The organism is Rhizobium sp. 9140 (genome assembly GCF_900067135.1).
Lineage (GTDB): Bacteria > Pseudomonadota > Alphaproteobacteria > Rhizobiales > Rhizobiaceae > Ferranicluibacter.
In genome coordinates this window covers 3,617,236-3,669,122 of sequence record NZ_FJUR01000001.1, presented here as the reverse complement: position 1 = coordinate 3,669,122, position 51,887 = coordinate 3,617,236, and the positions used below count along the sequence as shown (strand labels likewise).

General features: G+C 62.1%; 61 protein-coding genes (1 of these 61 running past the window's edge). 57 read left to right on the top strand and 4 right to left on the bottom strand.

Annotated elements, in window-relative coordinates:
- A partial coding sequence (locus GA0004734_RS26445) for a hypothetical protein (RefSeq protein WP_245292458.1) occupies window positions 1-195 on the bottom strand: 195 nt, incomplete at its 3' end.
- 296 nt (window positions 196-491) lie between these two features.
- On the opposite strand from GA0004734_RS26445, the gene GA0004734_RS26440 reads away from it, so the two are divergent.
- From GA0004734_RS26440 to GA0004734_RS17275, 26 genes are all read left to right on the top strand, one after another.
- Window positions 492-788 carry a hypothetical protein gene (locus GA0004734_RS26440; protein ID WP_245292457.1) on the top strand — a complete coding sequence of 99 codons (297 nt, stop codon included), beginning with the start codon at window positions 492-494 and terminating at the stop codon, window positions 786-788.
- A 310-nt stretch (window positions 789-1,098) separates the two neighbouring features.
- Window positions 1,099-1,428 (top strand): hypothetical protein, encoded by a 330-nt coding sequence (locus GA0004734_RS26435; protein ID WP_245292456.1) that lies wholly within the window; start codon window positions 1,099-1,101, stop codon window positions 1,426-1,428.
- Between the two features lie 148 nt (window positions 1,429-1,576).
- Window positions 1,577-3,040 carry a DUF935 domain-containing protein gene (locus GA0004734_RS17390; protein ID WP_092935676.1) on the top strand — a complete coding sequence of 488 codons (1,464 nt, stop codon included), beginning with the start codon at window positions 1,577-1,579 and terminating at the stop codon, window positions 3,038-3,040.
- The gene (locus GA0004734_RS17385) at window positions 3,030-4,274 is read left to right on the top strand and encodes a PBECR2 nuclease fold domain-containing protein (RefSeq protein ID WP_092930019.1); all 1,245 of its coding nucleotides are present in this window, start codon (window positions 3,030-3,032) and stop codon (window positions 4,272-4,274) included. Before GA0004734_RS17390 ends, GA0004734_RS17385 begins: the two co-directional genes overlap by 11 nt.
- Before the next feature lie 120 nt (window positions 4,275-4,394).
- On the top strand, window positions 4,395-4,895 hold the full coding sequence (locus GA0004734_RS17380; protein WP_092930016.1) for a phage virion morphogenesis protein: 501 nt from the start codon (window positions 4,395-4,397) through the stop codon (window positions 4,893-4,895).
- A 226-nt stretch (window positions 4,896-5,121) separates the two neighbouring features.
- Complete coding sequence (locus GA0004734_RS17375; protein ID WP_092936404.1) at window positions 5,122-6,228, top strand: peptidase; 1,107 nt, start codon at window positions 5,122-5,124, stop codon at window positions 6,226-6,228.
- A 10-nt stretch (window positions 6,229-6,238) separates the two neighbouring features.
- Window positions 6,239-6,610, top strand: a complete 372-nt coding sequence (locus GA0004734_RS17370) for a hypothetical protein (protein WP_092935674.1) — start codon at window positions 6,239-6,241, stop codon at window positions 6,608-6,610.
- Between the two features lie 33 nt (window positions 6,611-6,643).
- Window positions 6,644-7,579: a major capsid protein gene (locus tag GA0004734_RS17365; RefSeq protein WP_092935672.1), complete on the top strand. Its 936-nt coding sequence runs from the start codon at window positions 6,644-6,646 to the stop codon at window positions 7,577-7,579.
- A gap of 79 nt (window positions 7,580-7,658) precedes the next feature.
- The gene (locus tag GA0004734_RS17360) at window positions 7,659-7,910 is read left to right on the top strand and encodes a hypothetical protein (RefSeq protein ID WP_092935581.1); all 252 of its coding nucleotides are present in this window, start codon (window positions 7,659-7,661) and stop codon (window positions 7,908-7,910) included.
- A 105-nt stretch (window positions 7,911-8,015) separates the two neighbouring features.
- On the top strand, window positions 8,016-8,882 hold the full coding sequence (locus tag GA0004734_RS17355; protein WP_092935670.1) for a hypothetical protein: 867 nt from the start codon (window positions 8,016-8,018) through the stop codon (window positions 8,880-8,882).
- On the top strand, window positions 8,882-9,307 hold the full coding sequence (locus tag GA0004734_RS17350) for a gp436 family protein (RefSeq protein ID WP_092935668.1): 426 nt from the start codon (window positions 8,882-8,884) through the stop codon (window positions 9,305-9,307). The genes GA0004734_RS17355 and GA0004734_RS17350 overlap by 1 nt, the downstream gene beginning before the upstream one ends.
- The gene (locus tag GA0004734_RS17345; RefSeq protein ID WP_245292452.1) at window positions 9,304-9,729 is read left to right on the top strand and encodes a phage tail terminator protein; all 426 of its coding nucleotides are present in this window, start codon (window positions 9,304-9,306) and stop codon (window positions 9,727-9,729) included. The genes GA0004734_RS17350 and GA0004734_RS17345 overlap by 4 nt, the downstream gene beginning before the upstream one ends.
- Window positions 9,726-9,959, top strand: a complete 234-nt coding sequence (locus GA0004734_RS17340) for a hypothetical protein (RefSeq protein WP_092935666.1) — start codon at window positions 9,726-9,728, stop codon at window positions 9,957-9,959. Before GA0004734_RS17345 ends, GA0004734_RS17340 begins: the two co-directional genes overlap by 4 nt.
- 2 nt (window positions 9,960-9,961) lie before the next feature.
- Complete coding sequence (locus GA0004734_RS17335; RefSeq protein WP_092935664.1) at window positions 9,962-10,891, top strand: hypothetical protein; 930 nt, start codon at window positions 9,962-9,964, stop codon at window positions 10,889-10,891.
- Window positions 10,892-10,958: 67 nt separating this feature from the next.
- Window positions 10,959-11,372: a hypothetical protein gene (locus GA0004734_RS17330; RefSeq protein WP_092935662.1), complete on the top strand. Its 414-nt coding sequence runs from the start codon at window positions 10,959-10,961 to the stop codon at window positions 11,370-11,372.
- Between the two features lie 104 nt (window positions 11,373-11,476).
- Window positions 11,477-11,770 (top strand): DUF1799 domain-containing protein, encoded by a 294-nt coding sequence (locus tag GA0004734_RS17325; protein ID WP_092935660.1) that lies wholly within the window; start codon window positions 11,477-11,479, stop codon window positions 11,768-11,770.
- On the top strand, window positions 11,767-15,921 hold the full coding sequence (locus GA0004734_RS17320) for a phage tail length tape measure family protein (RefSeq protein ID WP_092935658.1): 4,155 nt from the start codon (window positions 11,767-11,769) through the stop codon (window positions 15,919-15,921). The genes GA0004734_RS17325 and GA0004734_RS17320 overlap by 4 nt, the downstream gene beginning before the upstream one ends.
- Window positions 15,918-16,571, top strand: a complete 654-nt coding sequence (locus tag GA0004734_RS17315) for a hypothetical protein (protein ID WP_092935656.1) — start codon at window positions 15,918-15,920, stop codon at window positions 16,569-16,571. Before GA0004734_RS17320 ends, GA0004734_RS17315 begins: the two co-directional genes overlap by 4 nt.
- The gene (locus GA0004734_RS17310) at window positions 16,568-17,218 is read left to right on the top strand and encodes a hypothetical protein (protein ID WP_092935654.1); all 651 of its coding nucleotides are present in this window, start codon (window positions 16,568-16,570) and stop codon (window positions 17,216-17,218) included. Before GA0004734_RS17315 ends, GA0004734_RS17310 begins: the two co-directional genes overlap by 4 nt.
- The gene (locus tag GA0004734_RS17305; RefSeq protein ID WP_092935652.1) at window positions 17,215-17,640 is read left to right on the top strand and encodes a DUF6950 family protein; all 426 of its coding nucleotides are present in this window, start codon (window positions 17,215-17,217) and stop codon (window positions 17,638-17,640) included. The genes GA0004734_RS17310 and GA0004734_RS17305 overlap by 4 nt, the downstream gene beginning before the upstream one ends.
- A complete protein-coding gene (locus GA0004734_RS17300) occupies window positions 17,640-26,417 on the top strand; it encodes a hypothetical protein (protein ID WP_092935650.1) in 8,778 nt (2,925 codons plus the stop codon). Before GA0004734_RS17305 ends, GA0004734_RS17300 begins: the two co-directional genes overlap by 1 nt.
- Window positions 26,390-26,716 (top strand): hypothetical protein, encoded by a 327-nt coding sequence (locus GA0004734_RS17295; protein WP_139056292.1) that lies wholly within the window; start codon window positions 26,390-26,392, stop codon window positions 26,714-26,716. Before GA0004734_RS17300 ends, GA0004734_RS17295 begins: the two co-directional genes overlap by 28 nt.
- 33 nt (window positions 26,717-26,749) lie before the next feature.
- Window positions 26,750-27,436 carry a hypothetical protein gene (locus GA0004734_RS17290; RefSeq protein ID WP_092935646.1) on the top strand — a complete coding sequence of 229 codons (687 nt, stop codon included), beginning with the start codon at window positions 26,750-26,752 and terminating at the stop codon, window positions 27,434-27,436.
- A gap of 50 nt (window positions 27,437-27,486) precedes the next feature.
- On the top strand, window positions 27,487-27,717 hold the full coding sequence (locus GA0004734_RS17285) for a hypothetical protein (RefSeq protein WP_092935644.1): 231 nt from the start codon (window positions 27,487-27,489) through the stop codon (window positions 27,715-27,717).
- 190 nt (window positions 27,718-27,907) lie between these two features.
- Window positions 27,908-28,711, top strand: a complete 804-nt coding sequence (locus tag GA0004734_RS17280) for a DNA adenine methylase (RefSeq protein WP_092935642.1) — start codon at window positions 27,908-27,910, stop codon at window positions 28,709-28,711.
- Window positions 28,711-29,001 (top strand): hypothetical protein, encoded by a 291-nt coding sequence (locus tag GA0004734_RS17275; protein ID WP_092935640.1) that lies wholly within the window; start codon window positions 28,711-28,713, stop codon window positions 28,999-29,001. Before GA0004734_RS17280 ends, GA0004734_RS17275 begins: the two co-directional genes overlap by 1 nt.
- A 515-nt stretch (window positions 29,002-29,516) precedes the next feature.
- On the opposite strand, the gene GA0004734_RS17270 is transcribed toward GA0004734_RS17275, so the two are convergent.
- From GA0004734_RS17270 to GA0004734_RS17255, 3 genes are all read right to left on the bottom strand, one after another.
- Window positions 29,517-29,840, bottom strand: a complete 324-nt coding sequence (locus GA0004734_RS17270) for a hypothetical protein (protein ID WP_092935638.1) — start codon at window positions 29,838-29,840, stop codon at window positions 29,517-29,519.
- A gap of 211 nt (window positions 29,841-30,051) precedes the next feature.
- The gene (locus GA0004734_RS17260) at window positions 30,052-30,306 is read right to left on the bottom strand and encodes a hypothetical protein (RefSeq protein ID WP_092935634.1); all 255 of its coding nucleotides are present in this window, start codon (window positions 30,304-30,306) and stop codon (window positions 30,052-30,054) included.
- Between the two features lie 114 nt (window positions 30,307-30,420).
- Window positions 30,421-31,116, bottom strand: a complete 696-nt coding sequence (locus tag GA0004734_RS17255) for an XRE family transcriptional regulator (protein WP_092935632.1) — start codon at window positions 31,114-31,116, stop codon at window positions 30,421-30,423.
- Between the two features lie 151 nt (window positions 31,117-31,267).
- Between GA0004734_RS17255 and GA0004734_RS17250 the strand changes: the two genes are divergently transcribed.
- The 31 genes from GA0004734_RS17250 to GA0004734_RS17100 all read left to right on the top strand — a co-directional run.
- Window positions 31,268-31,534 carry a helix-turn-helix domain-containing protein gene (locus GA0004734_RS17250; protein WP_092935630.1) on the top strand — a complete coding sequence of 89 codons (267 nt, stop codon included), beginning with the start codon at window positions 31,268-31,270 and terminating at the stop codon, window positions 31,532-31,534.
- Between the two features lie 280 nt (window positions 31,535-31,814).
- Window positions 31,815-32,183 (top strand): hypothetical protein, encoded by a 369-nt coding sequence (locus GA0004734_RS17245; RefSeq protein WP_245292454.1) that lies wholly within the window; start codon window positions 31,815-31,817, stop codon window positions 32,181-32,183.
- The gene (locus GA0004734_RS17240) at window positions 32,183-33,010 is read left to right on the top strand and encodes a ParB N-terminal domain-containing protein (RefSeq protein WP_092935626.1); all 828 of its coding nucleotides are present in this window, start codon (window positions 32,183-32,185) and stop codon (window positions 33,008-33,010) included. Before GA0004734_RS17245 ends, GA0004734_RS17240 begins: the two co-directional genes overlap by 1 nt.
- Entirely contained in the window at window positions 33,007-33,465 is a 459-nt protein-coding gene (locus GA0004734_RS17235; RefSeq protein WP_092935624.1) for a hypothetical protein, read from the top strand. The genes GA0004734_RS17240 and GA0004734_RS17235 overlap by 4 nt, the downstream gene beginning before the upstream one ends.
- Window positions 33,465-35,486, top strand: a complete 2,022-nt coding sequence (locus GA0004734_RS17230) for a transposase domain-containing protein (protein WP_092935622.1) — start codon at window positions 33,465-33,467, stop codon at window positions 35,484-35,486. Before GA0004734_RS17235 ends, GA0004734_RS17230 begins: the two co-directional genes overlap by 1 nt.
- A 77-nt stretch (window positions 35,487-35,563) precedes the next feature.
- Complete coding sequence (locus GA0004734_RS17225) at window positions 35,564-36,589, top strand: AAA family ATPase (protein WP_092935620.1); 1,026 nt, start codon at window positions 35,564-35,566, stop codon at window positions 36,587-36,589.
- Window positions 36,586-36,870, top strand: a complete 285-nt coding sequence (locus GA0004734_RS17220) for a hypothetical protein (RefSeq protein ID WP_092935618.1) — start codon at window positions 36,586-36,588, stop codon at window positions 36,868-36,870. Before GA0004734_RS17225 ends, GA0004734_RS17220 begins: the two co-directional genes overlap by 4 nt.
- Complete coding sequence (locus GA0004734_RS17215; RefSeq protein WP_092935616.1) at window positions 36,867-37,160, top strand: hypothetical protein; 294 nt, start codon at window positions 36,867-36,869, stop codon at window positions 37,158-37,160. Before GA0004734_RS17220 ends, GA0004734_RS17215 begins: the two co-directional genes overlap by 4 nt.
- Window positions 37,157-37,450 carry a hypothetical protein gene (locus GA0004734_RS17210; protein WP_092935614.1) on the top strand — a complete coding sequence of 98 codons (294 nt, stop codon included), beginning with the start codon at window positions 37,157-37,159 and terminating at the stop codon, window positions 37,448-37,450. The genes GA0004734_RS17215 and GA0004734_RS17210 overlap by 4 nt, the downstream gene beginning before the upstream one ends.
- A gap of 5 nt (window positions 37,451-37,455) precedes the next feature.
- Window positions 37,456-38,106 (top strand): DUF3164 family protein, encoded by a 651-nt coding sequence (locus GA0004734_RS17205; protein ID WP_092935612.1) that lies wholly within the window; start codon window positions 37,456-37,458, stop codon window positions 38,104-38,106.
- Between the two features lie 10 nt (window positions 38,107-38,116).
- Window positions 38,117-38,791: a hypothetical protein gene (locus GA0004734_RS17200; RefSeq protein WP_092935610.1), complete on the top strand. Its 675-nt coding sequence runs from the start codon at window positions 38,117-38,119 to the stop codon at window positions 38,789-38,791.
- Between the two features lie 319 nt (window positions 38,792-39,110).
- Window positions 39,111-39,338 (top strand): hypothetical protein, encoded by a 228-nt coding sequence (locus GA0004734_RS17195; protein ID WP_092935608.1) that lies wholly within the window; start codon window positions 39,111-39,113, stop codon window positions 39,336-39,338.
- Entirely contained in the window at window positions 39,335-39,604 is a 270-nt protein-coding gene (locus tag GA0004734_RS17190) for a hypothetical protein (protein ID WP_092935607.1), read from the top strand. Before GA0004734_RS17195 ends, GA0004734_RS17190 begins: the two co-directional genes overlap by 4 nt.
- Window positions 39,601-40,290, top strand: coding sequence for a DUF7168 domain-containing protein (locus GA0004734_RS17185; protein WP_092935605.1), 690 nt, complete (start codon window positions 39,601-39,603; stop codon window positions 40,288-40,290). The genes GA0004734_RS17190 and GA0004734_RS17185 overlap by 4 nt, the downstream gene beginning before the upstream one ends.
- Window positions 40,287-40,472: a hypothetical protein gene (locus tag GA0004734_RS17180; RefSeq protein WP_092935603.1), complete on the top strand. Its 186-nt coding sequence runs from the start codon at window positions 40,287-40,289 to the stop codon at window positions 40,470-40,472. Before GA0004734_RS17185 ends, GA0004734_RS17180 begins: the two co-directional genes overlap by 4 nt.
- On the top strand, window positions 40,469-41,113 hold the full coding sequence (locus tag GA0004734_RS17175) for a gp16 family protein (protein ID WP_092935601.1): 645 nt from the start codon (window positions 40,469-40,471) through the stop codon (window positions 41,111-41,113). The genes GA0004734_RS17180 and GA0004734_RS17175 overlap by 4 nt, the downstream gene beginning before the upstream one ends.
- Window positions 41,113-41,547 (top strand): hypothetical protein, encoded by a 435-nt coding sequence (locus tag GA0004734_RS17170; RefSeq protein WP_092935599.1) that lies wholly within the window; start codon window positions 41,113-41,115, stop codon window positions 41,545-41,547. The genes GA0004734_RS17175 and GA0004734_RS17170 overlap by 1 nt, the downstream gene beginning before the upstream one ends.
- Window positions 41,544-41,942, top strand: a complete 399-nt coding sequence (locus GA0004734_RS17165) for a helix-turn-helix domain-containing protein (protein ID WP_092935597.1) — start codon at window positions 41,544-41,546, stop codon at window positions 41,940-41,942. Before GA0004734_RS17170 ends, GA0004734_RS17165 begins: the two co-directional genes overlap by 4 nt.
- Before the next feature lie 102 nt (window positions 41,943-42,044).
- The gene (locus GA0004734_RS17160) at window positions 42,045-42,905 is read left to right on the top strand and encodes a peptidoglycan-binding protein (RefSeq protein WP_092935595.1); all 861 of its coding nucleotides are present in this window, start codon (window positions 42,045-42,047) and stop codon (window positions 42,903-42,905) included.
- Window positions 42,902-43,423, top strand: coding sequence for a hypothetical protein (locus tag GA0004734_RS17155; RefSeq protein ID WP_092935593.1), 522 nt, complete (start codon window positions 42,902-42,904; stop codon window positions 43,421-43,423). Before GA0004734_RS17160 ends, GA0004734_RS17155 begins: the two co-directional genes overlap by 4 nt.
- A gap of 10 nt (window positions 43,424-43,433) precedes the next feature.
- Entirely contained in the window at window positions 43,434-43,637 is a 204-nt protein-coding gene (locus GA0004734_RS17150; RefSeq protein ID WP_092935591.1) for a TraR/DksA C4-type zinc finger protein, read from the top strand.
- Window positions 43,634-44,023: a Clp protease gene (locus GA0004734_RS17145; RefSeq protein ID WP_245292453.1), complete on the top strand. Its 390-nt coding sequence runs from the start codon at window positions 43,634-43,636 to the stop codon at window positions 44,021-44,023. Before GA0004734_RS17150 ends, GA0004734_RS17145 begins: the two co-directional genes overlap by 4 nt.
- Entirely contained in the window at window positions 44,023-44,361 is a 339-nt protein-coding gene (locus GA0004734_RS17140; protein ID WP_245292296.1) for a VpaChn25_0724 family phage protein, read from the top strand. The genes GA0004734_RS17145 and GA0004734_RS17140 overlap by 1 nt, the downstream gene beginning before the upstream one ends.
- A complete protein-coding gene (locus GA0004734_RS17135; RefSeq protein WP_092930025.1) occupies window positions 44,354-44,935 on the top strand; it encodes a DUF3486 family protein in 582 nt (193 codons plus the stop codon). The genes GA0004734_RS17140 and GA0004734_RS17135 overlap by 8 nt, the downstream gene beginning before the upstream one ends.
- Entirely contained in the window at window positions 44,932-46,557 is a 1,626-nt protein-coding gene (locus tag GA0004734_RS17130) for a hypothetical protein (RefSeq protein ID WP_175386132.1), read from the top strand. The genes GA0004734_RS17135 and GA0004734_RS17130 overlap by 4 nt, the downstream gene beginning before the upstream one ends.
- 1 nt (window position 46,558) lies before the next feature.
- Window positions 46,559-48,037, top strand: coding sequence for a DUF935 domain-containing protein (locus GA0004734_RS17125; protein WP_092930022.1), 1,479 nt, complete (start codon window positions 46,559-46,561; stop codon window positions 48,035-48,037).
- A complete protein-coding gene (locus tag GA0004734_RS17120) occupies window positions 48,027-49,271 on the top strand; it encodes a PBECR2 nuclease fold domain-containing protein (protein ID WP_092935589.1) in 1,245 nt (414 codons plus the stop codon). The genes GA0004734_RS17125 and GA0004734_RS17120 overlap by 11 nt, the downstream gene beginning before the upstream one ends.
- Window positions 49,272-49,391: 120 nt before the next feature.
- Window positions 49,392-49,892, top strand: a complete 501-nt coding sequence (locus GA0004734_RS17115) for a phage virion morphogenesis protein (protein ID WP_092935587.1) — start codon at window positions 49,392-49,394, stop codon at window positions 49,890-49,892.
- Window positions 49,893-50,118: 226 nt separating this feature from the next.
- A complete protein-coding gene (locus GA0004734_RS17110; RefSeq protein WP_092936398.1) occupies window positions 50,119-51,225 on the top strand; it encodes a peptidase in 1,107 nt (368 codons plus the stop codon).
- A gap of 10 nt (window positions 51,226-51,235) precedes the next feature.
- Window positions 51,236-51,607 (top strand): hypothetical protein, encoded by a 372-nt coding sequence (locus GA0004734_RS17105; protein WP_092935585.1) that lies wholly within the window; start codon window positions 51,236-51,238, stop codon window positions 51,605-51,607.
- 33 nt (window positions 51,608-51,640) lie between these two features.
- Window positions 51,641-51,887, top strand: partial view of a major capsid protein gene (locus tag GA0004734_RS17100; RefSeq protein WP_092935583.1) — the 5' portion only. It continues 689 nt past the right edge of the window; the window shows 247 of its 936 coding nt (coding positions 1-247); its start codon is at window positions 51,641-51,643; the stop codon falls past the right edge of the window.

The following is a 51,887-nucleotide window of genomic DNA, read 5'->3' as shown; positions in this document are numbered from 1 at the left end:
CGATGCCGTCATCAACCGGATCGGCGCCCGCAAGGCGCTGTTGCCGTACCAGCAGCAGACGCTGCCCTCCTCGAGACAACGGCCTGCCGCGTTCTCTTCGTCGAGAAGTCGCGCCGTATCGGCCTGACATGGCGTGCGCAGCCTATGCCGTCCTGCGCGCAGCGCGTGCCGCGAAGCCGGCGGCATGGACTTCATGTACATCTCCTATAGCCAGGAGATGACGCGGAGTTCATCGACGCCTGCGCCATGTGGGCCCGCGCCTTCAGCCAAGCCGCGCTGGAGATGCAGGAATTCATCTGGGACGACTCGGACAAGGATGGCGAGCGCGCCATTCAGGCATTCCGGATCAAGTTCTCGTCGGGCTTCGAAATCGTCGGCCTGTCATCGGCGCCGCGCACCCTGCGCGGTAAGCAGGGCGTCGTCATGATCGACGAAGCGGCCTTCGTTGACAGCCTCGAAGAACTGCTAAAGGCGGCGCTCGCGTTCCTAATGTGGGCGGACAGGTCATCGTCTGCTCCACGCATGATGGCTTTGACAACCACTTCAACGAACAGATCCAAGAGATCCCTGCCGGCCGGCAGAGCTACAAGCATCTGCGCATCGATTTCGACACGGCGCTGCAGCAGGGGCTCTACGAGCGGATCGCCTATGTGACCGGCAAGCCGTGGTCGGCCGAGGCGGAGGCCGACTGGCGCCAGGACATCATCAAGTTCTATGGCGCCGGCGCTGACGAGGAGCTGTTCTGCATCCCATCGATGTCGTCGGCGCGTTCCTTACCCGATCACTGATCATGTCGCGGATGAAGGAAGACATTCCGGTTATTCGCTGGGCGTCGCCGGAAGGCTTTGTCGATGGCCGAAAGAGCTTCGAGATGCGGAGATCGCGGACTTCTGCACCGAGCAGCTCCTGCCGCATCTGAAGCGTCTCGATCCGACGATGCGGTCCGGCTTCGCCAGGACTTCGGCCGATCGGGCGACTTGTCCGTGATCCATCCGTTTCAGGTGCGTCTCGACACCAGCCTGCGCACGCCGTTCCTCCTCGAGCTGCGCAACGTGCCGTTCGAGAGCCCGCCAGATCATCCTCTTCCTGCGAAAGCATTTGCCGCGCTTCTTCCACGCGGCTTTTGACGCTACCGGCAACGGTGCGGCGCATGCCGAGGCGGCACGGCAGGCGTTCGGCGCGTCGTTCGTCTCGGAGATCAAGCTCTCGCAGCAATGGTACATGCTCAACATGCCGAAGCTGAAAGCCGGCTTCGAAGACGGCACGTTTGAGCTGCCGCTCGATGACGACGTGCTCGGCGATTACCGTCTGCTGAAGATGACCAAGGGCATTGCCAAGGTGCCGGACGATGCTCGCACGCAAGGGGGACGGTTTCGCGCGCCATGGCGACAGTGCCGTCGCCGGAGCGTTGGCAGTTTATGCCAGTGAGCAGGAAGGCGGCGAAGTTGGCGCCGGCGTGACAGGGGATGACCGTCCGACAGCCGGCCAGTTCACGGACGCGACCGGAGCTTACGGCGCCGTAGCCGCCCGATCCGATCTTTCCGCATTTACGGGGTACTGAGATGGCTGAACCACCATGGAGATCGCAACGATCCGGACGGACCCGTTCGTCCCGGAGTTCGCCGGCGTCATGCAGCCGACAGACGAGATCCTGCGCACGCGTGGCCTTGGCAAGAGCCATCAGCTCTATGACGAGATCCGGCGCGATCCGCATGCCTTCGCCATCCTGCAAAAGCGAAAGCTGGAAGTGGTCAGCCGCGAATGGAGTGTCTTCGAGGCATCGGAAAGCGATCTCGACAAGCGCGCGGCCGAGGAAGTCAAGCGCCAGCTGAAGGCGATCGACTTCGACAAGCTGACACGCGGCATGCTGGGCGCCGTCCTGAAGGGCTTCTCCGTTGCCGAGGTTCTCTGGGCCAATGTCGCCGGCGTCTGGACGCTACAGGCCGTTAAGGTCAAGAAGCAGCGCCGGTTCCGGTTCGACATGGACGGCAAACTCCGGCTCCTGACGCGCGCTGCCATGATCGAGGGTGTGCCGGTTCCCGATCGGAAGTTCGTGGTTCACAGGCATTCGATCGACGACGATGAAGACGATCCATATGGCGTCGGCATAGGGCAAGTCCTCTACTGGCCCGCATGGATGAAGCGCAACGCACTGGCACAGTGGCTGCGCGCCGTCGAGAAACACGGCACGCCGACGACGAAGATCACGTATCCCGGTGGCTACGACAAGCAACGCCAGGACGAGATGCTGGCCGCGATCCGGCAGCTGGCGAACGACACCGGCATTGCGGTACCGGAAAACGTCATCGTAGAGCTGCTGGAGGCGAAGGCCGGCGGCGGCGACGTGTTTGAGAAGCTGAACCGATACCTCGACGAACTTATGAGCGAGGCGGTGCTCGGTGAGACGTTGACCACGAACTCCGGCGAGCGCGGCGCGCGATCGCTCGGCGAAGTCCACAACGAGGTGCGCGTTGCGATCGCCAAGGCGGATGCCGATCTGATCTCCGCCACCATCAAGGACACCATCGCCCGGTGGATCGTCGAGCTGAACTTTCCCGGCGCCGGCATCCCCGACGTCTGGCGCGATTTCGCCGAGGCCGAGGATCTCAACGAGAAGATCAAGCGCGACGAGACGATCTACAAGATGGGCTATCGTCCGAAGGACCCGCAGTACATCGACGACACCTATGGCGGCGAATGGATTGAGAAGCCGGCGCCGGAGACCAAACCGGGCAAGCCCGGCGTTGCGGCCAAGGGCGCGCTCGATAATCTGGATTTCGCAGACCCGCCGGCACGTTCCAACAGCGAGCGTGTCGTGGCCAACCTGACCGACCAGCTGGAGACCGCCGGCGCCGGCGTGTTCGACAGCATGATCGGACAGATCCGCACCGAGTTCGCCGAGGCGCGCGATTATGACGATCTGACGCTACGGCTGGCACGGCTGTCGTCGGAGATGGGCGTAGACGATCTGGCTCAGCTCCTCGAGCAGGCCGCGCTGCTCGCCCAGCTCGAAGGCGTGGCATCCGTCGATGGCCGGTGAGCAGATCCCGTTTCAGGAGGCAATCGACTTCGTCGCCGGCAAGGTCAACCTGCCCACCAGGCGCTATGACGATCTGAAGCATGGAGCCCATGTCCGCGGCTTTTCTGTCGCCGGCGTCACGCGGGATGACATGCTGGGAGATTTCCGGGCGGCGATCGAGAAAGCGCGTGTCCAGGGAACGGGCTTCAAAGAGTTTCAAAAGGACTTTGACGCCATCGTCGATCGCACGGGCTGGCTCTTTAATGCGCGTGGATCGACGGATGGCGAGCGGCGCGCATGGCGCGCGCGGATCATCTACACGACGAACATGCGCACCAGCTACATGGCCGGGCGATACAAGCAGCTCACAGATCCTGATGTCCTGAAGTATCGGCCCTACTGGCAGTACGTCCATTCCGGCGCGCTGCATCCGCGCCTTCAGCACCTCGCCTGGGACGGCAAGGTCTGGGCAGCAAACGATCCGATCTGGGACCGCATCTACCCGCCGAATGGCTGGGGATGCGGTTGCGATGTCGAGGCTTTGTCCCGGCGCGAGATGCAGGCGCTCGGCAAGGATGCGCCAGATGAGGCGCCCGAGCTGGTCCGATATGACGGTATCGATCCTCGCACCGGCGAGAAGGAAGAGCGGATCGGCGGCATCGGTCGCGGCTGGGAATACAACGTCGGCAAGGAATGGCTTGACGGTGTCGTGCCGACCGAGCTGCGCGAGCCGCTGCCAGCGTATCAGCCAGATGCGCCGGCGCCGGCCAACCTGCCGGATCTTCCCGCGCCGGCCGTCGCCAAGAGCCGCGACCTCATGCCGGAGGGCCTGGAGCCGAAAGCCTATGTCGAAGGCTTCCTGAAGCGGTTCGACCTGAAGAAGGGCGAAGGCCCGTTCCGCGATAAGTCCGGCGGGCTCATCACCATTAGCCGGTCGCTCTTCGAGCAGCGCATGCCGGACGGGACCGTCGTCGGCCTGAAGAGCGACAAACGCGGCCGGGGCCAGTACGCCAAGCTGCTGGCCGATACCATCATCGCGCCAGACGAAATCTGGGTGGACTGGGCGGCCATGAAAAGCGGCGTGGTCTTGCGCCGTGCCTACCTCAAGCGGATCATCCTGCCCGATGGCCGTGCCCTGTTCGTGCGCTTCGAATGGACCAACAGGGGCTGGGTGGCCGTGACCGGCTTCGACACGAAGGACGATTACCTTCGGAATTATCGTCGTGGAGCGTTGCTCTACCGCCGACCGGAATAGAAAAAGCGCGCCTGCCGGGGCGCGCTTTGCGTCAGAAGATCTACGGAGGGCTCCGGCGCCTCGATCAACCGACAGCCAGAATATAGCACTGGCTGTCGAGCAGAACAACGGGACGACGCAATGGCCGCTGCGACAATCACGATCGACGATGCCTCCATCAACGATGCGCTGGCGCGCCTTCTGGCAGCGGCCGGCAACATCAAGCCAGCGCTGAAGAACATCGGCGAGTTCGAAGCCAAGGTCACCCGGCGCCGCTTCGTCGATCAGAAGGATCCAGACGGCGCGCCGTGGGTCGCGCTCAATCCGCTCTATGCCAAGACGAAGAAGGGCCCAGGCATCCTGCGCGGAGAGACCCGGAGCCTTTCCCAAATCGTCTGGCAGCTCGCCGGCGACGGCGTCGAAATCGGATCGAACGAAGTCTATGCGCGGATCCACAATGAGGGCGGAACGATCCGACCGAAGACGGCCGAGGCGCTCGTGTTCTCCATGGGCGGACAGACGTTCAAGGTTCAGAGCGTGAAAATCCCCAAGCGGCAATTCCTCGGGTTCAATGACGCGTCGATTACGGCTATCCTCGACATCGTCAAGGATCACTTCGTTGAGGCGATTGAGCAGAAATAGCCTGCTTGCAAAAGGGCTTCAGGAGGCCAATGGTGCGCTTGAAGGCCCGGTGATGGCGCACAGGTCGGTCAAACGCGCCAGAGGGCTTTGAAACGGCTTTGAAAACGATCTGAAGATCGTGTCCGGCATGCGCCGCTGCCCTCCCGTCCGGATTTCCAGCCTTTGTTCCTCGGTGTGCGATTTCGCGGTCCCGACGACGGGGCACGCCTTGGCTTAGATGCCGGGCATGAAACCGTTCGAAATCTTCAAAACCGGCAGCCATGTTTCGACGCAGGGGAAGGCGATCACCTTCTCCGACGCCGATGTTGCGGCGATCGCCTCCTCTTACGATCCGGCCAACCATCAGGCGCCGATCGTTGTCGGTCATCCGAAGACGAACGCGCCGGCATTCGGCTGGGTGAAGGCGCTGTCGGTGAAAGACGGGCGCCTCGTCGCCGAGCCTGATCGCCTCGACCCGTCCTTTTCTGAGATGGTGCGCGACGGCAAGTTCCTGAAGGTCTCGGCCGCGCTCTACGATCCAGCCGCACCCGGAAACCCGACGCCCGGCTCCTACCATCTTCGTCATGTCGGCTTCCTCGGCGCCGAGCCACCGGCCGTCAAAGGTTTGGCCGGGATCGAATTCGCTGAAGCGACGGACCTTATTCTGGAGTTTGCCGAGACGCCTTGGCGCACCGCTTGGACGATGGACAGCATCGGCCGGCTCTTCCGGGGCATGCGCGACTACTTCATCGAGACGGCCGACATCGCGACGGCCGATCGGATCATCCCGCAATACGAGATCGACCAGATCACGGACAACGCTGCCTCCATGCGTGCTGAAGCGCGTGAGGAAGAGGTGCGGCCGACCTTCTCTGAAACCATCAAGGATCTTTCCATGACCAACGTCCAGAAGACGGAGGCCGAGCGGCTTGCCGAACTCGATGCTCGTGAAGCCGCGATCAAGGCCCGCGAAACGACCTTCTCCGAGGCCAACACCAGGGCCCAGGCTCAGGCCGATAGCGCCTTTGTCGAAGGCATCATCGCAGCCGGCCGTCTCCCGATCGGCCTGAAGGACACCGCCATCGCGCTGTTTTCGGAAATGTCCGACGAGGTGCTGACCTTCTCGGAAGCAGGCGCTCAGAAGACGACGTCGCCGCGCGGCGCCTTTCGCGAGCTGCTCGAAAAGCTGCCCGTGCCCGTCGAAACGACGGAACTGGCAAACGGCAATGGTCCGGACTTCTCGGACAGCAATCAGGTCGCCATCGCGATCCAGACCGAAATCAAGGCTGCGAAGGAACGTGGCGAGGACATCGATCCCGCCACAGCTGCGATGCGCCTGAAGAACCGCCGCTGAGGACCGCCGCATGAACCCGTTCATCAAAGCCTTCATCGCCTCGACCGATCTCGCCCATCGCGCCCAGGTCAAGTTCACCGCCATCGATGGCGAGGTCGCGCTGGCGACGGCACCAACCGACGTGATCGCTGGCGTTGTCGATTACCCGAACGGCGCCAAGATCGGCCAGCGCGTCGATGTCGTGCTGTTCGGCCCAGCCGAAATTCTGGTCGGCGGGACCGTGACGCCCGGCGCCGGCATCACGGCCGACGCCAACGGCAAGGCCGTCGCTGCCGCCCCCGGCGCAGGCGTCAATCACTTCATCGTCGGTCGCGTCCTCACAGGCGGCGTTTCCGGCGATATCGCCAAGGCCTTCATCAACCCCCATCGCATCCAGGGCTAAGGCCCGGATCGACACCCGCAGGAGCACTTACGTATGGCTGGACAGCCGTTTCCCGTCGATCCGGTTCTGACCGGCATCGCCGTTGCCTTCAAGAATGGGGAACTGATCGCCGATCAGGTCATGCCTCGCCTCGAGCCGCGTCTGACGGCCGAGACCTTCAAGTACATGGTCTTCGGCTTCGACCAGACGATCACGATCCCTGACACCAAGGTCGGCCGTAAGTCCGAGCCGAACATCATGGAGTTCGGCGGCACAGAAGTGACGGGCGCGACGGCCGACTACGGTCAGGACGCCATCATTCCGATCGCCGACATCATGCAGGCGCCGGCCGGTTACGACCCGGAAGCCTTCGCCGTCCAGCAGCTGACCAACATCGTCGAGCTGGATCGCGAGAAGCGTGTCGCCGACAAGACGTTCAACCCGCTGAGCTACCCCACCACGAACCGTGAGGTTCTGTCTGGCACCTCGCAGTGGAGCCACGCCGACAGCAAGCCGATCCGCGCCGTCACGGATGCGCTCGACAGCATGGTCATGCGTGCGAACGTTGCTGTCATGGGCCGGCTGGCTTGGTCTCAGATGCGCCAGAACCCCAACGTTCTGCGGGCGCTTACAACGTCGGGCGTTGCCGATGGTCTCGCCGACAAGCGCGCCGTTGCCGATCTCCTCGAGCTTGATGACATCGTCGTCGGCTCCGGCTTTGCCAATGCGGCGCGTCCCGGCCAGCCGGCCGTGCGCTACCGCCTCTGGGGCAAGCATTGCGCCCTGATCCGCCGTGAGAAGATCGTGTCGAGCATGGGCGAGGTGCCCACGTGGGGCTGGACGGCTCAGTTCGGTACCCGCGTCGCCGGCTCGATCGACGAACCAAAGATCGGCCTTCGCGGATCGCGCCGGGTGCGCGCTGGCGAAAGCGTTGCCGAAGTCGTGTCGGCTCCGGAGCTTGGCTACTTCTTCCAGAACGTCGCCGCCTGAGTTGGCCTCAGCCTGACCGTCAGGCCCACGCTCTCCCCTTTGGCCAGCCGGCCGGAGGATAACACCCGAAGGGACCAGCATGAAATATTGTCTCCGATCCAGCTTTTCCGTCATCGGCGCCGTGGTTTTCGCCATCGTCAGCGCAGCCGTCTACGTCGCCTATCCGGTCATCAAGCTTGCCATGACGTTTTTGCGGGACACGCCCTCGGCCGCCGCGCTCATCGTGATGGCCCCGATCTTCGGCGTCGTCGTGTTCCTCGTCATCGATGCCCTGAAGCCCGTCTACCGCCACAGCTACCGCACGCATGGTCTCAGCCTGACCGCTCGCTAAGGCGGGCGGCGGGAATGACTGAACTCCGGCCGCGCAATCGGCCGGAGCTTTTCGAAAGGGACCGGATGGCCGGTTCCTTTCCGAAAGCTCGAAGGGAAACCGTTCATGGCCAAGAAGATCACATCATCCAGCGCGCCGATCGCAGAAGAAGCCGGGACCGACGTCCTGGGCACGGCGCTGGATGCCGCCACTCCTCCCGTGGCAGCATCCGACCCGTCCGGCATGAACGGGCCGGACGGGACCGTTATCCATGGCTCGAACATCCAGACCGGGAGCATAGGCGGTTTCCCAGCGGAGGCCGTCACCGCCAGTGAAATCGGAGATGGCACGGTCACCGCCGATCAGCTCGCTTCGAACGCGATCACGGCGTCCAAAATCCAAGCCGGTGGGATCGTGGCGAGCGCCTCGGTTCCAGCGCTGCTCGCAGGCGGCGTCACCGCGCGTCCCATGGAAGGTGCCGTCGTGGACATCCCGCAGGGGACCGACGGCGGAACGGCTGTTCTGGTCGCGGGTGCGGCCGACCCGGTTGCGACCAGCAACGAGGCGCTGGATCTGCGCGCCCTGAAATATGCGCTCGACATGACGGGCTGCACGGACATCGACGACCTGATCGATAAGGCCACGGTCGGCCTTTCGCTCCTGCGCGCCATCGACACGCACGCCGGCCTCGGTCCGCTGCAGGGCTGGCATCCGATGGACGATCCGGCCGAGATCGTCGGCGATCTGGTCAACATGGCCTCCGAGCTTCAGACCCAGATCAGTGCGCTGCGCGTTGCGCGCATTGCCGATGTCGAGGGCGCTCGTCCCGCCTACACCCACGAGAAGCGCCGGTTCATTCTCACGGGCCGCACCCGGCAGAACAACGTGCTGAAGGATATCGGCGACACGATCGACCTGACCGTCGTCGAGCATGCCGAGCTGCTCGATACGCTGGCGATCGCCTCCACGTGGGACGAGGGCTTCGCGGTCTGATGCACTACGCCTCGCTCGAAGATCTGATCGAACGCGCCGGCCTGGATGAAATCCTCCAGATCGCCGATCGCGACGGGGACGGCGCTGCAGATCCCGATGTCGTCGAGGCGTCGCTCACCCATGCCGACAACGCGGTGAACGGCTATCTGGCCGTTCGCTTCCGCCTGCCGCTGTCGAGCGTTGCGGCCATCGTGTCCACCTGGGCGGTCTCGATCGCGCGCTACCATCTGCATCGCAACGGTCCGCCCGACTACGTGGTGCGGGATTACAAGGATGCGATGGCGGCTCTTCAGCAGGCGGCGCGCGGCATGATCGCTCTTCCCGGCGCTGACGGCATCGCGCCGGCGCAATCCACCTCGGACGGCATCCGGGTCGATGGGCCCGAACCCGTCTTCTCTCGCGAGAAGATGGAGGGCTGGCTTTGATCGCGGCCGTCATCACCCGTCTGAAGAGCGAGCTAGGCACGGCGGTTTCCGACGTGCTGCCGGTCGAGGATCTTGCCTCGATCAGCGCAGGGACGGCTCCAAAGAACGGGACCGTCTTCGTCATCCCTTACCGCGAGCAGGCCGAGCCCAACACGCTTGCGATGGGTGGTTTCGAGCAGCTCGTGCACGCGCAAATCCTCGTGGCGCTTGTCCTGCGCCGGCATGCCGACGTCCAGGGCGCGCAACGTGCGCTCGACTTCGACACGATGAAGGGCGCGATCGAGCAGGCGCTTGCCGGCTGGTCGGTCGATCCCCGAGGCGACCTTTTCGAACTGGTGTCGGCACAGGCCGCGCCGCTTGGCAACGGTGTCACCGTCTATGTGCAGACGTGGCAGACGAGCCGCTACCTGGAGACCGAATGATGACCGATCATGAAGGCGGCGGCAGCTACGTCCGCCAACCCGATGGCTCGTTGCAGCTCGTCAGCCGCACGGAAGAGCCGAAACCCGCCGTGCCAGAGCCGGACGCCGCGACAGCTGCACCTGGGCAGACGGCGCCGGCCGTCGTCGCGAGCGATGCGCCGGTGACCGAAGAGACATCGGCCGTCACATCTGACGAACCCGTGCCCACCACGCGGAAAAGGAACCCCTGATCATGGCAAAGCGCTACTGGCGAAACCGCGCCATCCTCGTCAAGTCCGAGACGATCTACGGCGAGGACAGCATTCCGACCGGCGCGGCAAACGCGATGGTCATGACCGACGTGGACTTCGATCCGTCTGCCGGTCAGGAGGTCAGCCGCGACCTCGTCCTTCCGTATATGGGACATCAGGGCGTTACGCTGGTTGGAACCTACGGCACGCTCTCCGGCGAAGTGGAAGTGGCTGGGTCCGGCACACCGGGCACAGCGCCCGCTTGGGGCGTGCTGATGCGGGCCTGCGCCATGCGCGAGGTCATCACGGCCGCGACCGATGTTCAGTACAATCCGATCTCCAAGGCGCAGGAAAGCGTGTCGGTGCGCTGGAATGGCGACGGCGTTCAGCACATCCTTCTTGGCGCACGCGGGACGTGGACGCTGAACATGGCGCCGCTTGCCATTCCCCGTTTCCGGTTCGTCCTGACCGGCCTCTTGGGTGTGGTCTCGGATGCCGCCCTGCCGACCCTGACGACAGCGGCGTTCAAGAAGGCGGTTCCCGTCAACAAGGCGAACACGACCTTCTCGCTGCACGGTTATGCCGGCGGTACCGAAGGCATCACGTTCGATATCGGCAACCAGATCGAGCCGGACTTCCTGATCAACGAGGAAGCCATCGAGCATGTCGATCGCATGATGACCGGGTCGGCGATCATGCGTGCCGATGCACTTTCGTCCGTCAATTGGTTTGCCAAGTCCGAAGCCGGCGATCTCGGCATCCTTGCAGCCCAGCATGGGAAGCAGGGTGGCAACATCGTCAAGTTCGGCATGCAGGCCGTCCAGATCGGCCGGCCGAAGTATGGCGAGACGCGCAAGCGGATCAACAACACCCTTCCGCTGATGGCAACGCCGGTCGCCGGCAATGACGAGTTCCTGCTGACCGTCATGTGACGGCCAGCAGCCCGCCTTCAAACTTGTTTCAAAGCCCTTTCGGGGCAACGTTCAGAAAGACGCCCGCATGTTCAAGCTCGTCGAAAACCTCGCCTTCTGGTGGCCGGTGAAGGTCACGGAACCCGACCCGAACCGGATGGGGAAAACGGTCGAGCACACGTTCGAGATCCAGTTCGAGCTACTGCCCGAAGAGATCAACCGGGACTCGGCCCGGGAACGTGCAGCGATCCTTTCGGAGATCAACTCCGAAACCACAGACGCCGAGATGGTCGAGATCATGGCCCGTGTTGCTGAACACGACGAAGCGGCAGCACGCCGGCTGGTCCGCGACTGGCGCAAGATCGCTGACGAGATGGGAAACCCGCTGAATTTCTCCGCCGAGACCTTTACGGCCGTCTGGGCACATGAGCGGGTCAGGGTGGCGATCGTGAAGGCCTACCAGGACGCCGTCACGCTCGACAAGGCCCGCCTAAAAAACTGACGGACGCGGCCGTCGCGTGGACATACGTCCGCCTCGGTCGCGTCGATCCCTCCCGTGCCACCATCATCGATGACGATCTCCGCCAGCAGTCCCAGAAGCTCGGCGTGACGTTCGTCATGGACGATGACGATGCTGAACCCGACGACGATGAGATTGCCCTCGTGATCCAGAACGCCGCCAGTCTTTCCGGTTTCATCGCGTGCTCGACGCAGTGGAGAGCGGCGTCGAACAAGAACGGCGTCTTGTTCATTGGCCTCGACTATGCCGCCTGCAAGATCGTGCTCGATGCCGAGGGCTATGAGCCCGACGTGTTCCGGGATCTTCGCGTCATCGAGGACGCCGTCCTGCCGCTCTTCAACGACGGCGACCCGGCCTCCGCCGAGGAGGACGAGGAATGACGGCCGCCTATCGCATCGCGATCGGCGTCACCGTCGATCCGTCCGGCGCCAAGACCGGCGGCACGGAGGCGCGCAATGCCGTCGCGGCCATCGGTAAGCAGGCGGAGGCGGTCGCGCCGAAGGTCCAGGCTGTCACGACGGCGCTCGGCAAGCTCAAGGAAGCTGCCAACAACAACACGACCCGCTTGGACGATCTCTCCGCCTATGGCCGCGAGATGGACCGCCTGCAGGCGCGCTTCGATCCGATGTTCGCGGTCATGCAGCGCCATCGGCAGGCGTTGACCGATATCGCCAATGCCGAGAAGGTCGGCGCAATCTCGGCCTCAACCGCGATCGAGGCGCGGATCCGCGAGACGCGCGCGATGCAGGAACAGGCGGGTGCCGCCGAGCGGCTTGCGGCACGCCAGAAGCAGCAGGCGCAATCGATCGTTGAAGCGAGGACGATCACGCCGAACCGTGGCGCCGATATCGAGGCGTACCTGAAGGAGATGGACCGCCTGCAGGCGCGGTTCGATCCGATGTTCGCCTTGATGGAACGCCATCGCAAGGCGCTCCTCGATATCAACGAGGCCGAGCGCGTCGGTGCGATCTCGGCGTCCACCGCCATTGATGCGAGGATCCGCGAAACACGGGCTATGGAAGAGCAGGCCGGTGCGGCCGAGCGCCTCGCTGCCCGGCGTAAGCAGTCTGCACAGTCCATCGTCCAGTCGCAGATGATCCAGCCGGACCGCAGCGCTGACATCACCGCCTTCATGGACGAACGCGATCGGCTGCGGCAGGCCTACAATCCGCGCTATGCGGCTCTCACGGCCTATCGCAAGACAATCGAGGACATCCGTCAGGCCAACAGGGTCGGCGCGATCTCGCACGACGAGATGACGGCGGCGATCAGCCGTGAGCGTCAGGCGACGCTCGGGCTGATCCAGTCGCGCAAGGGCATCACGGGTAGCAAGGGCCTGCGTCCGGACCAACAGGCAAACCTCTTCACGCAAGGCGTGGACACCGTCCAGTCGCTGGCGCTGGGCATGCCCATCACCCAGGTCATTCTGCAGCAGGGTCCGCAGGCCATGCAGATCTACGGCAGCATGGGAAATGCCGCCAAGGCAGCCATGGCCGCGATCACGCCGCTGCGGGTCGGTATTGCCGGCACGACAGCGGCCGTCGTCCTCGGCGCCATGGCCTGGAACGACTATCTCGGCTCCATCAAGGAAGTCGAGACCGCAGCGTCCGGGATTGGTCGCGCGACTGCCGGCAGTGCCGCGAGCATGGAGGCGGCGGCTCAGAACGGCGCAGCGGCGGCCGGGATCTCCGTCGCGTCGGCCCGTACGATGGAAGCGCAGTTCCTGCGGACCGGCCGGATCGCCTCGGAGAACTTCGAGCAGCTGATCGCCATCAGCAAGAATTTCGGCGCGACGATCGGCGTGTCGGCCGACGAGGCGGGCGCGGCACTGGCCGAGATGTTCGCCGATCCGTCCAAGGCGATCGACACCCTCTACCGCCAATATGGGCTGGTCGATGCGGCGACCGCCGAGTATGCGCGCCGCCTGACGGCACAGAACCGGCTCACTGAAGCGCAGCAGGTCTTGCTGGCTGCTCTTCCGGGCCGGCTGGCCAACGCCAGCGAAGCGACCACGGCGCTTGGTCGTGCTTGGAACAGTGTCGCCAAGGCTGCGAGTGATGCTTACGACTGGATGGGGAAATCCATCGATCGGTCTTTCAACGGCCCGTCTCCGGCCGACGCTCTGGCTGAAGCGACCGAAAGATATGATGCGGCGAGGCGATCTCAGGCCAAGAGTAAGGGCAGCATACTCGGCGACGGCTTTTTCGACAGCGACGTAGAAACGGCGCGTACCGAACTCGAACGTCTCCGGCAGGAAGACATGGAGCGGCGCGGCAACGAGGCGCGCGATCGCGAACAGGAAAAGCGCCGTGCCGCGGCTCGAGGCGCACTCGACACCGCCAACGCCAGCCCGGCAACGGCGGCAGCGCGTGCCCGCCGCGATCTTGAGGACAGCCTCATCAAGGCCCAAAGCGGCCTTGACGCACCTGGTCTTCTCGACAGCCAACGCGCTGACATAACGGCCACGATCGACGCCAAGAAGCGCGCGCTCGAAACCCTGATCCCGGCGCAGGAGCGCGCCAACCAACTCGCGGCACTCGACATCCGCATCCAGACGGAACGAAACCCTGTGGTGCTCGCAGGCTTGATGGCTGATCGGGAGCGCCTGCAGCTGGCCGGTGAGGAAATCACCACGGCCGAGGCATCGTCCCGCATTGCCGCTGCACGCAACCGCGTCATCCAAGAGACGCTCGCCGCCTCCCGCCTTCAGTCGGCCGAGCTGGTCGAGGAGGTCGAAGCACGGCGCCGCCTTAACGATCAGGTCGCGGCCGGCAATATCACGGCGAGCCAAGCCGAGGCTCTTCTGCGCACGGAAATCCAACTCCGCCCGCTTGCCGCCGCTGCGGCCGCTGCCCAGGGCGAGGAACAGAGGAAGCTGGCCGAGGCGCTGGCGGCTGCGAAGGATGCGGCAGCTGCCAGCGAGCTTGAGCAACGCCGCGCCGGCGCGATCGACGTCATCAAGGGGCAGGATGACGATCTGGAGCGCTTGCGCCTTGAGAAGACGCTGGTCGGCGCCAGCACGGCCGAACGCGAAAAGGCTTTGGCGGTTCTCGAAGCCGAGCAGATGATCCGGGCGCGCGGCTATTCGGCTCTGTCGGCCGAGGCCGAGCAGATCCGGCGCAACGCGCGGGAGATCGCCAACCAGACAGCGGAGGTCGAGAAGGCCACGGCGGCATGGCAGATGTTCCAGTCCGCCGGCGAAACCGCGATCGACAACGTCCTCGGCTCGCTTCTTAAAGGCGACTTCAAAGGTGCGTTGAACGGCCTTCTCGGTGATGTCGGCAAGTTCTTCCAGGAGCTGGGCTCGAACTCGATCAAAAACATGCTTCTGGGCGGCGATCGTCCGGAGCTGTCGGATGTGCTCGGCCGTTTCCTGAAAGGTGCGCCGGTCGCGGCCAACCAGAACACACCGACAGCAAGCGGCTTTCAGTCCTACGCCGCTCCGCTGATCCCTGTCACACGCGAACCGCTGGGCGCCGTAACGGATGTCGAATCCTTCATCCGCACCTGGGCACCGAAATACAACATCAATGCCGACACTGCGGTGAGGGTTGCTCAATCCGAAGGCGGCTTGAGCAGTTGGAACCTGCAGTCTGGCTACGTGAAGAACGGTATCCGTGAACAATCCTACGGACCGTTTCAGCTCTACAAGGGCGGCGGTCTGGGGAATGTCTTCCAGAAGCAGACCGGTCTGGACCCGGCGCTGGCGGCAAACGGCCCCGAGGCAACCAAGTTTGCTCTCCAGCAGGCATCACAGAACGGCTGGGGCGCTTGGTATGGCGCGAAGCGCGTCGGTATCGGCAATTGGGACGGCATCGGGAAGAATAATGAAGGCGCCGATACGGCGTCCAAGGCGCTGGAAAAGCTGGCGACGACGGGCCAGTCCGCAAGCAAGACGGTCGGAAATCTTTCGAGCACGGCATCGGTTGCTACGGAAGGGCTCGGCACGTTCGGGAGCGGTCTCGGACAGGTCGGTCAGAACATGGCCAATTTCTTCCCGGCCGCACCATCGTCTGGCGGCGGCGGAATTCTCGGCTCGCTGCTGACAGCCTTTCTCCCGACCTTCGTGCCGAACGGCGCGCAGTCCACGTTCGCCGTCAACAATCCGGGCAAGGGTCTGTACGACGTCGGCGGCTACACCGGGAACGGCGGACGGGGCGATATTGCCGGTTTCGTCCATGGGCAAGAATACGTCGTCAAGGCCAGCGTCGTCGCACAGCCCGGCGTTCGCCGTATGCTCGAAGGTCTGAACTCCGGACGCGGCTATGACAAGGGAGGCTTTGTCGCCAAGATCGGCGCGCCGGCTTCTGTTTACCCCTCACAGGGCCAGAGCAGGATGGCGTCGGCTGCCAACGACCCGGTGCGTGCCGGCAAGTCTGAAATCAACGTCTACGTCGATAACCCGCGCGGCGATCGCGACATCGAGGACGCCGTTGATCGGGGTGTCGCCAAGGGCCTTCGCGCCTACGACAAGAACCTGCCGGCCCGCTTCGATCAGATCAAGAAGCGCCCGTATGTGAGGGGCCAATGACCCTCAGCTTCCCCTACAGCCTTCCGACATTCGCCGATCGGCTTCCTATCTCCAGCGTCGAGTGGGGCATCAAGCGTCGTGACAGCCTGTCCGGACAGGGCAGCGGTCGCATCTGGCAGACCGAGATGGCCGACCCGCTTTGGCGCGCCGTGGTGGAACTCGATCGCCGCTCGAGTGCCGAGATGAAACAGTACGCCGCCCTGATCCGCGCCCTTCGCGGTGCCCAGGAGGCCTTCTGGCTGTTCGACCCGCTGTCGCCTTATCCGGCCACGGACCCGCGCGGGACGATCCTCGGCAGCCGCCTTATTCAGATCAACACGATCGGGACGGACCGCCGCTCGATGAGCTTCAAGGGTTTTCCGGCCGGCTACGTCCTTACGATCGCCGACAAGTTTCAGGTGTCGTGGGGCAGCAATCCCGTTCAATACGCCTTCCTCGAGATATCTGAGCGCGGTGTTGCAGGCAGCAACGGGGTGACGCCGGCACTGAGCATCTTCCCGAATGTGCCGGACGGCCTGGCTGTCAACGCCACCACGATCTTCGCCCGGCCGGCCTGCCGCATGGTCATCATGCCGGACAGCCACATGCCGGGCCGCGCGCGCCGTCACCTGACAGAGGGCGCCGGTTTCACAGCGATCGAAAAGCCATGAAGACAGTCGATCCCGCCTTCTTTGCTTTGCTGCAAAACGCGCCCCAGGACGGCATCGTGCCGCGCTGGTTCGTATCCGTGATCGCGCGCACCTACCCCGACGCGAACGGCAATACCTCGCTGGAGACGAAGTCCTTTTGGTCCGGTGATCGGCCGGTGACAGTTGAGGTTCGATCGCTGATCGACGGTGAGGTCTATGCCCGTACCTTCCAAGGGCAGGTTGACCTCGACACGGGCGAGAGCGTCAGCACCTCGACGCTTGAGGTCAACACCCGCACGGTCTCCATGACGATGCTCAACCCGGCCGTCGAGGACATGTCGCGTGGCCTTGATTGCCGCGCGGGCTCGCTCGAAATCTGGATTGGCCTTCTCGATCCGACGACGCGCCAGCTCTCCTCGATGCCCGAGAACGATTACCTCGGCGTCATTGACGGCGCGAGCGTGCAGACGGCCGCTGAAGACGGCGGCGGCGAAGTGCTGGAGATCCGCCTCGTCAACGACGCCATGGTCAACCTGACCCGGCCGAACCCAGCCAAGTCCAGCGCCGAAGAGCAGAAGAAGCGGAAGGGCCCGAACGGCGAGGTCGATAACTTCGGAAAATATGCCGGCTCCGTTGCCAACTGGATCGAACCCTGGGGCGAAGAATGATTGAGCTGAAGCGCCGCGAACTCTGGATCGGACCCTTCTGCGATGTCTTCGACGACATCCGCCGGAAGCCGTTCGCCTGGGCGCAGAACGATTGCGGACAGCTTGCCATTGCATCCGTGATCGCCATCACCGGCGCCGAGCTGCCCGTGCCCGATCAGGGCGACTATAACGATGCCGTGTCGGCCTATCGTCTGATGCGCGCGGCCGGCTTTGAGGATCTGGCCGACTTCGCCGCGTCGTTGCTTCCCGAACATGACCATCCGGTTGATGCGCAGACAGGCGATATCGCCGCTATTCCGACGGATACGCAGTTCCGCCACGTGCTCGGCGTGTTCGACTTCGATCGGATCTGGGTGATGGGCGAGGCGGGCCTTGCTAGCGTCGATCGCGAGAAGGCGGTTCGCGCCTTCAGGGTGGGCTGATGTTCAAGAAAGCCGCTCTCGCCACAACCGCCCTGACGTTTTTCCTGCTTCAGCCCGACCCCGCAGCCGCTGGTCCGCTGATCGGTGCCATTGCCGGCGTCTTCAGCGCCGTCATCAGTGGCTCCGGTATCGTCAATGCCGTGGTCAGTCTGGCGCTGGCTGCCGCCACGACGCTTTGGCAGATGGCCACCGCACCGGATGCGCCGCCACCAGTGGGCGCCAAGATCCAGGCGGATGTTGGCGATGACAAGCCGGTCTCGACGACGATCGGTCAGTTCGCCACGCGCGGGAAGCGCAAGTACTACGGCACGTGGGGTAATTACGACGGTGACACACCAAACACGTATTTCACGGAAGTCATTGAGCTGGGCAACCTCCCGCTCCCCGGCCTCGATGGCATCTGGATCGAGGGCGAGAAGTGCACGATCCTTTGGAATGAGCCTGACGCGGTGTTCGGGCGAGGCTATCCGCTCAAAGAATTCCGCGACACCGAAGGGACCGTTCACGATTACTGCTGGGTGAAGTTCTATAGCGGCTTGCAGACGGTCGCTGACCCTTTCCTTGTAGAGACATTCGGCGAAGACGAGGATCGGCCTTGGGATGCAACCATGGTCGGGCGTGGCATCCCCTATGCCATTATGACCTATCGCTGGGAGCGCGACTATTTCAAAGGACAGCCGAAGGTTCTGTTTGAGCCGACGCCTCTCCCGCTCTACGACATACGCAAGGACAGCACGAACGGCGGCAACGGCACCCATCGATGGGATGATCCGAGCACCCACGAGCCCTCCTATAACCTCGGCGTGATGACCTACAACGTCCTGCGGGGCCTTCGCTACAAGGGCGAATGGTTCTACGGCGGCCAAAAGGTCAACGCACGCCGGCTGCCGTCGTCCAACTGGATTGCTGCATGCCAGGAGGCCGGCCGTTTGGTCGAGCGGGCGGACAAAACGACGGAGCCGCAGTGGCGCGGCGGTTACGAGATCTCCGGCGACATGGTGCCGCTCACTGTCGTCGAGGAGCTTCGCAAGGCGCAAAACGGACGGCTGACCGACCAGGGCGGCGTCTTCAAGATGAAGAACGGCATCTTCGGCGGAGCTGTCTTTGGGTTCTCGGACGCCGACACCCTGATCACCGAGCCGGCCGGCTTCGATCCGTTCCCCTCCGTCGATCTCACCATCAACGGGGTGACGGCCAAGTATCCGAACCCGGAAGAGGCTTGGGTCGCCAAGGATGCGCCGGTCGTTCGCAACGACGCGTTTGAAGCTCTGGACGGCAAGCGCAATCTCGCCGACATCTCTTTCGGAGCGACGTCGCACGATCGGCAGGTCCAGCAGCTGATGCGCGCCATCTTGGCCGAGGCGCGCCGTTTCCGCCGTCACCAGCTCCCTCTGCCTCCAATGGCCTATGTGCTCGAGGCCGGCATCGATGTCGTCTCCTGGACGTCACCGCACAATGGCTATGTGAACAAGCGCTTCCTCGTCACGGAACGCCGTGGTCAGATGGGCATGAACCAGATCGTCACCCTGCAGGAGATCGACCCGACCGACTACGATTGGGCGCGGACCATGCAGGAGGTCGTGTCGAGCGGCTGGATCGGCCGCATCGATGTCCCAAAGCAGCCGATGACCGGCTGGGGTGCCCGCGCCGATGTTCTGACGGACCCGGACGGCCGGAGCCGCCGGCCGGTCATCATCGTGTCCTGCGCCACCAACCTCGCCGATGTTGCGCGCGTCCTGGTCCGTGTTCGCCTGAAGGCGACGGGTGTCGTCGTCTTCGAAAGCGACCAGTTCCCCTACGGGCCGACATCGAGCGAATGGCCCTTGAGCGGCATGTGGCTCTTGCCGGCGACCGAATACGAGGTGCAGGGAAAGCTCGTCCCTTACTCGCCGCGCAAGACGGAGGACTCGGCCTGGATCTCGCTGACGACGGCGAATATCGGGTTCTCGTCGGCCGACGTCCTCGACGGCGCCATCATCACCAGCAAGATCGGCAACGCTGCGGTTTCGGCCAACAAGATCATGGATGCGGCTGTCACTGGTCTGAAGCTGGCAGATGCTGCCGTCTCGACTGCGAAGCTTGAGGTAGCGGCCGTCACGGCACAGATCCTGGCCGATCGCGCTGTGATCACGGCCAAGCTGGCTGACGCTGCGGTCTCTGTCAGCAAGATCATGGACGGTGCGGTCATTGCCGCGAAGATCGCTGACGCGGCGATCGAGCGCGACAAGCTGGCGGCGCAGGCCGTCGATGCAACGAAGTTTGCCTCCGGGATCGCGCCGGTCGGTGTCATCTCTGGCACCGTCGTACCGACCACGAAATCGCAGGATGTCATCACCGTCAACGGCAAGCTCTACCGTTGGAACGGCTCTGCCTACACGGCATCTGTGCCGACGGTGGACCTGACGGGCACGATCGTCGGCACGCAAATCAGCGACGCCGCCATCACAGCCGGCAAGCTTGCCGATGCAGCCGTGACGGCGGCCAAATTTGCCACTGGCTTGCGCCCGGTGGAAGTCGTCTCCGCTTTGCCGACAACGGGCAACACCGCAGGCCGCATGGCGTTCCTCACCACGGACGGCAAGGTCTACCGCTACACCGGCACGAGCTGGATCTCGACCGTCGATGCGGCCGACATCAACGGTGCTATCGCCGAGGCCAACATCGCCAGCCTCGCGGCCTCGAAGATCACAGGCCAGCTCACGGATGCCCAGATCGCAGCCGTCGCCGCTGCCAAGGTCGCCGGCCAGCTCGTTGGAACGCAAATTGCTGATCTGGCGATATCGAATGCGAAGCTTGCGGCGTTGGCCGTTGACGCGACGAAGCTTGCGGATGGGTCGGTCATCGCTGGGAAGATCGCTGACGCTGCCGTTACGACCGCGAAGTTTGCCGCCGGCCTTCGTCCGATCGAAATCGTGTCCTCGCTGCCGACCACGGGCAACACCGAAGGCCGGATCGTCTTCCTGACGACGGATGACAAGATCTATCGTTTCAACGGCACGGCCTTCGTCTCCACTTTGGCTGCCGGCGACATCACCGGCACGTTGCTGGACGCCCAGCTGGCCGCACTCTCCGCGTCCAAGGTCACCGGCCAGTTGACCGATACGCAGATTGCAGCCGTCGGCGCGGCCAAGGTCACAGGCACGCTGGTCTCAAGTCAAATCGCCGATGCCGCCATCACGGCCGCGAAGTTCGGCACAGGCCTGAAGCCCGTAGAAACCGTCGCCTCGCTTCCGACGTCTGGCAATGCGGCGGGCCGGGTCGTGTTCTTGAGCACCGATAGCAAGATCTACCGGTTTGATGGGGCCGCGTGGACTTCGAGTGTCGCGGCTCCGGATATCGGCGGCACGATCGCCGACACACAAATCGCAGCGATCGCGGCCGGCAAGGTCACGGGCCAGCTAACGGATGCGCAGATCGCCGCCGTTGCCGCCGCCAAGGTTTCCGGCCAGCTTGTCGGAACACAGATCGCCGATCTCGCCATCACAAACGCCAAGCTTGCGGCGCTCGCGGTCGATGCGGCAAAGCTTGCCTCGAACGCGGTGACGAACACGAAGATCGCCGATGATGCGATCTCGACGCCGAAGCTTCAGGCGAGCGCCATCGTGGCGGACAAGATTGCCGTCAACGCGATCACGGCATCCAAGATGTCGATCGCCGCGAACGCTGTAGGCGCGAGCCTCATTCTTGACCGGTTCTACGGAGATCCGGGCTATTGGTCCCCAAACGCTCCCTATGTGACGTTCGTCTCCAGCACGGATGCCCAGGTCGCAGCGATGCGCGTCTCTGGTGCCATGAAGTTCAATGCCGCCCTTGCTGCGGCGAACGCCGGCCCGCGCATCCATGGCTGGATCGCCCGCGGCTTTCCCCTGACGCCGGACACCTGGTACCGCGCGTCGGCTATCGTGAAGAACGTCGGGTGCAACAAGAACTTCAATGCGCTCGTCATCAACGACATGTCGATCTCCGCCTCGGATGGGGGCGTCATCGCTTCAGCGACGGACACCGGATATCAGGCAGCTGCCGGCAAGACGATCGAATGGCGCTTCAAGACGGACAGCTCCAGGACGCAGACCGCGACGCCTGTTCCGTACATGGACACCGGAACGGACGCCGTAGGCTATTGGCTGATCTCCGACATCCAGCTTGTCGAGATGGCGGAAGCATCCCTGATCGTCGATGGCGCGATCGTCGCGCGGCATGTGTCGGCTGCTGCGATCACGGCCAACGCCATTGCAGCAAACGCTGTGACGGCCGACGCGATCGCTGCGAATGCGATCACCGCTGTCAAGATCGCCGCCGGCGCCATCGAGACGGCCAAGCTTGCCGCCGGCGCCGTGACGGCCGGAACGATCGGGGCGAACGCTGTTATCGCTGGCAAGATCGCGACCAACGCCGTGACAGCCGGCACGATTTCGGCCGGCGCCGTTACAGCCGGTACCGTGGCTGCGAATGCCATCACGGCTGGCACCATTGCAGCGAGTGCAGTCTCCGCCGCGAACCTCGCTGCAGGGATCATCACCGCAGAGAAGTTGGCCGTCGGCAAGGGCGTCAACTGGGTCTCGAACTCGAACGCTCAGGCCGACCTGACAAACTGGGGCATCAAGTTCCGGTCGGGGGGGACTTGGGACTTTGGAAAGGCGAACAACAACTACTCACCCATCGATGGCTGCTTCTACGTTCTTCAGAGCGGCGCACGGCTCGATGGAGCCTTCGTAGACGTTAACCCGCGAAGCCCGTTCGACAACAACTACGCTATGCGCTGGCCTGTTGCGCAGCTGTCGTGGCTGGAAGCGTCCGTCTATGTTTTCGGGCACCGTTCGAACGGCGTTCAGCTCTATATCGAATGCTTCAATAACGGCGGTAACTCGCTCGGCTTCATCATGGATGCCAAGCCGACAAACCAGAACTCGGACCCTGGAAGCCAGCTTTCAGCCTATCAGCGGGTTTGGGCAAAGGGTCAGGCGCCGGCAGGCACAACGCATGTCGAAATCTTTTTGCGCTGCTTTGGTCATAGTGCCGCAAATGGCACCGACTCCTACACATGGTTCTCTCGTTTCTATGTCGGGGAAGCAACGCAGTACCAGTCCGAGCCTACTCCGTGGAGCGAAGGTTCGATCACCCTCATCACCGAGGGCAACATCGTCACCAATGCGATCACTGCGAACAAGATCGCTGCTGGTGCCATCGTAGCCGGCAAGATCGCTGCCAATGCTGTCACAGCCAATGAGATCGCGGCGAATGCGATTACGGCCGCGAAGATCGCCTCCGGCGCGATCGAGACGGCCAAGCTCGCTGCTGGCGCCGTCACCGCCGGCACGATTGCGTCGGGCGCCATCACGACTGCGAAGCTCGATGCCTTGGCTGTTACCGCCGACAAACTGGCTGTGAACTCGGTTGTCGCCGGGAAGATCGCGGCGGGCGTGATCTCCGCGACCGAGATCGCTTCCGGCGCCATCACGACTGCAAAGCTGGCCGCCAGCGCCGTCACTGCCAATGAGCTTGCGGCCAATGCCGTGGTTGCGGGGAAAATCGCCGCTGACGCAATCGTGGCCAACAATATCGCCGCGAACGCGATCTCGGCCAAGCAGCTCATCTTAACGGATTTTGAAAACTTCATTCCCGACGGGCAGTTTGAGCAAGGCGCGCTCACATCGGTCTGGGACGCCAACTATCCGATGTACAACGGCTCCGGTGCGGGCGGCGCAAATATCTGGCTCTGGGTCGGTGACGCACAGACCGGTCGTTGGTCGCTTGTTCTGGAGAACGGCACAAACGGGGGGTCCGGCGGCACCATCTCCATGAATATGGTCACGAAGGACTTCATCCCCGTGACGTCCGGTGACTGGCTGGCGTGGGATGTGTCCGTTCGTACGACTGACGGATCTTCAGGTTTCGGTTTCTATTACCGCATCCTGTGGTTCGATCGTAACAAGACAGCGCTTGCGTCGCCGCAGTACACCGATGTGCAGGGCAACGCGTCTATTCCAGCCGCTTGGGACAAGCGCTCCGGCAAGACGCAGGTTCCGGGTTCTGCGACCTATTGCAAGGTGCAGATCTACCACCACAGCCCGTCAACGACGCGCTACCTGATCATCGATCGCATTTCTCTGCGGAAGGCGGAGGGTGCCGAGCTGGTCGTGGATGGATCGATCTCGACCATCCACCTTGCGGCGGACTCGATCACCACGGCGAAGATCGCAGCCAATGCCGTTACCGCAAGCGAGATTGCAGCGAACGCAGTCACCGCCGGGAAAATCAGCGCCGGCGCCGTGGAAGCGGCTAGCATTGCCTCCGGGGCTGTTGTCGCGGGCAAGATCGCGGCAAATGCAGTAACCGCCGGCACGGTTGCCGCAAACGCGATCACGGCCGGCACGATTGCGGCCAATGCGGTTACGACCGGCACCATTGCGGCCGGCGCCGTCACGGCGGGGCAGATCGCCGCTGGAGCGGTCATTGCCGACAAGATCGCTGCGGGCTCCATCTATGCAGACAAGCTCGCCGTCGGCAAAGGGACGAACTGGATCCCGAACTCAAATGCCCAGGCCGACATCACCAACTGGAGGATCTATGCGTCCAGCGCGAACTGGTCGTTCCTCAAGCGCAACGACAACTTCACGCCTATCGACGGCGCATTTCAGGTTCTGCAGGAGGGCGCGCAAAACAACGGCCAGTTTGCCGACCTGTCCCCGCGAAATCCCGCAGACAACAACATCCCTATGCGTTGGCCGGTTGCGCAGGGCTCATGGCTAGAAGCGTCTGTTTATGTCTACGGGCACCGGTCTGATTATGCTCGCCTTCACATCGAGTACGTCAACAACGGTGGCGTGACGATTGGCTATACGTTCGCGGACAAGCCAACGCACCAGAACGGCGATCCGGGCAGCCAGTTGGCCAGCTATGAGCGGATCTGGGTGAAAGGACAGGCTCCGGCCGGAACCACGCACGTTCAGCTCTTCCTGCGGTGCATGGGGCATAGTGCGGCATGGGGCACGAACTCCTACACCTGGGCGTCCAAGTTCTATCTGGGCGAAGCGACGGCCAACCAGCTGGAAGCATCGCCTTGGAGCGAGGGCGGAACGACCGTCATCTCCGAAGGCAACATCGTCACCAACGCGATTACGGCCAACAAGATCGCGGCAAATGCGATCACGGCCGGGAAGATCGCAGCGAACGCGGTGACAGCAGGCACGATTGCTGCAAACGCTGTGACGGCCGGGACAATCGCTGCTAACGCCGTGACCGCAGCGACGATCGCTGCCGGCGCGGTCTCGACCAACCAGCTAGCCGCGAACGCCATCACGGCCGCGAAGATCGCCGGTGGCACGATAACCGGTGACAAGATTGCGGTCCGGACCATCTCGGCTGACAGCTTCATCGCTGCGACGATCACCGGCTACGAGATCAATGCGCGCACGATCGGCGCCGGTCACATCGCGGTTGGCACGATCAGCGCTACCGAGATCGCATCGAACGCGATCACCGCCGACAAAATCCAGGCGTTTGCCATCAGCTCTGACAAAATCGGAGCGAATGCTGTCGTGGCGGGGAAGATTGCCGCCAATGCGATCACCGCCGACAATATCCAGGCGGGCGTGATCACTGGCTCTAAGCTTCAGGCCAACACGCTGGGTGCGCGCGAGATCGCGGCAGGCTCGATCACCGCAAAGCAGCTCGTCATCTCGGATTTCAACAATCTGGTCCCGGACAACCAGATGACGACGACAGATGCGTGGGTCGGCACCATTCCGGGCTGGGTCGTATGGGGCGATCACGGCCTCTTTCAGTCCTACAATGGAATGGCCTTCACTGCTGGGCCCTGGGGTTCCGGAGGCTACACGAACTGCCAGAGCCGGTCATTCCCGGTAAAGGGCGGCACTGCCTACCGCTTCACCGGCGCCATCTACTCGAACAACAATTTCAACGCCATGATCCGCGTGCTCTGGCTGAACGCCAGCGGGAACATTGCGAGCTACGTTGATTACATCAACACCGGCAACCGAGGGTCGGGCGGCACGGGTACGCTGGCTGTCAATCTGGTTTCTCCCGGCGAAGCGGCTTCCGCCGTCATCGAGCTGTTTGTCCAGCGGGACACAACGGGCGGCAATGTCTACTTCGGTGCCGTGGGGTGCTTCGAGCGCAACGGCGGCGATCTGATCGTAGATGGCGCCCTCACGGCCGGCATGATCGCCGCGAACGCGGTGACGGCAGACAAGATCGCAGCCAATGCCGTTACGGCCGAGAAAATCAGTGTCGCGAACCTGTCGGCGCTGAACATCAAGGTCACGAACATCGACATCACCGATGCGACCCTGAACGGGGAGAAGCTGGTCAACGGCGCCATCTCGAATGTCTACTACAACACGAGCGGCGGCAGCGTGGCGAAGTCGGCGACGACGACGGTGCTGACGCGCACACTGACGCTGGCACCCGAAGAGCGTCTCGTCATCAACGCCTTCTGGAACCTTCGCGGCTCCATGACAGGGGTTAACGCCGAAGTGTTCTACGCCGGCGACGTGCAGCTGAAGATCAACAGCACGGTCCTCGACACCATCAAAGTCACGGGGCCGGCCATCGATACCTACGGCTGCTCTAGCCAGTCGATCTCCGGCAGCTTCACCAACGGCGGCAGCGCGCAGAACGTGACGATTACCCTCGTGTTCGTCATGGGGTCCGGCGGCGCGATGCGAACGAACAATAAAGACATGGGGTATTTCGGCAGCAGCGCCGGCATGACGAATGACGGCACCTCATGGACGATCACGAGGTTGAAGAAATGAGCGAGTCTGACAGCATTGGACCCGGAGAGCAGGAACTGTGGTTCGTGATTTACGACCCGGTGACAGGCTCCATCTCCGACCACGGCAATGCCTTCGGGCGTGCGGAATACGACGCTGAGACAGCCCGGTACGCCAACCCCAGCCTTCGTGTTCCGGAAAGGCTGCTTTCCGTCACAGACATTCGCGTCGATCCGCGAACGCTTGAGATTGTGCCGGTTGAGCCGGAAGTCGCTCAAGTCAGCCCCGATCAGCAAATTCTGGATGCCCTGCCGTGGAGATCACCACGGCGATCCCGATGACGTGCCTACCTGAAACCACCAAGAGGAAAAGCAATGTACAACATCGATAGCATGTACGAGTCCATGGCCGACGGCGTCGTCGAGAGCCTGAAACAGAAGAAGCCCTCGCGCTGGGCCGTTGCCGCTGCCATCTGGCTCGGCCGACAGCAGATCCTCAGCGCATCCGAGTTCTGGTATCAGACGGCGGGCAAGATGCTGGCCGAGCTGTCGGGCCCGGACGCGGACGCGTTGCGCGGCCAGCTGACCAAGGCCGAAGACGCACTCTTCGACGGCTTCACCAACGATTGGCCGGCGATCCCGGACGGCCTGAAAACCTACATCGACCAGTGGAGCCCGGCTCCAGCGGAGGTCGATCTCGATGCGCTTCGGGCCGAAGCCGTGGTGAAGATCGATCGCGCGGCCGAGGCATACCGGATGCAGTTCATCACGCCGGGCTTTGGTCAGATCATGGCCTATCAGCAGAAGCTCGATGAGGCTCGCGCAAAGGTCGCTTTCGCCGGCGTCCCGGACGCGGATATCCCTCACATCGTGGCTGAAGCCGAAGCCGACGGGATGACCAAGGCTGAGAAGGCACATCAGATCGTCGATACCTTCACAGGATGGCAGCACATCTCGGCAGGCGTCGAGGCCAAGCGTATGGCTGCGAAAAAGGCGATTGCGGCGGCAGAAACCGCACAGGCCATCACCGCAGCCGCCGAGGTCAACTGGTCGGCCGAATGACACGCCGATCCCGACTTTCCATCCAGAACAACCTCACAAGGAAACTCAGCATGCACATGATGATCAACTCGATGAAGCGCCGTAACGAAGCTCTCCAGAACGAGTGCGATATGCTCGCCCAGGGCTTCGACACGATTTCGGCCCAGCTGACGGAGGCCTATGCCCTGCTCCAGAAGTACGAGCCTGAATATGTCGATCGCAAGCTCAACCCGAACCGGCCGGAAGCGCCGGTCGCGGCCGAGCCGGTTGTGCAAGAGACAGCGGAACAGACGATCAACTGATACCTCAGCGACACGGCTTGCGGAGATCTCAGATGGATCTCCGCAAGCCAAGCACCAGGTGCCGGAGGCAAACCTCCGAGGACGGGCCAAGTTTCGACGCCAGACCCTTCCGACAGCCAGTTAGGATAACTGTCACACCCAGACCTCTTTCGAGGCAGCCCTGTGTGGCATGATTCTGAGAACCTTTTAAATGCCCTTTGAAGACGGCTTTAGAGACGTAGTTAATACCCAGCCACCAGCCGCATGGATCGGTGGAAAACGGACCTTGGCCCCGCGCTTGGTCAAGATGATCGCCGACATTCCGCACACGACCTATGCAGAGCCGTTCGTAGGCATGGGCGGCGTGTTCTTCCGTCGCCGATCGGCGCCTCGGCATGAGGTCATCAACGACAGAAACGGGGACGTCGTGAACCTGTTTCGCATCCTTCAGCGGCACTATCCGCAGTTCATGGATTGCCTCAAATTCCAGATCACCAGCCGTCGCGAGTTCGAGCGCTTGAAGGCGTGCGACCCCTCTACGCTGACGGACCTCGAACGCGCAGCGCGCTTCATCTATCTCCAGAAGCTTGCCTTCGGCGGCAAGGTATCGGGCCAGACGTTCGGTGTGGTGCACGAGGGCGGGTCTCGGTTCAATCTCACGCGGCTTGCTCCTATGCTCGAGGACGTGCATGAGCGCCTTGCCGGTGTGGTGATCGAGAACCTCGACTGGCTGGCCTTTATCGATCGTTACGATCGGCCCGGCGCGCTCTTCTATCTCGACCCGCCATACTTCGGCAGCGAGGGCGACTATGGTGCTGCCCTGTTCGGACGTGATCAGTTCGAGGTGATGGCCGAACGCCTCGGTAGGCTGAAGGGGAATTTCGTCCTATCGATCAACGATGCCCCTCAGACGCGGCAGCTGTTTGGCGCATTTGACGTTGTTGATGTGGATCTGCTTTATTCTGTCGCGGGCGGCAAAGGCGTTCAGGCCCGTGAACTGATTGTGAGGTCTTAATGCGTGCTCTTGGACTTTTTTTCATAACCTCGCTGTCGTTCGTGAGTGAGACGGCAGTGGCACAGGTCACAGGTAAGATCGCCATTCTGGACGTGATGATCCGGGTGAAAGAATGTAAGATTACGATCGGACCCCAAACCCAAGAGTGGCTTCGCTCCCTGATGGGTGAACTCGCTGCCGCTCAAATGGCGGAGGTGCGGGACGAGTCCCTTAAAGAAAAAAGAGAAATCGATTGGGAACAGTGCGCCAAAGCACGAGCTCAACTCTTTAGGGACGGCTGGCTTAACTAGCCGAGCCGTTGAGCAGGCTTTGAAGACATTTTGTCAGTGCATTTGCAGAACTCAGTATCTGCAAAACCCGGTGTCAAAATTGCAAAAAGTCGCGTCCGGCTACACCGGTGTTGTCTGTCACACCTATCTGCAATAACCGGGATTATCTGGGAACCTGCGGGATTTTGCGGGAAGCCGTTGAATGATAACGGTTTGTGCGACGATCGCGTGGGATGATCGGCAAGAGTTTTTGACAGCGGGTCGGCCGCGAAATCAGGCCGATGTGGCAATTTTCGCTGAATTTGCCTGCGGCTGTGAAGAGGGCTTCAAGATCCCTCGAAATGCCTTTTACGGCTCTTCAAATCATTGATTTATAACGATGTGGATGCGAACGGCGTTGGCTGAGGATTTCGGCCTGGAACGGCGATTTGGCAGCCCCAAGTCAATTTTAAGAAGGACGGTGCGTCCTCACTTGAAATTTCGCAACGTTTCTCGCCGTTTAGCTTGAAAACGGCCTGATTTAAGAAGGACGGTGCTCAAATGATGTCGTCCTTCCAGATCGGCCGGTGAATGATCTTGATCCGCTCGAGGCGGCGGATCTTCACCTTGCCAACATTCGGTCCGTAGTGCGCCTCAAAGTCTGCCACCAGATAATCCTTCTTCCCGCATTTCTCACAGCGGAACCGCTCCGGGAACTGGTAGAGAGTGAGGTCGCCACAGAGGCGGTGAACGTCGCTGGCAGTGAACCGCTTCATAGTCTTGCAGTATGTGCAGATCAGTTTGACCAGCTGGCCAGCATCCGCCGCTTCTCGAAGCGTCCAGCGGCGGATCTTCTTGCTCGGGCCATTAGTGTCTGGCACGGCTAGTCCCTGTCGGCTACCGGTCGCCAACCGCGTGTGAAGCCGATGCTGGCGGCAGCACCTGCCAAGGTGAGTTGCTCACGAAGATGGCGGCAATCCTTGAGCAAAGTTTCGACAGCCGCAACTGTGTTCCCGTTATGGTAAGCCAGCACCTGCTGAAGCTCTGTCATCTCAGGGGCATGAGGGGTAGGGACGATCTCGGACGGGGCGTTCATGCTGCTGCTGCGTCCTCTGTGAAATCAACGATGCTGCCAAATTTGCAGAGCAGTCGCGGGCTGGTCATTTCGCCCGTTTCCATATCAGCAAGAACTTCGAAAGCAGCGGTTCCGGCAAACCTTTCTGACATCGCTTCAGCGATCCGTTCGGCAGAAGCTTCGTTCGATGCCGCTCGCATCTCACCTGGGACAATCGCTCCTCCCTTCACTCTTTTGAAGGGCACAATGATATATTTGGTCTGCAACGCCATCTGGAACTCCTTGCTTTAAAGCTGCGGATGTTCCTAGTTTGTTCCCCTAGTTATCGGGAGTCAATCGGCTGTGGAAAAGATTCTCACAAGCTACCTTACGCTAGGAAAATTGACCTATGCGGAACGGCCGTACCATACAACGCGTCCGACCACGATCAGATCGACGATGCGGTCTGTCACGAAGCTTTCTACCGGGTAATTTCCGGCAACGTTGTCCGACATCAGGTCGAGACTGCCGTCAAAGCGCCATCTGGCGCGTTTCACGAGCAAATTGCCCTCAGCGTTAAAGACGTAGATCCGGCCGTCATCGACAGTCTGTTGGCTTTGATCGACGATCAGCATGGCCCCATCTGGAAAGGTCGGCAACATGCTGTCCCCCTTCGCCCACATGAGGAAACAGCTTTCAGGCTGCGCACCGAGAGCACGAAGGAACCGCTTCTCGAACGTCACCTCGTTAGCGGCGTGTTCTACGTACGAAATCACACCCCGCCCGGCTGAGGCTGCGACATCGTACTGCGGCAAGCGGATGAACTCAGCCGGTAGATCAGCCGGTTGTACGCGCTGGTTGGCCTCAACGGCTTCGCCTTTGCCGGTGACAAACCAAATCAAGTTAGCACCATACTTTTCCCGATAGGCGTTCAACACTGAGGCTGTCGGCTCGGTCTCGCCTCGTTCGTACGAGGCAAGCGTTGTCTTTCCGACGCCCAGCCCGCGCGCAAATTCATCTCGTTCAGGATCGCCCATCTGTCGGCGAAACTCTCGAAGCCGTGCTGCCAGCTCGGTCTTAGGTGCGGATTCAGGACGCGCCATATTTTAAAACATAGAGCCGCTTTACGCTTTACAAAGCCATAAAACCGCTTTACCTCTATCAATAGCAGCCGCGTAATGCGGGCTGCTTGTGCTCAACAACATTCAACAAAAAGCGGATGCGCCAACATCCGCTTTTCGCAGGAGAAACCGGATGACCAAGCCCCGAAAGTGGGACCGTCACGCCATCCTCGGCGAACTTCGCCGCCGTGGGATGACCTTAACGAAACTGGCAGAAATCAACAATGTCAGTCCTGGGGGTTTCCGCACGATCTGGAACCGCCCCAACGCGAAATCCGAGCAGGCGATTGCCGACTTCCTCGGCGAACCCGTCGAGCAGCTTTTTCCTGATCGTTATCCCAAGACGACATCCAAGATCCTTTCGCCCAAGTATGCCAACGCCGGCCGGAGTGCCGCGTGATGGTGGGCGCGAACGAACGACCGTCTGCTCTAGCCTACCGCGACACTTGCCGCAGGGACCCGAAGTCCCCGGCCGTCAGTCACGGCGCCGTCCGCGCCACAACTGAAGTCTCTCGCGTTTCCGCGCTCAAGCCTATGGCGAAAGTGACGCCCGAATTTGGCAGTAACCCGTTCATCCCGGCTCGCTCGTCGATCTGCCGTGCTGCCGACACGACCTTGATCTTTGGCGTCGCTGCCATGGGTCTCCTCGCGGTCATCTTCAGCGTTGCGAGGGCCAGCCTGTGAGCCATCTCAACCCGTTTTCCGCTGAAGAGCGGCTGCAGGCGATGGTCGCTGCCGCTTATCGTGCCAGCCGGTCGCATTTCAGCCACCTGCCGCTCCGGTTCATCATCAATCCGCCGGTCGATATGCTGGACGCCGCGCTTGCTCGGCAGGTCGCCATCCATGTCCTCATGGTCCAGTTCGGTATCCCGCGCCGTCGCGTGATGGTGCTGCTCGGTGTCGGTCGCACGATGGTCGGTCAGGCCGTCCGCACGGTCGATTATCGCTGCGACGAGCCTGTGTTCGAGCGGACGTACCGCGCGATCGCCGCCCGCGCGCAAGACCTGTTCACGACCGCCCTGCATGAAGCCGTCGAGGATGCCGCGTAATGGCCGAGTTCATCCGTGCACCCCTCTCAGACATTCATATCGGTGACCGGCTCCGGCCGATCGACCCGGCCTATGTTGAAATGCTCGCGGCCTCGCTTACCGAGCGCGGCCAGATCAGCCCGATCATGATCCGCAGGACGCCTGCAAAGAACAAGGGCGCTACGCCCTTCACGCTGGTCGCCGGCGGCTACCGCACGACGGCAGCCAAGCTGCTCGGTTGGTCCGAAATCGACGCCATCATCGTCGAGGCAGATGCGCAAGAAGCGCAGCTGCTGGAGATCTCCGAGAACCTCTATCGCAACGAGCTGAACCCGCTCGATCGCGCCATCTTCGTCATGAAGTATCGCGAGTTGTGGGAGGAGAAAAACGGCAAAATCGATAAGACGCGACACCTGAAGAACTCGAAGGGTCACGATGACCCTACGATGTTTTCCTCTGGAAGAGAGTTGTCGAGAGCAGTCCAGGAACGACTGGGTTTCGGAGAGAACACCTACAAACGCGCAACACGTATTGGCCAGAACCTTCATCCGGTACTGCGTCACGCCGTGCGGGGGACAGATGCCGAAGGCGATCAGTCCATGCTGCTCAAGCTGGCAAAGCTGTCGGCCGACGATCAGCTGAGGGTAGCGAACGCCCTTCGGGAAAGCCCGGACATCAAGCCGGTTTTGCAGATGCTGAAGGCTCCGAAAGCCGAGGTCGATCCGCAGCAGGCCGTCTTCGAAAAGATGGCAGCGCTCTGGAGCAAGGCCGACGAGGAGACGCAGCGCCGGTTCCTCGACCATATCGGCTCGAACTCGGACTTCTCGTTTCTGGAGCGTGCAGCATGAAGCGCGATCCTCACCAGTTCGACTTCTTCGCCGAAGCTGTGTTTCCCGTACGGCAGGCTGCCGAGCAGATCGACCTCGATCGTTTCCGCTCGCTGCTGAAGCGCGAGATGGCCCGCGCCATCCGCGAATGCCCGTACGATCGGCCCACGATCGCCACCCGCATGGCTCACTACCTCGGCCTGTCGTCCGTGTCGAAAGGCGCGCTCGATGCCTACACGGCCGAGAGCAAGACGGCCCACGACATCAGCCTCGTGCGCTTCAAGGCGTTCGTTCGGGCAACCGGAGCCGTCTGGCTTTGGGATGTGGTGCTCAGTGAGGATGGCTTGATCCTGCTCGAAGGCGACGAGGCCCGGCTTGCCGAGATCGCACGCCTTCAGCAGGAGCAACGCGAGCTGGCAGCCGAACTGAAGACACTGCAGGCGCGTCCCGTCACGATCAAGCGACGGGGCCGCTGATGAAAGAGTGGTTCACCATCCCTGAACTCGCCGAGGCAAAGTTGCCGGGCCTTCCTACGTCTGTCCGGCGTATCCGCGACCATGCGGATCGCGCGGGATGGGATCATCAGGCCGGGAAAGTGGCAGCTATCGCCAAGCAAGGCGGTGGCCTCAAATATCACTACTCACTGCTGCCGAAAGAGGCGCGGCAGAAGCTCGCCTTCCTGAATACGGATCTGACCGCAGCAGACGTCAAGGATGCTTCGAAGCTGCTTTGGGGCCGCTTTGAGGCCCTGACCGACGAGCACAAGGACATCTGCCGGAAGCGTTTCAACGTGTTAATCGCGGTCGACGACATGGAGAAGTCCGGCATCGGGACGACGGTTGCCGTCAGGCACTGCACCCGTATGGCCGATGTCGCGGAGAGGACCTACTACAACTGGCGTCAGATGGTCGAAGGCCACGCGCGGGCCGACTGGCTCGCAGCGCTGGCACCGTCCTTCTCGCCTGCGGTCAACGGTGTTGTCGCAGATCTTGCCGATTGTCATGCTGACGCCTGGGAGGTCCTGAAGTCGGACTACCTGCGGTCGGGCAAGCCGAAGTTTTCGTCCTGCTTCCGCCGGATGATGACTGCGGCCAAGGCGAACGGCTGGTCGCCGATCCCTTCCGAGCGCACGCTGCGCCGGCGCCTCGAAGCTGAGGTTCCGAAAGCTGTCCAGATATTGGCCCGTGAGGGCAAGGAAGCCGCCGCCCGGCTGTTCCCGGCGCAGACCCGCTCTGTCGCGCATCTTCATGCCATGCAGATGGTCAACACCGATGGTCACAAGCTCGATCTGTTCGTGCGTGTGCCCTGGAAGAAGGTGCCGGTGCGCGTCATCCTCATCGGGATCCAAGACATTTACTCCCGCAAGGTGCTGTCGTGGATCCTGTCTGAAGCCGAGACGTGGGAAGCGGTGCGCTCCTGCATCGGCGCGATGATCGAGAACGCGGACGGCGCGCTGCCCTACCACATCTACATGGACAACGGGAAAGCGTTCGCTTCGAAGAAGATCTCTGGCGGCGCCAAGGCCCGGAACCGGTACAAGATCACGGAAGACGAGGTCGCCGGCCTCCTGAAGACGCTCGACATCGAGGCGCACTTCACCAAGCCGTATTCTGGCCGGTCAAAGCCGATCGAACGCGCCTGGAAGGATCTGGCCGACGAGATTTCGCGGCATCCCGCCATGGCCGGGGCCTACACAGGCCCGAACGTTGCCGAGAAGCCCGAGGATTATGGACGCCGTGCCGTGAAGCTCGATGTGCTTCAGGAGCATGTCTCGGCAATGGTCGAAGAGCACAATGCTCGCGAGGGCCGTCAGACAGAGATGGCCGATGGCCGCAGCTTCAACGCCGTGTTTGCGGAGTCCGTCGCCGAACCCTCGACCATCCTGCGCTACTCCAGCACGGCGCAGCGCGCGCTCTGGATGCTTGCGGCCGAGAACATCACCGCTCGCAAGCCGGATGGTGCGGTCCACTACGCCGGCAACCGCTATTGGGCTCCGGTACTCAATCAGTGGATCGGCAAAAAGCTGACCATGCGGTTCGATCCGGCAAACCTGCATGGTGCCGTCAAGCTCTACGACGGCGCCGGCCGGTTCATTGGTGACGCGGAGTGCGTGCTCCCCACTGGTTTCGACTGCCAAGCCGCTGCTCGTCAGACGGCACGGCAGGCCTCCGATCACGCCAAGGCAACGAAGTCGTTGCTGGAACTCAACCGCACGATCGAAGCCGGCAAGCTGGCCGACATCTATGCCAAGGCCCAGAAGGCTGAGAAGCGCCCGGAGACACCGGCGCCGCGCCCCGTCGTCACCCGCCTCATCACGGGCAGCAACCTCGCTCCGGCCGTCTCGGCCGAGGCGATCGGTGAAGGCGAATTTGAAAACAGTTTCTCGCGCGGACTTGCCCGGATCATGGGCGAGGAGAGCGCGATCATCCCATTCCCCACGGGGAAGACAGCGGCAGGGTCAGTAAAGCCCGGCCGTAAGACCAGAGCCGAAAAGTAATGCGTACGGTTCCGACCAAAAAAATGGGCGCCACAACGAAGGGGCGCCCGGAAGTCTCTATGCAAGGAACCAAGTAGATGAAAAATACCACAGGCACAAGTAGCGGATGGGATCACCCGCAGCCGACAGCCGAGTTTCTGGCCAAGCACCCGGCGCAGGACGTCGAGATCTGGCGCACCCTGATCTCGCGCGTCATCGGCGTGGCCACGGCGAATGGCTGGAACAAGACGGCGATCGCCCGCCGGACGAACATTCCGGACGGCACCTTCTCGCAGTGGGCGTCGGGCAAGTATCTCGGCGTTCTCGTCAACCAGAACAATCAGGTCAGCAACTGGCTGGCGGCGCTCGAGGAAAGCTCGGGCCTTGCCTCCCGTGTTCCTGTCTCGCCTGTTTTCCAGCAGACGCTGGTTGCGCGCGAGATCCTCGAAACGCTCGCCTATGCTCAGGTGACGGCGGGCTTCGTTGCCATCACGCTCGATGCCGGCGTCGGCAAGACCACGGCGGCACGTCATTTCTGCCTGACCCGGCCGCATGCGTATCTCGCCACGATCAGTCCGAACACGAAGACGGTGCACGGCATGCTCGTCGAGCTGGCCGCAGAACTGGATGTTTCGGAGCACAATCCGGCGCGCCTGGTGCGGGCCATCGGCCGGAAGCTGCAGCGGATCGGCGACGGTTCGATCCTGATCATCGACGAGGCGCAGAACCTCTTGCCGGATGCGATCAATCAGCTCCGGCACTTCGTCGATATCAACAAGTGCGGTGTCGCGCTTCTCGGAAACGAGGACACGGCCGGCGACTTCATGAAGGAACGGTCGCGGTCGGTTTCCAGCCGCGCGCAGGTGCTCTCTCGCTTCGACAAGCGCCTGAAGCGTGAGCCGAGCCGTGGCGACGATGCGCGCACGCTGATCGCGGCATGGGACGTCCAGGACGATGACATGATCCGGTTCCTGCTTGGTATCGCTCTGAAGCCGGGCGCGCTCCGGCAGATCGACCGCACCATGAAGCTGGCCACCATGGCCGCGATCGGCGACGGCGACGAGGTCACGCTCAAGCACCTGCAGATGGCTTGGAAGAACCGGGATCTGGGAGACATCTCATGAGGAGGGCGCTCGACCAGACCCTGAGCACGGAACTCGGCCAACTGCGTGACGGTGCCAAGGACGTGCTTGCTGGTTCCGTTTTCGCAGGCGTGTTGGATCACAAACTCCGCATCCTCGAAAAGCTCGCGGCGAGCATGGAGCTTGAGCTTTCCATCCTTCGCGAGACCGAAGCCGGCCGCGAGTACCGCACCCGCATCGAACAGACCGCCACGGACACCTTGGCCGACATGCTGCCGTCAGCGGGCACGATCATCCGTCCAGATTTCGGGAGGAAGTCATGAAATTCAGCGCCAAGGCATCGCACCACGCAACCGCCATCCGCAACCAGCTGAAGCCGTTCGTTCATGGCGGCGGCACGTTCAGCGGCGAGGACGTCGCTGCTCTCCTGACCCAGCTGAACACGGTGATCGAACTGGCGACAGGCGAGGAGGAGGAAAACCGCTTCCTGTCTCGCGAGCTGACATTGGCCTCTCCACGGCCGCAGCTCGTCGTGGTCGGCGGCAACATCGTGCCGTTCCGTCGGCCCGAGGCTCCGAAGCCGACATGGAACGGAGGAGGCGATGCAGCATGAAGGACACGCTCGACCTTCTGTTCGCCTTCCCGAAAGCGGACCTCCTCAGACGGCTTCAGCCGGAGATCGACGACATCGTGAACGTCCGGCTGATCGAAGCCGCCAACCGCGATGAAGCCACCACGCGGAGCCGCCTACGGGCGGTCCGCCTCTCCATCGAACGCCTGAAACGGGCCATCTCCCGTTTCGAACAGGCTCAGTACACACCCGGCGAGAAGGCAGCCCGCGATCATGTGGTTGCTACCGCCAAAGACCTCAAGAACGCTGACGACGCGTTCAAAAAAGGATGATGAAAATGGACGCAGTAATTCTGGAAGAACGCAACGACGGCGTGATCGCCATCAACGGCCGGGACTTCATGGTGGATGCGAAGGGCTCTTACGTCCCGCTCTCGATGGTCAAGCCGCAGCACCAGCTCGAAGACGAGACTGTTCGCAAGATCATGGGTTTTGCCGTCTCGCTGAATGAGCAGATCGCCCGGTTCCGTGGCCACACCATGACGGATCTCGGCGACTTCGACGCCCTGATTGCGCAGGAGTACAAAGCGAAGGTCGGCGGCGCGAAGGGCAACCGGACGTATCAGACGTTCGATGGGCTCATGAAGGTTCAGGTGCAGGTGCAGGAGCTGATCGACTTCGGGTCGGAACTGCACATTGCCAAGAGCCTGATCGACGAATGCCTGAATGAATGGTCGAGCGATAGCCGGCCGGAGATCCAGTCGATCGTCACGCGCGCGTTCAACACCGACAGCGAGGGCAAGATCAACCGTTCGGAGATCTTCATGCTGATGCGGCACGAGATTGACGATCCGCGGTGGAAGCGCGCCATGGATGCCATCCGCGATGCGATGCGCGTGACGGGCTCAAAGCAGTATGTCCGCTTCTATCGTCGCGAACGGATCACGGACGAGTTCAAGGCCGTGACCATCGATCTGGCCAAGGCGTGAGGGCGAGACCATGAAACTCACCCTATCCTTTGAGATTGAGATCTCCGATATCCCGGAGAAGGATCGCCTCGAAATGCTAAACGATGCCGGCATGTCAGACGAAGACATGCCGCGCATCTCGGCGATGAGTGAAACGCAGGTTCGTGCCGAAGTCACCGACGCCTTCTACGCCATGTTCGACGGATCGAATTATGACGATCAGTCTGACATGTGGGCCGGTTCCAACTTTTACGGTTACATCACAAGCATCATCGCCGCCCCATCACCCCAGGCAGATCTGGTTGGGCGTTACCCCATCGAGAGCGCGCCAAAAGACGGGACATGGTTCCTTGCCTATCGGGGACCGGCGCCCGGCGGCACATGGGACCGTTATGTCATCGTGCGCTGGCATGAAGAGTTCGACGATTTCGTCTGGCCGGACGATCCCTTTGATATCTTCACCGACGACATCGATGAGAAACGTCATGACGGTCGGCATGTCTACTCGCCGTATGAGTCGAGTGGCACATTCACGCACTGGTCGCCGCTGCCCATCGAAGACGGCTCCGCACCCCAACCGAATGTGGGGCAGCTGCCTACGTCCTTAAGGCCGCTTCTTCGCCAACCTTATGGTCGTCCCACGCCTGAGCGGCTTTCAAGCCGTCGCGTAGAAGACGCTCGAGATAGTGAAGGTGAGCCTCAATGAACTCAGGATCCTCATCATCTTTCGCAGTCCTGTCTTCTGCAGCGATCTGGTCGGCCTGCTCCCTTACTGAGTCTCTTAAGCTCGGGCTTCGTACCATTTCCCGAGAGAGGAGTAACTCGACCACATATTCCAGCGCCTGCAAGCGAGCGATAATTTCCTTGGCTTCTTCCATTGTTTTCGATCCTTCGAATGCTGTCTTTGAGGGATTGAGAGGCTCTGCGACCGGTTCCCGCCGGTCGCAGAGCCACACTCTCGCAGGTTCTGGATCGCTTCGTAAAGGCTACGGTTTCGCAGTCTTTGGAACTGAAGAGGGCGGGCAATGACGAAGGGAAAGAAACTGTCCGTCGCCCAGGAAAGCGTCCTCTGCCGGATGATTAACGGCGCCAGACTTCGATTGGTGTCCGGCAACTTTGTGTGCGGAGAAAAGAAGGTCCACGACAGCCGTACAGTTCACGGCCTCATCGCACTCGGCCTGATCGACCGTGATGCTTTCTCGGCGTCTCTCTATGAGGTTACCGAAGCGGGCCGGGAGGCGTATCAATCATGAGCGCTCCCCGTCCGATAACCTCCTATTCACAAGGCTATGCGTTGTGCAACGCGGCCGGCTCGCTTCTCGGGCACACCTACCGTGCCACGGCTGCTGCTGCGATCGAGGCATCATTCCCATCCAGCGACCCGACCAGTGCGGCGAAGTGGGCAGAGCGGCAGGCCCTCGGCTGGACTGTCGAGCATGTCTTCGCTCGGGTCTTTACCCCAATCTTCTTCAAGTCGGCCGACCTGATTGAGCGCGAAAATGACGAGGTGGCAGCATGACCAACGATACGATCCGCAACAAGATCAAGGCGCTCCTGAATAGGACGGTGTCGCGCGGCTGCACCGAGGCGGAGGCCATTGAAGCCGCGTCAAAGGCTGCAGCCCTCATGCGTGAGCACGGCCTCGATCAGCACACGCTGCTGATGACAGAGAAGGGCAAGCCTACGAAGAGCGCGTCCACGTCTATCCGCGCTCGGCTCTGGCCGGTGATCGCGTCTGTAACCAACACGGCCGCGATCACCAGCACTACACCGAACGGCAGGGAGATTTCGTTCACTGGTGCCGAACCGTGGCCGGACGTCGCGGTCTACCTGTTCGACGTGTGCAACACCGTGATCGACAGCGAGCTGAAGAAGTTTCGGACAGGCGAGTTCTATCGCCGGCGCCGATCGGCCAAGACGAAGCGGCAGGCAGCGGACGACTTTACGCTCGGGCTTGTACGGCGGCTGCGCCTGCGCCTGTTCGAACTGTTCAGCGAAACGATCTCAGAGCAGGCGACCACTCTCGCGCAACAGGAGCGGGACCGCCGATACCCTGAGAGCCGATCGGTCAAGCTGAAGCAGCACAAATCGCGGTTCGACGCTGCCGAGGGTGCCGGATGGCGTGCCGGTGCAGATGCGCATCTGTCGCGGGGTGTCGGCCAGGAGCGGTCCGAGCAGCTCCTGATCGGGGGGTGGACAGAATGAGACACTTCCGCACCCTCGAGGAGATCGTCGAGTGCCTCGTCGAAGAGCACCAGAAACAGGGTTTCGTCATCCTTCCGGCTGCGGCTCTTGGCACGTTGGCCGTGAGGAAGATCGATGATGACAAGCTCATGAGCATCAACCTCACTGTGATCGCCCAGGCATTGTGGGAGAAGTTCTCATGAGTTCGATCGCCGCCATCAAGGTTGCGCAGAAGCAGCTCGGCCTGGACGACGATGTCTACCGAGCCAAGCTCAAACTCATCACCGGCAAATCCTCGGCAAAGGACATGACCGAGGAAGAGCGTCAGGCTGTCATCGCTGAGTTTCGCCGGCTTGGTTTCAAGCCAATCGAGCGTCGCCAGAACGGCCGACAGAAGCTATCCGGTAGGTACGCCGGAAAGCTGCAGGCGCTTTGGATCGCTGGCTTCAATCTCGGCGTTGTCCGCGATCGCGACGACGCGGCGCTGATCGCGTTTGTTAAGGCGCAGACCGGTATCGATCATGTGCGATGGCTTCAGGACGCCGAAGACTCCCGCAAGGTGATCGAGGCGCTGAAAAAGTGGCTCAGCCGCGAGGCCAGCGTGGACTGGAGCGTTCACTCGGCGCTGCAGCCGTGGCAGCGCGCGGACGGCTACCGCATTGCCCAGGCACAGTGGGTCATTCTGGTCGGCGCCGTGGAAGCCAAGATCCCTCGCGCCTTCTGGGATGCAGTGAAAGGCATCCTCGGTCAGCAGGTTTCCGGTCGATCGCTGACCTCGGACGAATGGATCACGGTCATGAACGCCTTCGGCCGACGCATTCGGGAAAAGAAGGGGACACGCTGATGGTCGCCTACAGCTTCAAGAAGATCTTTGCACCGCAGATCGAGCTACGTCAAAAGCACCAGACCGTTCGCGCCGACCGGAAGCGTCATGCGCGTCCGGAGGAAGCCGTGCAGCTCTTTGAGGGCATGCGGACACGATATTGCCGCAAGCTCCTTGCCGTCGATCCGATCTGTGTTTCGGTGCTGCCAATCCTGATCGAGACCACGCCGCGCGGCATCACAATGATCGAACTCGACGGCTGCAAGCTCGGTCGCGATGATGCGGAGGCGTTCGCCATCGATGACGGCTTTTCTCCGGATCGCATCGGCGCCGTCTCTGCGGATCTCGATAGCAACACGGCTCTCGGGAACATGGCGATCTTCTGGTGCCAGCATAACCCGCTTGGTCTGTTCTCTGGTGTCACTATCATTTGGGGAGCCGGTTCATCACGATGACATCGGGCGAGCATCCCTCTGACCGCGTCTGGCTCACGCCGCTTCTGAACCGCATCGCTAATGTTGCGGGTGAGGAAGCGGCGATTGCGCTTGGGCGGGCCCGGCCAGGAGAGCGCGTTTACATTCCAGAACAGGTGACCGCTGATCACTGGCTTGCTCAGGTTGTCGGTCTGGAAGCGGCGGAAAAGATTGCTGCCGCCTATGGCTCTATGAAGATCGAGATCCCGCAGGCGATTGCTGGCGACAAACGCCGCCGCGCCGCCGCCATTGCCGATCTTATCGAGAAGGGCTATTCAACGAATGAGATCGTCCGTACGCTGGGCGTCTCGCAGAACACCGTCGCCGAGCACCGTCGCAGACGACCGCCGGCTGACCCGCAGTTAAAGCTGCTTTAGTTCCGTGGGGCTGCGATTTCGCACCCATGACCCACTCTCTTCAATGATCCAAGACAGTTCCATCGGTGCTCCCATTCGCACCCCCGACAGGAACGTCTTTTCATGCCTCTCCCAACTCTCGCTTCCTCGGTTGACGCCTCGTCGCTTTACGCCATCGTGCCGCGTTCGACGGGTCTGATCGGGCAGAAGCAGAAGGCCATCATCGCCGGCTTCGCCGCGATCCTCCCTGAAATGCTGATCCGGTTCGAGGTGACCTCCGCCCTGCGCATCGCGCACCTGCTCGCACAGGTCGCCCATGAATGCGACGGGTTCTGCACGCTCGAGGAGTATGCGTCAGGTGCGGCCTACGAAAACCGAAAGGATCTCGGCAACGTCAAGGCCGGCGATGGCAAGCGCTTCAAGGGTCGCTGCCCGCTGCAGCTCACCGGACGCGACAACTATCGCCGCTTCACCATCTGGATGCGCGACATTCAGCCGAACTGCCCCGATTTCGAGGCGCAGCCCGAGCTGGTCGCCGAATTCCCATGGGCGGCGTGGGCCGTGTTCTTCTTCTGGTCAACCAAGAAGCTCAATGACATCGCCGATCGCGATGACCTGATCGCGGTGACGAAGGTCGTGAACGGAGGCCGCAATGGCCTCGACGATCGCCGCCTGAAGCTCGGCAAGGCGAAGTCCGTTGTCACAGAGCTGCAGGTCAAGCTGATCGCGGCAAACCAGAACACGCCAAATGCGGTCACGATCTTGCGGCGCGGGTCCAAGGGCCCGGCCGTTGATCAGTTGCAGCGCGGCCTCGCGGCTGCCGGCCATTACCTGCTCACGGTCGATGGCGACTTTGGTCCCGGCACGGAAGCAGCCGTGAAAACCTTCCAGCGCGCCCGTGGCCTTGTCGTCGATGGCATCGTCGGCAGGGAGACGCTCGCCATGATCCAGCCCTACACACCCGCCGAGGATATCGCCGCATGAAAGAGCTTATTCTGACGCAGCTGCTGCCGCCGCTGTTCGACTTCATCGTTATCGCCCTGTTGAGCGCCATCTCGGCGGTCTTCTACCGCTGGACTGGCATCCAGATCGAAGCCAAGCACCGGGACGCGCTCCAGTCGGCCTTGGCGAATGGCGCAAAGCTGTTGCTCCAGCCGGGCGGATCGGCAGACGATGCCATCGACTATGTGCTGCGCTCGGTCCCGGATGCGCTGAAGCGGTTCGGCAAACTGTCGCGGCCGGATATTCACAGTCTGCTTGAGCCGCATATTCTCGCCCTGCCGACACTGCCCGGCGCCGTGGAAACTCCGAACGATCGTCTACAGGTGGTGGTGAGCAGTGCCGTGACGCCGGACACGGTCATGGAGCAAGTCGAAAAGGGTGTTCATAAGGGGCTGGAAGCGTTGCGTCGGACGTCGGGGCGCGGTGGCTATACTGGATCGCCGATTTCGCATCCGGTGGCAGGTGTGGTTCTCGATCCGGGTCCCCTTCAGCGTGACTAACTCCGAGGCCATGTTTGAGCTTGCTGCGGCAAGAGCTGAACAGGAGCGCGATGCCGGCGTTATAGCTGCAAGCATCGCGCTCTCGCAGACCGGAACGATCCTCTGCATCGCATGCGATCATCCGATCCCCGAAAAACGCCGTCTTGCATATCCAGCCGCCCGCAGGTGCACTGATTGCCAGACGTTCGTTGAAGCAGAGAAGTATCACCGGTGAACGCATCAAATGTTGCTCTCGATCTTGCCCCGCTCATGTCGTGGATCGTCGTCATTATGGCGATCGTCAACTTCATCATCCTGATCAAGAATTTGCTCTCGTCCGGAGAAAAAAAGCTCGAGCAACGGGCCGACAAAGTCGAGGCCAAACTGATCGAGCACGATCGACGCATCCAGGCGATCGAGAACGACATGAAGCACATTCCCGACAAGGAAACGACGCACCGCATGGAGATGACGATGATGACCATCGTCAGCCGGCTGGATAAGCAGGATGCGGTGCTGGAAGGACGATTTTCGTCGATGGACGAAAAGCTGAAGCCGATCCAGGCGATCGGCGAGCGGCTGAACGACGTGTTGATTGATCAGATGAAGAAGGCCAGTTGATGATCCCGATCGGAGTCGACTACGACAAAGTCATGCGCGAAGATGCGCGTCTCATTATATTGCGAGCCCTCTCCGAACAGGTAAATGAGAGCCTGTCGAGCAGCACGATTGAACTTGTGTTGCAGACGTTCGTCATCCGCCAGCCTCGGTCGTGGATCCACGGCGAGATGGATTATCTCCGCATGATGGGCGCCATCACGATCGTTGATGCCGGCTCGGTCAAGATCGGGACGCTGACCGATCTCGGCTGGCGCCACCTTCTTCGTGAGACGATCATCGAGGGCGTGAAGCGTCCGTCACGTGCCGTCATCCCGCCGGCCGGTAGCTCGCATGCGTAGTCGGCTCTCCGGTATCGAGCTTCTGCCGGAAGAGTGCGCATCGATCGTTGCAAAGGCAGCGGCCGATCTGCAGGACCGTGACCGGACGCAGATCGATATCTATCAGGACTTCTTCGCCGAGCTGGAGGCCCTGAAGCGGGAGCATCGCGGCGAGCTGGAGTTCACGATCCCGTCGTTCTCGGCCTTCAATCGCTATTCGATCAAGCTTGCCACGCTCTCCAACCGGCTCAATCAGACGCGCGAGATCGCTGCGACGATTGCCGAGAAGTGGGATGCGAAATCCTCCGACGATCTGACGCTGATTGCGGCCGAAGCGATCAAGACGCTGATCTTCGAACTGCTGACCAATGCCGGCGAGGCGGGCCTCGATCCGAAGGGCGCCATGGCGCTGGCGAATGCGCTGCGCGCTGCCAGCCAAGCGCAGGGCGTCTCGACAGCCAGGCGCCAGAAGGTCGAGGCCGATTTTGCCTCCAAGGCTGAGGAAGCCGTCAAACTCGTCCAGCGCTCGAAGGGCCTGTCTGACGAAACGGCCAGTGAGATCCTTGATCAGATTCTTGGCGTGGGGACGAAATGAGCGGCCCTATCAGCAAAGAGCAATGGGCCGAGGCGCGCCGCATCTCGACCGATGCCGTCATCAACCGGATCGGCGCCCGCAAGGCGCTGTTGCCGTACCAGCAGCAGACGCTCGCCCTCCTCGAGACAACGGCCTGCCGCGTTCTCTTCGTCGAGAAGTCGCGCCGTATCGGCCTGACATGGGCGTGCGCAGCCTATGCCGTCCTGCGCGCAGCGCGTGCCCGCGAAGCCGGCGGCATGGACTTCATGTACATCTCCTATAGCCAGGAGATGACGCGCGAGTTCATCGACGCCTGCGCCATGTGGGCCCGCGCCTTCAGCCAAGCCGCGCTGGAGATGCAGGAATTCATCTGGGACGACTCGGACAAGGATGGCGAGCGCGCCATTCAGGCATTCCGGATCAAGTTCTCGTCGGGCTTCGAAATCGTCGGCCTGTCATCGGCGCCGCGCACCCTGCGCGGTAAGCAGGGCGTCGTCATGATCGACGAAGCGGCCTTCGTTGACAGCCTCGAAGAACTGCTAAAGGCGGCGCTCGCGTTCCTAATGTGGGGCGGACAGGTCATCGTCTGCTCCACGCATGATGGCTTTGACAACCACTTCAACGAACAGATCCAAGAGATCCCTGCCGGCCGGCAGAGCTACAAGCATCTGCGCATCGATTTCGACACGGCGCTGCAGCAGGGGCTCTACGAGCGGATCGCCTATGTGACCGGCAAGCCGTGGTCGGCCGAGGCGGAGGCCGACTGGCGCCAGGACATCATCAAGTTCTATGGCGCCGGCGCTGACGAGGAGCTGTTCTGCATCCCATCGATGTCGTCGGGCGCGTTCCTTACCCGATCACTGATCATGTCGCGGATGAAGGAAGACATTCCGGTTATTCGCTGGGCGTCGCCGGAAGGCTTTGTCGATTGGCCGAAAGAGCTTCGAGATGCGGAGATCGCGGACTTCTGCACCGAGCAGCTCCTGCCGCATCTGAAGCGTCTCGATCCGACGATGCGGTCCGGCTTCGGCCAGGACTTCGGCCGATCGGGCGACTTGTCCGTGATCCATCCGTTTCAGGTGCGTCTCGACACCAGCCTGCGCACGCCGTTCCTCCTCGAGCTGCGCAACGTGCCGTTCGAGAGCCAGCGCCAGATCATCCTCTTCCTGCGAAAGCATTTGCCGCGCTTCTTCCACGCGGCTTTTGACGCTACCGGCAACGGTGCGGCGCATGCCGAGGCGGCACGGCAGGCGTTCGGCGCGTCGTTCGTCTCGGAGATCAAGCTCTCGCAGCAATGGTACATGCTCAACATGCCGAAGCTGAAAGCCGGCTTCGAAGACGGCACGTTTGAGCTGCCGCTCGATGACGACGTGCTCGGCGATTACCGTCTGCTGAAGATGACCAAGGGCATTGCCAAGGTGCCGGACGATGCTCGCACGCAAGGGGCAGACGGTTTCGCGCGCCATGGCGACAGTGCCGTCGCCGGAGCGTTGGCAGTTTATGCCAGTGAGCAGGAAGGCGGCGAAGTTGGCGCCGGCGTGACAGGGGATGACCGTCCGACAGCCGGCCAGTTCACGGACGCGACCGGAGCTTACGGCGCCGTAGCCGCCCGATCCGATCTTTCCGCATTTACGGGGTACTGAGATGGCTGAAACCACCATGGAGATCGCAACGATCCGGACGGACCCGTTCGTCCCGGAGTTCGCCGGCGTCATGCAGCCGACAGACGAGATCCTGCGCACGCGTGGCCTTGGCAAGAGCCATCAGCTCTATGACGAGATCCGGCGCGATCCGCATGCCTTCGCCATCCTGCAAAAGCGAAAGCTGGAAGTGGTCAGCCGCGAATGGAGTGTCTTCGAGGCATCGGAAAGCGATCTCGACAAGCGCGCGGCCGAGGAAGTCAAGCGCCAGCTGAAGGCGATCGACTTCGACAAGCTGACACGCGGCATGCTGGGCGCCGTCCTGAAGGGCTTCTCCGTTGCCGAGGTTCTCTGGGCCAATGTCGCCGGCGTCTGGACGCTACAGGCCGTTAAGGTCAAGAAGCAGCGCCGGTTCCGGTTCGACATGGACGGCAAACTCCGGCTCCTGACGCGCGCTGCCATGATCGAGGGTGTGCCGGTTCCCGATCGGAAGTTCGTGGTTCACAGGCATTCGATCGACGACGATGAAGACGATCCATATGGCGTCGGCATAGGGCAAGTCCTCTACTGGCCCGCATGGATGAAGCGCAACGCACTGGCACAGTGGCTGCGCGCCGTCGAGAAACACGGCACGCCGACGACGAAGATCACGTATCCCGGTGGCTACGACAAGCAACGCCAGGACGAGATGCTGGCCGCGATCCGGCAGCTGGCGAACGACACCGGCATTGCGGTACCGGAAAACGTCATCGTAGAGCTGCTGGAGGCGAAGGCCGGCGGCGGCGACGTGTTTGAGAAGCTGAACCGATACCTCGACGAACTTATGAGCGAGGCGGTGCTCGGTGAGACGTTGACCACGAACTCCGGCGAGCGCGGCGCGCGATCGCTCGGCGAAGTCCACAACGAGGTGCGCGTTGCGATCGCCAAGGCGGATGCCGATCTGATCTCCGCCACCATCAAGGACACCATCGCCCGGTGGATCGTCGAGCTGAACTTTCCCGGCGCCGGCATCCCCGACGTCTGGCGCGATTTCGCCGAGGCCGAGGATCTCAACGAGAAGATCAAGCGCGACGAGACGATCTACAAGATGGGCTATCGTCCGAAGGACCCGCAGTACATCGACGACACCTATGGCGGCGAATGGATTGAGAAGCCGGCGCCGGAGACCAAACCGGGCAAGCCCGGCGTTGCGGCCAAGGGCGCGCTCGATAATCTGGATTTCGCAGACCCGCCGGCACGTTCCAACAGCGAGCGTGTCGTGGCCAACCTGACCGACCAGCTGGAGACCGCCGGCGCCGGCGTGTTCGACAGCATGATCGGACAGATCCGCACCGAGTTCGCCGAGGCGCGCGATTATGACGATCTGACGCTACGGCTGGCACGGCTGTCGTCGGAGATGGGCGTAGACGATCTGGCTCAGCTCCTCGAGCAGGCCGCGCTGCTCGCCCAGCTCGAAGGCGTGGCATCCGTCGATGGCCGGTGAGCAGATCCCGTTTCAGGAGGCAATCGACTTCGTCGCCGGCAAGGTCAACCTGCCCACCAGGCGCTATGACGATCTGAAGCATGGAGCCCATGTCCGCGGCTTTTCTGTCGCCGGCGTCACGCGGGATGACATGCTGGGAGATTTCCGGGCGGCGATCGAGAAAGCGCGTGTCCAGGGAACGGGCTTCAAAGAGTTTCAAAAGGACTTTGACGCCATCGTCGATCGCACGGGCTGGCTCTTTAATGCGCGTGGATCGACGGATGGCGAGCGGCGCGCATGGCGCGCGCGGATCATCTACACGACAAACATGCGCACCAGCTATATGGCCGGGCGCTATAAGCAGCTCACAGATCCCGATGTCCTGAAGTATCGGCCCTACTGGCAGTACGTCCATTCCGGCGCGCTGCATCCGCGTCTTCAGCACCTTGCCTGGGACGGCAAGGTCTGGGCCGCAACCGATCCGATCTGGGACCGCATCTACCCGCCGAATGGCTGGGGATGCGGTTGCGATGTCGAGGCTCTGTCCCGACGCGAGATGCAAGCGCTCGGCAAGGATGCGCCGGACGAGTCGCCCGAGCTGGTCAGGTATGACGGTATCGATCCTCGCACCGGGGAGAAGGAAGAGCGGATCGGCGGCATCGATCGCGGCTGGGAATACAACGTCGGCAAGGAGTGGCTCGACGGTGTTGTGCCAACCGAGCTGCGAGAGCCGCTGCCAGCGTATCGGCCGGATACGCCGGCGCCGGTCAACCTGCCGGATCTCCCGGAGCCGACCGCCGCCAAGAGCCGCGACCTGATGCCGGAGGGGCTTGAGCCGAAAGCCTATGTCGAGGGCTTCCTGAAGCGGTTCAACCTGAAGAAGGACGAAGGCCCGTTCCGCGACAAGTCCGGAGGGCTCATCACCATCAGCCGGTCCCTGTTCGAGCAGCGCATGCCGGACGGGACCGTCGTCGGCCTGAAGAGCGACAAACGCGGCCGAGGCCAGTACGCCAAGCTGCTGGCCGATACCATCATCGCGCCAGACGAGATCTGGGTGGATTGGGCGACCATGAGAAGTGGCGTGGTCTTGCGCCGTGCCTACCTGAAGCGGATCATCCTGCCCGATGGCCGCGCCTTGTTCGTGCGTTTCGAATGGACCAACAGGGGCTGGGTGGCCGTGACCGGCTTCGATACGAAGGACGATTACCTTCAGAATTACCGGCGTGGTGCGCTTCTGTTTCGACGGGCTGAATAGAAAAAGCGCGCCTGCCGGGGCGCGCTTTGCGTCAGATGATCTACGGAGGGCTCCGGCGCCTCGATCAACCAACAGCCAGAATATAGCACTGGCAGCCGAGCAGAACAACGGGACGACGCAATGACCGCTGCGACTATCACGATCGACGATGCCTCCATCAATGATGCGCTGGCACGGCTGCTTGCAGCGGCGGGCAACATCAAGCCTGTGCTGAAGAACATCGGCGAGTTCGAAGCCAAGGTCACTCGGCGCCGCTTCATCGACCAGAAGGATCCGAACGGCGCGCCGTGGGTCGCGCTCAATCCGCTCTATGCCAAGACGAAGAAGGGCCCAGGCATCCTGCGGGGTGAGACGCGCAGCCTTTCCCAGATCGTGTGGCAGCTCGCCGGCGACGGCGTCGAGATCGGCTCGAACGAAGTCTATGCGCGGATTCACAATGAGGGCGGAACGATCCGACCGAAGACAGCCGAGGCGCTGGTGTTCTCGATGGGCGGACAGACGTTCAAGGTTCAGAGCGTGAAAATCCCCAAGCGGCAATTCCTCGGGTTCAACGAGGCGTCGATTACGGCTATCCTCGATATCGTCAAGGATCACTTCGTCGATGCGATCGAGCAGAAATAGCGTGCTTGCAAAACGGCCTCAGGAGGCCAATGGTGCGCTTTAAGGCCCGGTGATGGCGCACAGGCTGTTCAAACGCGCCAGAGGGCTTTGAAACGGCTTTGAAAACGATCTGAAGATCGTGTCCGGCATGCGCTGCCGCCCTCCCGTCCCGATTTCCAGCCTTTGTTCCTCGGTGTGCGATTTCGCGGTCCCGACGGCGGGGCACGCCTTGGCTTAGATGCCGGGCATGAAACCGTTCGAAATCTTCAAAACCGGCAGCCATGTTTCGACGCAGGGGAAGGCGATCACCTTCTCCGACGCCGATGTTGCGGCGATCGCCTCCTCTTACGATCCGGCCAACCATCAGGCGCCGATCGTTGTCGGTCATCCGAAGACGAACGCGCCGGCTTTCGGCTGGGTGAAGGCGCTGTCGGTGAAAGACGGACGCCTCGTCGCCGAACCCGATCGCCTCGACCCGTCCTTTTCCGAGATGGTGCGAGACGGCAAGTTCCTGAAGGTGTCGGCTGCGCTCTACGATCCGGCCGCACCCGGCAACCCGACGCCGGGCTCCTACCATCTTCGTCATGTCGGCTTCCTCGGCGCCGAGCCACCGGCCGTCAAAGGTCTGGCCGGCATCGAGTTCGCGGAAGCGACGGATCTCGTGCTGGAGTTTGCCGAGACGCCTTGGCGCACCGCCTGGACGATGGACAGCATCGGCCGGCTCTTCCGGGGCATGCGCGACTACTTCATCGAGACGGCCGACATCGCGACCGCCGATCGGATCATCCCGCAATACGAGATCGACCAGATCAACGAAAACGCCGCCTCCATGCGTGCTGAAGCGCGCGAGGAAGAGGTGCGGCCGACCTTCTCTGAAACCACCAAGGATCTTTCCATGACCAACGTCCAGAAGACGGAGGCCGAGCGGCTTGCCGAACTCGACGCTCGTGAGGCCGCCATCAAGGCGCGCGAAACGACCTTCTCCGAGGCCAACACCAAGGCCCAGGCTGCGGCTGACAGCGCGTTCGTCGAAGGTGTCATCGCAGCCGGCCGTCTGCCGATCGGGCTGAAGGACACCGCGATCGCGCTGTTCTCGGAAATGTCCGACGACGTGCTGACCTTTTCGGAAGCCGGCGCTCAGAAGACGACATCGCCGCGCGGCGCCTTCCGCGAGTTGCTCGAAAAGCTGCCCGTGCCCGTCGAAACAACGGAACTGGCGAACGGCAATGGTCCGGACTTTTCGGACAGCAATCAGGTCGCCATCGCGATCCAGACCGAAATCAAGGCTGCGAAGGAACGCGGCGAGGACATCGATCCCGCCACGGCTGCGATGCGCCTGAAGAACCGCCGCTGAGGACCGCCGCATGAACCCGTTCATCAAAGCCTTCATCGCCTCGACCGATCTTGCCCATCGCGCCCAGGTCAAGTTCACCGCCAACGATGGCGAGGTCGCGCTGGCGACGGCGCCAACCGACGTGATCGCCGGCGTCGTCGATTACCCGAACGGCGCCAAGATCGGCCAGCGCGTCGATGTCGTGCTGTTCGGCCCGGCCGAAGTCGTCGTCGGCGGCACGGTCGCACCCGGCGCCGGCATCACGGCAGACGCTAGTGGCAAGGCCGTTGCCGCCGCACCCGGCGCGGGCGTCAACCACTTCATCGTCGGTCGCGTCCTTACAAGCGGCGTTGCTGGCGACATCGCCAAGGCCTTCATCAACCCCCATCGCATCCAGGGCTAAGGCCCGGATCGACACCCGCAGGAGCACTTACGTATGGCTGGACAGCCGTTTCCCGTCGATCCGGTTCTGACCGGCATCGCCGTTGCCTTCAAGAATGGGGAACTGATCGCCGATCAGGTCATGCCTCGCCTCGAGCCGCGTCTGACGGCTGAGACCTTTAAGTACATGGTCTTCGGCTTCGACCAGACGATCACGATCCCTGACACCAAGGTCGGCCGTAAGTCCGAGCCGAACATCATGGAGTTCGGCGGCACGGAAGTGACGGCCGCCACGGCCGACT

Excerpts from the sequence above, each read along its gene's own strand:
- GA0004734_RS17305 (WP_092935652.1), top strand. The coding sequence starts at position 17,215 with ATGATTGAGCTGAAGCGCCGCGAACTCTGGATCGGACCCTTCTGCGAT.
- GA0004734_RS17210 (WP_092935614.1), top strand. The coding sequence starts at position 37,157 with ATGAAGGACACGCTCGACCTTCTGTTCGCCTTCCCGAAAGCGGACCTC.
- GA0004734_RS17105 (WP_092935585.1), top strand. The coding sequence starts at position 51,236 with ATGAACCCGTTCATCAAAGCCTTCATCGCCTCGACCGATCTTGCCCAT.
- GA0004734_RS17355 (WP_092935670.1), top strand. The coding sequence starts at position 8,016 with ATGGCCAAGAAGATCACATCATCCAGCGCGCCGATCGCAGAAGAAGCC.
- GA0004734_RS17365 (WP_092935672.1), top strand. The coding sequence starts at position 6,644 with ATGGCTGGACAGCCGTTTCCCGTCGATCCGGTTCTGACCGGCATCGCC.
- GA0004734_RS17135 (WP_092930025.1), top strand. The coding sequence starts at position 44,354 with ATGCGTAGTCGGCTCTCCGGTATCGAGCTTCTGCCGGAAGAGTGCGCA.
- GA0004734_RS17110 (WP_092936398.1), top strand. The coding sequence starts at position 50,119 with ATGAAACCGTTCGAAATCTTCAAAACCGGCAGCCATGTTTCGACGCAG.
- GA0004734_RS17290 (WP_092935646.1), top strand. The coding sequence starts at position 26,750 with ATGTACAACATCGATAGCATGTACGAGTCCATGGCCGACGGCGTCGTC.
- GA0004734_RS17380 (WP_092930016.1), top strand. The coding sequence starts at position 4,395 with ATGGCCGCTGCGACAATCACGATCGACGATGCCTCCATCAACGATGCG.
- GA0004734_RS17220 (WP_092935618.1), top strand. The coding sequence starts at position 36,586 with ATGAGGAGGGCGCTCGACCAGACCCTGAGCACGGAACTCGGCCAACTG.
- GA0004734_RS17320 (WP_092935658.1), top strand. The coding sequence starts at position 11,767 with ATGACGGCCGCCTATCGCATCGCGATCGGCGTCACCGTCGATCCGTCC.
- GA0004734_RS17255 (WP_092935632.1), bottom strand. The coding sequence starts at position 31,116 with ATGGCGCGTCCTGAATCCGCACCTAAGACCGAGCTGGCAGCACGGCTT.
- GA0004734_RS17390 (WP_092935676.1), top strand. The coding sequence starts at position 1,577 with ATGGAGATCGCAACGATCCGGACGGACCCGTTCGTCCCGGAGTTCGCC.
- GA0004734_RS17195 (WP_092935608.1), top strand. The coding sequence starts at position 39,111 with ATGACGAAGGGAAAGAAACTGTCCGTCGCCCAGGAAAGCGTCCTCTGC.
- GA0004734_RS17225 (WP_092935620.1), top strand. The coding sequence starts at position 35,564 with ATGAAAAATACCACAGGCACAAGTAGCGGATGGGATCACCCGCAGCCG.
- GA0004734_RS17120 (WP_092935589.1), top strand. The coding sequence starts at position 48,027 with ATGGCCGGTGAGCAGATCCCGTTTCAGGAGGCAATCGACTTCGTCGCC.
- GA0004734_RS17350 (WP_092935668.1), top strand. The coding sequence starts at position 8,882 with ATGCACTACGCCTCGCTCGAAGATCTGATCGAACGCGCCGGCCTGGAT.
- GA0004734_RS17240 (WP_092935626.1), top strand. The coding sequence starts at position 32,183 with ATGGCCGAGTTCATCCGTGCACCCCTCTCAGACATTCATATCGGTGAC.
- GA0004734_RS17170 (WP_092935599.1), top strand. The coding sequence starts at position 41,113 with ATGGTCGCCTACAGCTTCAAGAAGATCTTTGCACCGCAGATCGAGCTA.
- GA0004734_RS17330 (WP_092935662.1), top strand. The coding sequence starts at position 10,959 with ATGTTCAAGCTCGTCGAAAACCTCGCCTTCTGGTGGCCGGTGAAGGTC.
- GA0004734_RS17150 (WP_092935591.1), top strand. The coding sequence starts at position 43,434 with ATGTTTGAGCTTGCTGCGGCAAGAGCTGAACAGGAGCGCGATGCCGGC.
- GA0004734_RS17180 (WP_092935603.1), top strand. The coding sequence starts at position 40,287 with ATGAGACACTTCCGCACCCTCGAGGAGATCGTCGAGTGCCTCGTCGAA.
- GA0004734_RS17175 (WP_092935601.1), top strand. The coding sequence starts at position 40,469 with ATGAGTTCGATCGCCGCCATCAAGGTTGCGCAGAAGCAGCTCGGCCTG.
- GA0004734_RS17260 (WP_092935634.1), bottom strand. The coding sequence starts at position 30,306 with ATGGCGTTGCAGACCAAATATATCATTGTGCCCTTCAAAAGAGTGAAG.
- GA0004734_RS17285 (WP_092935644.1), top strand. The coding sequence starts at position 27,487 with ATGCACATGATGATCAACTCGATGAAGCGCCGTAACGAAGCTCTCCAG.
- GA0004734_RS17140 (WP_245292296.1), top strand. The coding sequence starts at position 44,023 with ATGATCCCGATCGGAGTCGACTACGACAAAGTCATGCGCGAAGATGCG.
- GA0004734_RS17190 (WP_092935607.1), top strand. The coding sequence starts at position 39,335 with ATGAGCGCTCCCCGTCCGATAACCTCCTATTCACAAGGCTATGCGTTG.
- GA0004734_RS17310 (WP_092935654.1), top strand. The coding sequence starts at position 16,568 with ATGAAGACAGTCGATCCCGCCTTCTTTGCTTTGCTGCAAAACGCGCCC.
- GA0004734_RS17385 (WP_092930019.1), top strand. The coding sequence starts at position 3,030 with ATGGCCGGTGAGCAGATCCCGTTTCAGGAGGCAATCGACTTCGTCGCC.
- GA0004734_RS17215 (WP_092935616.1), top strand. The coding sequence starts at position 36,867 with ATGAAATTCAGCGCCAAGGCATCGCACCACGCAACCGCCATCCGCAAC.
- GA0004734_RS17235 (WP_092935624.1), top strand. The coding sequence starts at position 33,007 with ATGAAGCGCGATCCTCACCAGTTCGACTTCTTCGCCGAAGCTGTGTTT.
- GA0004734_RS17155 (WP_092935593.1), top strand. The coding sequence starts at position 42,902 with ATGAAAGAGCTTATTCTGACGCAGCTGCTGCCGCCGCTGTTCGACTTC.
- GA0004734_RS17125 (WP_092930022.1), top strand. The coding sequence starts at position 46,559 with ATGGCTGAAACCACCATGGAGATCGCAACGATCCGGACGGACCCGTTC.
- GA0004734_RS17200 (WP_092935610.1), top strand. The coding sequence starts at position 38,117 with ATGAAACTCACCCTATCCTTTGAGATTGAGATCTCCGATATCCCGGAG.
- GA0004734_RS17280 (WP_092935642.1), top strand. The coding sequence starts at position 27,908 with ATGCCCTTTGAAGACGGCTTTAGAGACGTAGTTAATACCCAGCCACCA.
- GA0004734_RS17230 (WP_092935622.1), top strand. The coding sequence starts at position 33,465 with ATGAAAGAGTGGTTCACCATCCCTGAACTCGCCGAGGCAAAGTTGCCG.
- GA0004734_RS17160 (WP_092935595.1), top strand. The coding sequence starts at position 42,045 with ATGCCTCTCCCAACTCTCGCTTCCTCGGTTGACGCCTCGTCGCTTTAC.
- GA0004734_RS17250 (WP_092935630.1), top strand. The coding sequence starts at position 31,268 with ATGACCAAGCCCCGAAAGTGGGACCGTCACGCCATCCTCGGCGAACTT.
- GA0004734_RS17340 (WP_092935666.1), top strand. The coding sequence starts at position 9,726 with ATGATGACCGATCATGAAGGCGGCGGCAGCTACGTCCGCCAACCCGAT.
- GA0004734_RS17300 (WP_092935650.1), top strand. The coding sequence starts at position 17,640 with ATGTTCAAGAAAGCCGCTCTCGCCACAACCGCCCTGACGTTTTTCCTG.
- GA0004734_RS17275 (WP_092935640.1), top strand. The coding sequence starts at position 28,711 with ATGCGTGCTCTTGGACTTTTTTTCATAACCTCGCTGTCGTTCGTGAGT.
- GA0004734_RS17115 (WP_092935587.1), top strand. The coding sequence starts at position 49,392 with ATGACCGCTGCGACTATCACGATCGACGATGCCTCCATCAATGATGCG.
- GA0004734_RS17315 (WP_092935656.1), top strand. The coding sequence starts at position 15,918 with ATGACCCTCAGCTTCCCCTACAGCCTTCCGACATTCGCCGATCGGCTT.
- GA0004734_RS17185 (WP_092935605.1), top strand. The coding sequence starts at position 39,601 with ATGACCAACGATACGATCCGCAACAAGATCAAGGCGCTCCTGAATAGG.
- GA0004734_RS17360 (WP_092935581.1), top strand. The coding sequence starts at position 7,659 with ATGAAATATTGTCTCCGATCCAGCTTTTCCGTCATCGGCGCCGTGGTT.
- GA0004734_RS17165 (WP_092935597.1), top strand. The coding sequence starts at position 41,544 with ATGACATCGGGCGAGCATCCCTCTGACCGCGTCTGGCTCACGCCGCTT.
- GA0004734_RS17375 (WP_092936404.1), top strand. The coding sequence starts at position 5,122 with ATGAAACCGTTCGAAATCTTCAAAACCGGCAGCCATGTTTCGACGCAG.
- GA0004734_RS17130 (WP_175386132.1), top strand. The coding sequence starts at position 44,932 with ATGAGCGGCCCTATCAGCAAAGAGCAATGGGCCGAGGCGCGCCGCATC.
- GA0004734_RS17335 (WP_092935664.1), top strand. The coding sequence starts at position 9,962 with ATGGCAAAGCGCTACTGGCGAAACCGCGCCATCCTCGTCAAGTCCGAG.
- GA0004734_RS17295 (WP_139056292.1), top strand. The coding sequence starts at position 26,390 with ATGGACGATCACGAGGTTGAAGAAATGAGCGAGTCTGACAGCATTGGA.
- GA0004734_RS17370 (WP_092935674.1), top strand. The coding sequence starts at position 6,239 with ATGAACCCGTTCATCAAAGCCTTCATCGCCTCGACCGATCTCGCCCAT.
- GA0004734_RS17205 (WP_092935612.1), top strand. The coding sequence starts at position 37,456 with ATGGACGCAGTAATTCTGGAAGAACGCAACGACGGCGTGATCGCCATC.